Origin of the sequence: Primorskyibacter sedentarius (genome assembly GCF_004342065.1) — a bacterium.
Lineage (GTDB): Bacteria > Pseudomonadota > Alphaproteobacteria > Rhodobacterales > Rhodobacteraceae > Primorskyibacter > Primorskyibacter sedentarius.
Genome location: NZ_SLZU01000022.1, coordinates 1 through 56,687, shown reverse-complemented (window position 1 = coordinate 56,687; position 56,687 = coordinate 1). Strand labels below are relative to the sequence as shown.

The following is a 56,687-nucleotide window of genomic DNA, read 5'->3' as shown; positions in this document are numbered from 1 at the left end:
TGATTTTGCGCGTGGCCCTTTTCACCGGCCAGCCCATCTCACCGCTTTTGCCCTAGAATGGCTAATTGTAGAGCGCAACGGGGACTTTCTGGCCATCAGCGATGCAGGCGGGCTGACGCCCGAGCAGGCCAAAGACATCAACCATCCTGCACCAAGCGACCTGCAACGCAACAATACCCTTGTCGGAACCCTGATCGACATGGAGCCCGACACCGGCGTGGAAGTCTATCTGTTTTCGCAGTTCCCGATTCCGGCCCCGGTCACCATCGGTCGTCAGTTTTTTCCGGGCGAGGGCTATGCACGCCTTTGCGCCCAAGACGGCAAGATCGCCGTCAGCGCGCATGGACGGCATTTCCACATACCTGGGCCCACCGGAGGCTTGGCCAACGGTGGTGAGCCGCCAAACCTGACAAGCGGGCTGAACTGGCATTTCGACGCCGAACAACGCGCTTGGTCAGGCGAAACATTTAATTGAGAGGAAAAGATAATGAAGAACGAACTTTATCCCGTCAGCGGTACGCCACGTAAGGACGCCGCCAAAGACCGCCGTGAAAAGGGTGTTGCGCAGGCTTTCAAACACAAGGCGCATCAGACGCTCAACAACGGTGACAACACCGCCTATGCCGATACACTGCCAATGGCGTTCAGCAAAGGGCTAGAGCATGATCCCGATACCGGTTTCGTCAAGAACCTCGCCGATTTTGATCGCTTTGCCGAGGCGCTGACACAGCCTGGAAAATCAGGCGATGAGACAGATCACGCCTTTAAGGTTCCCAAAGCGACGACGCACTATGTTGAACCAGGGCCAAAAGCATCCGGCGAGATGCGCCTTTGGGAAAGTCCGCTGGCTGGCATGGCATATGACAATCAGGGCCTGGACCCCGATCTGGTCAGCATGGCCCCTGCCCCAAAACTGGGCGAATCCGAGCTTTGCGCCGAGATGGTCGAGGTTTACGCGATGGCATTGGTGCGCGACATGACCTTTGCCGATTTGGCAGATGACACAAAGCCGTTGTGCTACATGAAACAAGCGGACGGAAGGGAGGTTAAATTCAAAAAGAAAGGCGGCACGAATGCAAAGGTTTCAGACCTGATCGCCGCAATCAACTCTCTCAACTGGTTCAAATCTGCAAGTGCGGTCACCACAAGTCTTGGCAGCGGTAGCGGCATCACCGAACATGAACGCCGACGCCAGAATGCACGCGGGCTGGGCAGCCCAGTTGTTACGGCGGACACGCTGTTTCGCGGTTCGTCGCCCGGTTGCAAAAACGGCCCCTATATCTCGCAGTTCCTGCTGCAAGGGACAGATCCAAATAATTCCAAAAGTGACGTAGGTTTTGGTGCGCAAAGCATTAGCCAAAGGGTCACCAGCTACAAAGCGGGAACTGACTGGATGACGCAATGGGTCGATTGGCTTGCCGTGCAGAACGGAACAAACGTCAAAACTCTGGAAGTTTCCTCGGGCACTGCGCGCTACATCAGCACGCCACGGGATCTGGCGACGTATGTGCACATTGATCAATTGTACCAAGCTTACTTTGTTGCTTGCTTGATTTTGCTTGGAAAAGGTGCCGGTGGCGACCCAGGCTTCCCAGAGCCCAATGGCTGCAAGACGCGCGATCCTTTCGCGACGTTCGGCGGGCCTCACATCCTGTCGCAAATGACCGAGGTGGCCACCCGTGCCTTACGCGCGGTTCGGCGGCAAAAGTTCCAGATCCACCGCAGAGCCCGCCCCGAACGGCTGGCCGCGATGGTCGCACTTGGCGCAAACAAGGGGACCGCAGTTTTCGGGTCAGCTGAAACGCCCATGAGTTCTATGTTAAGTGAACTGGGGCTGAAAGGCGGCGCAACAGATGTCACCCCAATCTTGGAATGGATCAACGATCTGAACGCAGATCGCAACACCGGGACCCCTGGATATACTCATACAGACGCCGGTAAGGAGCTTCAGAACAAATCGGTGATCGACGAGAAAAAGAACTATCTCTTGCCGATGGCCTTTCCCGAGGGCTCTCCCATGCACCCAGCTTATGGTGCGGGCCATGCGACCGTGGCCGGGGCTTGCACGACGGTGCTCAAAGCCTTCTTTGACCTTTATGATGGCGCGTCGATGGCCGGGGACACCGTAACCATGATGAAGCTGGAGCCGAAGAAGATGTCAGAGATCGACCTTAATGATATCTGGCAGGGCAATGCTGCGGGCAATTTGGCACCTGCGACAGCCGGTAAGCCGCTGAGGATCGAGGGGGAATTGAACAAACTGGCCGCCAACATCGCCATCGGTCGCGATTTTGCCGGGGTCCATTTCTACACCGACTATTACGACAGTCTGCGGATGGGCGAACGTGTGGCCATTGGGATGCTAGAAGAGCACCTGGTAGCGCATCCCGAACCTGTTGCAATGCATCTCAGAAGTTTCGATGCGGATTCGATCCGGATCTCTACCGATGGTAAGGGCAATATCACCCGCCAGATCTGGGACAGCAATGGGACGCATGTTGACAGTGACGCATGGTGGACCCGCGATGTGGCCGAGTTTGACAAGTTCCCTGACCCAAAGACCACCAAATTGGAAAACCTGTTTTTCGATAATTCAAGCAACTGGATCGCAAGCGCGGGCTAACGCGTTCAACGAAAACGCCTCGCTAGAACAATGAACACTAAAGCGCCGCCCAGACATCTGGGCGGCGCCTTTTTTCGTGTCAAAAGATCAGGCGTCCGACGCAACCTTTGTAAGCGCTGTCACCGCAGCACGCACGATCAGCTTGACAGGTTAAAGCTCCATGGCAGGAGTTCGTCGATGCTGCTGGCTGGGTGGCCGGCAGCGATGGCTTCGAGGGTCGCCTTCAGGTAGGCGAAGGGCTCGACGCCATTGATCTTCGCGGTGGCGATCAGGGAGGCGATGCGGGCCCAGGTACGGCCGCCCTCGTCGTGGCCGGCGAAGAGAGTATTCTTCCGCGTGAGCGCAATCGGGCGGATCAGGTTCTCGACGGCATTGGAGTCGATCTCGACGCGGCCGTCGTGGAGGAAAGTCTGCAGGCCGGGCCAATGCCGGTGGATGTAGGTCAGCTTCTCGCCGAGCCGGGATTTGGCCGAGATGCGCAGGCGCTGTGCCTGCAGCCAATCGCCGAACTCGGCGACGAGGGGCGCGCTGCGGGCCTGGCGGGCAGACAGGCGTTGGCCGGGGCCCATGCCGCGGATTTCCGCCTCGATGCGATAGAGCTCGGCGATCCGGCGCAATCCCTCGGCGGCAATCTCGGAACCGTCGCGGTCGAAGACTTCCTTGAGCTTGCGGCGCACATGTGCCCAGCAATGGGCAACCGTAATCGGCGCGCCGCCTTTGCGGGAGGGGCGCGTCAGCCGGTCATAACCGGTGTAGCCGTCGAGCTGCAGGATGCCGTCGAAGCCCTGCAGGATCTGCTCGGCATGCGCGCCGGCGCGGCTGGGCTGGTAGGTGAAGACCACGCCGGGTGGGTCACCGCCACCCCATCCCCGGTCATCGCGCGCCAGAGCCCAGAGGTAGCCGGTCTTGGTCTTGCCCCGACCGGGGTCCAGCACCGGGGCGGTGGTTTCGTCCATGAACAGCTTGGTCGACCCCTTCAGGTGTTCGGACAGTCGGTCGACCACGGGGCCGAGGTGGAAGGCCGCGGTGCCGGCCCAATCCGCCAGAGTGCTGCGGTCGATCTGAATGCCGGAGCGCGCCAGGATCTGGCTCTGCCTGTAAAATGGCAGGTGGTCCGCGAACTTGGACACCAGCACATGCGCGATAGCACCTTCGGTGGGCAGCCCGCCTTCGATCAGCCGGGGCGCGGCGACGGCTTGCGTGACCCCGTCCGAGCAGGTGCGGCAGGCATACTTCGGCCGGATGTCGACAAGAACCCTGAGTTGCGCGGGAACGATGTCGAGACGCTCGGTCCGATCCTCGCCGATCCGGTGCATCCGGCCGCAGCCGCAGGGACAATCGAGGCTCGCGGGTTCGATGACGCGTTCGATGCGCGGCAAGCCCGTGGGCAGATGGCCGAGGTTGCGCTGCCGTACCAGGCCCGGGGTTCTGGTGGGGGGTGCGGCCTGTTCCTTTCGGGTCTCGACCTCCGCGACAGCCGTTTCAAGATCCTCGAAGGCCAGTTGCCGGTCGTCTTCACTCAGCTTCTCGGAGCGTTTGCCATGCACGACATGATTCAGTTCAGCGACGAGATGCTCGAGCCGCCGGTTCGCTTCCTTCAGGGCGTCGCGCTCCTGCAACACCGCCAGAACGGCGGTGCGCTGGCTCTCGGGGAGGGCGGACAGGTCGATGGGCGGGGCGCTGGACATGGCCGGATGATACCGCATCCCACCCGACCGCGCCCGGTCATTCAACGGGCCGAGTCACTCTGCCACAGCTGGCCTGCGCACCTCCAGCGACCGCACCCGGCGCCAGTCCAGGCCGGCAAACAGGGCCTCGAACTGTGCCCGGTTCAGGGTCATGGCCCCGTCGCGGATCGCAGGCCAAGTGAAGGTGCTTTCCTCCAGCCGCTTGTACGCCATCACCAGCCCGCTGCCGTCCCAGAACAGGATCTTCAACCGGTCGGCGCGCTTCGCGCGGAAGACAAAGACGGTGCCGGTAAACGGGTCCTCGGCCAGCGTCGACTGGACCAGGGCTGCGAGGCCATCGTGTCCTTTGCGGAAGTCGACCGGCTTCGTCGCCACCAGGATCCGCATACCCTGCGAGGGCATCAACATGGATGCGCCTCCAAGGCGTGGACGATCTCGGCGATCCGGGCGGCGGGCGCATCTTGCGCAAGCTCGATCACGACAGCGCCCCGGACAATCCTGATCGGCGCATCGGCGCGGGGCGGTTCAGCTTCAGAGGCTGCCTTGATCTCATCGCGGACGACCAGAGGTGCGAAAACCGGTTCATCGATCTCGACCGCAGGTAGAACCAGCTTGCCCTCTTTAGCCAGCCGTCGCCACGCCGTCAGCTGGCTCGGCATGATCTCGTAGCGCGCCGCGACACCCGACACCGTCGCCCCGGGCTCCAGGGTCTCGGCCACCGCCTGCGCCTTCACATGATCCGGCCAACGCCTCTGCCCCGAGGCGAAGACTTCAACACCCAACGCTGTGAGAAACGAACTCTTTGCGAACATTGCGAAACGCACTCCTTCTCTTCGGATGCGTATCACCTCGCAATGGCTGATCCCGTCGGCAATGCGGGGCGCAGACAGCGCTTACCAACCTTTCGTGCCGCGTTTTGTATGATTGCAGCGTCCAGGTCGCCATGAAACTTTGTGCGTACATCAGTCCCAATCAGACTAAGGGCGCTGCTTGGCTTTGGTGCCGGGCCAATCCCATCAGTAAATTGTGCAAAGACGATGGTCGGAAGATATGTCCCGTCACTGGCTTGCAGCCTGTTTAAACCCTCGATCACGATTAGGAATGAAAACAAAAGCTCATAGCAAACATCTTCATCCTCAAGGCTCATACCGCTAGCGGATAGTTTGATGATCCCCGCTCTGGCAAATGCCAAGACCATCCGCTCTGTCAGATCGTTCAGAAACAGAACGGCAGGTGCATCATAGACCTTCTCGTCGAAAACAATGTCTGGCATGGCATCAATTCCCGACCAGCACAACCGGCGCATCCCCAAGCAAGAACCTGGCAAAATAGCACCAGAGAAACACGGTCTTTTGCTCGCGGATGTCAAAACCGGACGGCAGCGGCGCGGTCACAACCCCGGAATTGCTGACATTCGGCAAAAGGCGCAGGAAATCGGACGACAGGGCATGACTATGGCTCAAAACTCCGTCCGGTGAGAGAGCAAAGCCCGGCTCCGGCGCGCCGTCGAAAAAGAAATCGGCAGTGGTCGAAAAAGTCTGCAAGCCTGCGACCTCAGAAACAGAATAGCCGCCGCGCATCGTATGCCCCCCGCGACCGGTGAATTGCCCTTTAGCAATTATCATTGGGAATCTCCTTTTGATGTGTTCTCGTTGGAAATGGCGGACCCGTTATCTTGCGGTCGGGTCCCGGCACCGCGAATGTTCACAAAGCGCTTCAGCAGGTCGAACCAGAACGGAGCACCTAGGGTTGCCGCAAAGGCGGCGACCAACCAACCAAAGATCTGGGTAAGCGAGACGTTCGCAAGAACCGTGCAAAAACCTTGCTTAGTGTCATGACCAAGGGCGAAAATATTAAGGGCATCCAGAGCCTTGTCCAATTCAGTGAACTCCATCGGCCCGTCGGACGCGGCCGTCTCTACGGCTTGGGCAACCATTGCCTGCCGCAACGCGTCGTCTTTCGCCAGATCTGCGCTTAAACCGATCACGTCGAGATTAAAGATGGCGGCAACGCCAAAGGCGATGACAAAGGAAATCGCCTGTTGCTGGCGCTTGAAACCACCGCTGAGATAGCCCATCGCCGTGTCGAACCAGTTTGCGAATTCCATGCGCACATCGTCCAATGTCTCGTGGGATTGATCGACAAGGGCCAATAGCTTTTTACGAAGCGCGGGATTGGCGATCTGTGCCACGCTCGTACGCATGTCCGCCGCGTTATGGGGAAGCGGTGCTGTTTCGCCCTGAGCCTCAACAATGGCTTGGAAAAGTGCCTTGGCAAATGCCACAGACGGCACGTAGGAAGGGTGTTTCCATCGCTCGGCGATACGATCGCCTTTTAGCGCGTCGTTGGAAGAAATCAGTGGGTGTTTGTAGAAACTCAACCTGAATTCATCATCATTCAGAAGGGTTTTCAGAGCGTGGGAAAGATGCTTTGCACGCGTTTTAAAAAGGGTCGCGACGGCCTCGGTCAAAGCCGTGACGAAAAGACTAAGAATTAAAAACAACGAAATCAGAGCAATGGCGATATCGAGATAGATGTTCATAAGTGGCTTCCTTTCGCAGCGACTACAGTCCTAAGAAAGGGTCTGGACCGGACCGTCACGCAGCCTAAATCGCCTGCGTGAGTGCACCGTGATCCCTAAGATCCAAAGGCCAAAGACAGGTGATGACTGCAAAATATGCGCGCCGCGCCCCCAATAACTTCAGTAACAGTATTGGCCCTGACATAAGCGGGCAGTCACGCGGAGCGGTATCAAGGTGGTTCGCGTCGGGGAATTGACGATCATCCTGAGTGCCGCAAGCCTGCCTTCAACTCGCGCCATCTCTGACCGGCGTGGTCCAGAACAAATACCGACATCTAGTTGCCGGGATAATGAAGCCCCCAAGCCGTACTGGCTCCGCTCTGTTTCAAATTGACCAAACCCGCGCTGCCGCCAAACGTTCGACAAGACGCGAACCGGGGCGATTTAAAGCTGAACACTGAGTGCACACGACCCCATTTAAGTTATCAAAATAATTATTTAATCTTCCCAATCCATCATGGGTGCAACCGATAGGCGAGCGGCGCGGGAGACACCCGGTTTTCCTTGTTTTACTGGGCTTACCTGCGCAGCCATCTGTTCCGTCTTTCTCTGTTTGGGGCCTGTTTGCCCCCGTTTTTACCCCCGGTGCAACAAAATGTTGCACCAAACCCGAAATGTTGCACTGCCGCGCACGCGACCTTCCGCGCCGTTTTTCATCATGGAAACGGTCGCAACCTCCCGCGGCGACACCGCCCAGCATCGGCGAGTTGTGCTTCGCGCCGCAGGGCAGGACCGGCGCGGAACGCTTGTGCGAATTGCTTTCGCAAAGCGAAGTTCGTGACTTCGCAAAGATCACTTGAAACCTGCCGCCCGACGAATGGCCCAACACTTTCGACCCTGAATGCCTTTTCGGCGCTCGACCCGACCGGAGGACCCATCACGTGACCACCCCAGGGAGGAACGGGGCCAGGCCCAGCAGAATCTGCGCCAAGAGAACCCAGAGGACTGCGTCCAGCACTTGATCACCTGTCACAGGATTGGCCCTGCGCGCCAACGCGCTATGTGGCAGGCGCGGATCACTGTGCTCCGCACCCGTTGTGAAGAAGTCGCTACCGATAGAGCAGCGACACGCCCTCGTTGAAGATATGCACTTTTGCGGGATCGGCGGTCAGGCGGACGGTTTTGCGGCGGAGCTCCTTGTGGATTCCGGGCAGCTTGGCGATCACCGGGTGGGCATCGGCCTGCGCCTCGAAGTATAGCAGCGTGACCTCTCCAAGGGCTTCGGTGATGTTGACCGTGCCTTCGAAAACATAAGCATCCGCGGCCTCCACCATGTCCTCTGGCCGCACGCCGACATTCACCTTCAGCCCCATATCTGCGGCGTTGGTGGGCACGTCGGACAGAGCCGTCCCGCCCCCTTCCAGCGCGACCGTGGTTCTTTGGCCGGTGCCGGTGATCTCTCCGGGCAGCAGGTTCATCGACGGCGAGCCGATGAATTGCGCGACGAATTCGCTGTTGGGCCGCTCGTACAACTCCAGCGGAGAGCCGACCTGCGCGACCCCCTTGTTGGCCAGCACGACGATGCGGCTGGCAAGGGTCATCGCCTCGACCTGGTCATGGGTGACGTAGATCATCGTCGAGTCCGGCATCTGTTCTTTCAGCTGCGCGATCTCGATCCGAGTGGCTACGCGCAGCGCGGCATCCAGATTGGAAAGCGGCTCGTCGAAAAGATAGACCTTGGGGTCGCGCACGATGGACCGCCCGATGGCGACACGCTGGCGCTGCCCGCCCGACAGCGCCTTGGGCAGGCGATCAAGATAGGGTTCCAGCTGCAGGATCCTGGCGGCCTTGGTGATGGCCGCGTCGATCTCTTGCGGGGATTTCTTGGCGATCTTCAGCGCAAAGCTCATGTTATCGCGCACCGTCATATGCGGATAAAGCGCATAGGACTGGAACACCATGGCGATGCCGCGCTGGCTGGGCGGGACATCATTCATGCGCTGGCCGTCAATTTCCAGCGTTCCGGCGGTGATCTTTTCAAGCCCCGCGATCATCCGCAGCAACGTGGATTTGCCGCAGCCGGACGGGCCGACAAAGACAATCAGCTCGCCCGTCTTGATATCGAGGTTGATGTTCTTGAGCACCTCGACGCTGCCACCATAGGTCTTCCCGACATCGGTCAGTTTCAGATCGGCCATTTCGTTTCTTCCCCCAGGTCCCTGTCGTCTATTCCGCGTCGCGTTCTGCAAGGCATGTCTGCCACGCAGCCAGATGCAGCCTGCCATCGCCCGAGAGCGCAGCGCTGCCCAGCTCTGTGCCGATCTGCCGCCAGCCCCCATCGGGCATCTCCAGCGTGGCGGGCGTATCGCCAAGATTGAACGCGCAGAAAATTTCCCTGCCATCTTGGGTGCGCGTGAACCACAGCACATCACCCTCGGATTGCATTGCGCTGCTGGCGCCGGTGATCAGCGCCGGATGCATCCGACGGAAGGCCAACGCGCGGCGATAGTGATGCAGGATCGCGCCCGGATCCTTTTCCTGACTGGCGACCGAGCGTTGCAGGTGGTCGTGGCTGACCGGCAGCCAGGGCTTGGCCGAAGAGAACCCGCCATTCTGGTTCGACGGCTCCCACACCATCGGGGTACGGCATCCGTCGCGGCCTTTGTATTCGGGCCAGAACTCTATGCCGTAGGGGTCCTGCAATTCGTCAAACGGCACTTCGGCCTCTGGCAGGCCCAGTTCCTCGCCCTGATAGATGCAGACCGATCCGCGCATGCAGACAAGCAGCGTTGTGTAGGCGCGGGCCGCCGCAGGCGACAGATCCCAGCGTGTGACGTGGCGGGTGACGTCGTGGTTGGAATAGGCCCAGCAGGGCCACGCATCAGGGGCGGCTGCGTTCAGTCGCGCGAAGGTCTCGACCGCCGAGGACGCCGTCAGCCGCGCAGGCTGCAACAGCTCGAACGGGTAGCACATCTGCACCTTGTCCCCGCCCGACGTGTATTCGGCCATGATCTCAAGGCCCCTTTGGGCATCGCCCACCTCGCCCACGGCGGCAGCCCCGAACGGCTCCAACGTGGCACGGAACCGCTTGAGAAATTCAAGATTCTCGGGCTGGTTCTTGGAATAGAGATGCACCTGATGATTATAGGGGTTCACCGAGGGCGCGATGGAATCGTTGCGCTTTTCAGGTGCCAGCGCGGGATTGTCCCGCAGTTCCTTGTCCGCGAAGTAGAAATTGATCGTGTCGAGCCGGAACCCGTCCACCCCGCGCTGCAACCAGAACCGGGTTGCATCCAGCAACGCGTCCTGCACCTCCATGTTGTGGAAATTCAGATCCGGCTGCGAGACCAGAAAGTTGTGCAGGTAATACTGCTCGCGCCGACCGTCCCACTGCCATGCAGAGCCGCCAAAGATCGACAGCCAGTTGTTGGGCGGGGTGCCATCCGGTTTCGGATCGGCCCAGACATACCAATCGGCCTTGGCATTGTCGCGACTGGCGCGGCTTTCTGCGAACCACGGGTGCTGGTCGGATGTATGCGACAGGACCAGATCAATCATCACCCGGATGCCCAGACCATGGGCTGTCTCTACCACAGTGTCGAAATCGGCCAGCGTCCCGAACATGGGGTCGACGTCGCAGTAATCGCTGACGTCATATCCGAAATCCTTCATCGGAGACGTGAAGAACGGCGAAATCCAGATCGCGTCCACCCCGAGTGACGCGATATGCGGCAACCGCTGGGCGATGCCGGTCAGGTCCCCGATCCCGTCGCCGTTGCTGTCCTGATAGGAGCGCGGATAGATCTGGTAGATGACGGCTCCGCGCCACCAATCCTTGTCTGCGGGATCAAGCTGTACTGCCATATCTGCCTGCATTTCCTTGAATTCAGATGTCATTTGACTGATCCCGCCAGCATGCCGCGGACCAGGTATTTCTGCATCGCGAAGAAGACGGCCAGCGGCACCGCGATCGATACGAATGCCGCCGTGGCAAGGATTTCCCAATTGCCGCCGCGCGTGCCCAGAAGCTCTACGATCTGGCGGGTCATCACTGTCGTCTCGCCCGTCGCATCAATCAGGAAGACCAGCGCCACCAGCAGGTCATTCCATGTCCACAGGAACTGGAAGATCGCGAACGAGGCCAGCGCCGGAAAGCTGAGCGGCAGGATGATTTTCACGAAAATCTGGAAATCCGATGCCCCGTCAACGCGGGCATTTTCGATGATGTCACGCGGCAGGCCCACCATGTAGTTGCGCAAAAGGTAGATCGCGAGCGGCAGGCCAAAGCCGGTATGTGCCAGCCAGACACCAAGGTAGCCCTTCCCGATCCCGATCCCCAGATGCAGCTTCAGCAATGGGATCAGCGCCAGTTGCAGCGGCACCACCAGCAGGCCCACAACCGCCGCGATCAGCAATGCCCTGCCCGGAAAATCCATCCAGGCCAGCGCATAGGCCGCAAAGGCCGCGATCAGGATCGGGATGACCGTCGCCGGGATTGTCACGGTCAGCGTGTTGAAAAACGCCTTGGCCATGCTGTCGGTGGCGTCTTCGGACAGCAGGACCTGCCGGTAATTGTCCAACGTGAATTCCGGCGGGGCCGTGGCGGTGACGAACACCCGTTCGCCCCTGCGCCCTTCGAACGCGACATCGTTTTCCAGACGGTAGCTGCCATCTGCCTCGACGGTCAGCCGCCCGTCTTCGCCCATATCCGCCGTCTCTCCCGGGGCGTAGGCAGAGATTTCGCGCGAGGAAGTGCCCCAGGCCGAGATTTCAGATTCCGCGCCCGCGTCAAACAGGTTGCCCTCGATCACGTAGAGCGGGCCTTCCTGGACCTGAGTGCCGGGCTCTGCGGTGCGCAAGACCTCGTTCTGTTCCTGCGGAAAGAGCGCCTTCCACCAGCCGGACGTGGCGATCTGATCCGCCGTCCGGAACGATGACACGAACAGCCCCACCGTCGGGAACAGCCAGAGTGCGACCAGCACAACGACAGACAGATGCACCGCCCATGTCAGAGAGGATTTGGTTCCTGCGATATTGCTCATCGTCCCTCTCCCTCAGCGCATTTCTTTGCGGGCGTTGTAGACGTTCCAGACAAGGATCGGCGTCACCAGAAGCATGATAACCATCGCGCTGGCAGACCCCACACCCCAGTCATTCGACCGGAAGAGCTTGTCATACATGTAGTTCGCAAGGACCTGCGTTTCCCATTGCCCGTTGGTCATGGCAAAGACGATGTCAAAGATTTTCAGCACGACGATGGTGATCGTGGTCCAGACCACAACGATGGTCCCCATGATCTGCGGCACCTTGATCTTGAAAAAAACCTGAAACGGATTGGCCCCGTCGATAATGGCCGCCTCAACTGTTTCTTCGGGGATGCCGCGCAGGGCCGCCGACAGGATCACCATGGCAAAGCCGGTCTGAATCCAGATCAGCACGATCATCAAGAAGAAGTTGTTCCAGAACGGGATGGTCAGCCATTGCTGCGGCTCGCCGCCCATTAGCCCCACATAGATCGCGTTCAGCACGCCGATCTGTTCGGTGCCCGGCGGGCGCGCATCATAGACCAGTTTCCAGATCACCGCCGCGCCGACGAATGAAATCGCCATCGGCATGAAGATCAGCGACTTGGCAATCGCCCCCCACCTGATCCGGTCTGTCAGCTGCGCGACCAGCAGCCCCATCGCGGTGGAGACCGCAGGCACCACGATCAGCCACAACATGTTGTTGCGCATCGCCTCCCAGAATTTGCTTTCGCCGAACATCTGCTTGTAGTTGTCCAGCCCCACGAACTCTGAACCACCGCCGGGGATGCGCTGCGTCACCGACAGGCGCAGCGTCTCGACCACCGGGTAAGCAAGGTAGAGGCTTAGCGCAAAGATCGCGGGGAAGAGAAATAGCCAGGGCCGGATCATGTTGGCGCGGTTGATGTTCCGCCCCGCATTCGGCCCTTTGGGAGGATATAGAACCTTGTCCAGAAACTGGTTCGATCCCCAGAAATACGTGATGCACGCACCCACGCCAATGGCGATGGTCAGCATGCCCTGAAGTGCCGGATGCATAGGCCTCTCCCCCCGTTAAAGCATTATGAAAAGACACTTTTTACGTGCCATGCCCCGGTGGCGGGACATGGCGAGAGCTTGGCAATCGAAAGCTTACTTCAAGCCGTCCCAGCTTTCCTGGATCTCGGTGGCGACTTCTTCGGCGGATTTGCCCCCGGTATAGTCGACCATACCGGTCCAGAACGACCCCGCGCCGACGCCGCCGGGCATCAGGTCCGACCCGTCAAAACGGAAGGTCGTGGCATTGGTCAGGATCTCGCCCATCTGGCGCTGCGTGTCATTGGCATAAGCCGCCGGATTGACCCCGGTATGCGGCGTCAGGAAGCCCGATTGCGCCATCCAGACCTCATGCGCGATGGGCGTCGACAGGAAGTCGATCAGCGCATGCGCAACCGGTGAATCGTTGGTGATCGCAAAAAGCGTGCCCGCCCCGAGAACTGGCTTCCCCAGATCCTTGCCCTCATAGGCCGGGAAGTAGAAGAAATCGGCGTCCAGACCGATCTCTGTCCCTTCCGGGAAGAAGGAGGGGATAAAGCTTGCCTGACGGTGCATGTAGCATTGCGGCGGCGACGCAAAGAGACCCTTGGGGCTGTCACGGAAATCGGTAGAGGCCACGGCCCCTGCCCCGCCTGCGACGAAATCATCGTTGCGCGCGAACCAGCCGAATTCTTCAATCGCGGCCACAACACGTTCGTCGTTGAACGGGATCTCGTTCGTCGTCCACTGGTCGTAGACTTCGGGCGGCTGGGTGCGCAGCATCATGTCCTCGACCCAGTCGGTCGCAGGCCAGCCCGTCGCACCCCCTGACCCCAGCCCGATGCACCACGGCGTTTCGCCATCGGACACGATCTGTTCGGTCAGCGCCTTGAGCTCTTCCATCGTCTCGGGCACTTCATAGCCCGCATCCTCGAAATTCTCGGGACTGTACCAGACCAGCGACTTCAGGTCCGCCTTGTAGGGGAAGGCGAACAGCTGCGGCGCGCCGTCGGCACCGGCATAGGTGCCCAGATCAACCCAGGACTGACCGGCGGCGTAATTGTCACGCAGCGCGGCTGCAGCCTCTTCGCCCAAAGGTGTCAGGAAGCCGCGACTTGCAAGATCGGCCGCCAGCCCCGGCTGCGGGAAGACGGCGATATTGGGGGCAGAGCCTGCCTCTGTATCGACGACGATCTGCTGCTCGAAACTGTCCGATCCGGTATAGCGCACATCCGCGCCGGTCGCTTCGCCGAAATAGGCCAGAACGCTTTCAACCAGTTTCTGGTCGGGCCCGATCCACGGACCAAAGACAGTGACCTGCTCGCCGCTGAAATCATTGGCGTCGGCATAGCTGTTGAAACTGTCCCAGTTGAAATCGCCCTCTCCCGGGGCGAAAGGCATGTGCCCGGCTGCATGTGCCATCCCGGATGTCAGGGCAAGCGCCGCCGCGCCCGCCAGAAGTCGGTGTGTCATCTTGGTCCTCCCAGATTCGTGACTCACTGAAATCAATTCATACGCCAGAGCCCGTGTCAATTCAAAGCGCTTTGAACAGCTAGCGGTCACATAACACTTAGTGTTGGGACAACATGGAAGCGATTTCAACCAAAATAAGTAATGCTGCGCTGCAGCTAACGTGGCATGTCCGATTTGGGCTTTTCCCATCTTGCATTTCAGCGTTATGATCCCGGAACCCAAGCGCTTTGAATGGCGGATTCATGAACCTCAAGACCCTTTCGGAACATCTAGGACTGTCCCAGACGACAGTAAGCCGCGCGCTAAACGGTTATCCGGAGGTCAACGAGAAGACCCGAAAGCGGGTGCTGGAGGCCGCGCAGGAACTGAATTACAGCCCCAACGCCCGGGCCAAGGGGCTGGCGACGGGCCGCGCCATGGCCATCGGCCACGTGATTGCCCGGTCCACCAAGCACGAGATGGTGAACCCGGTTTTCGGCGACTACACCGCCGGGGCGGGCGAAAGCTATTCGGCTGCGGGCTATGACATGTTGATCTCGCTGGTGGATGACGAAAACGAGGAACGGTTTTACCGCGCGATGAAGTCCAAGGGCAATGTTGACGGGATCATCGTTCACGGCCCCCGGATGGAGGATCCCCGGATCGACCTGCTCAGTGATCTGGGCATGCCGTTCCTTTGCCATGGGCGCGCATCGGGTGTGGCACGAGACTATGCCTGGCTTGACGTCAACAACACCCGCGCCTTCCAGCGCGCGACCGAATTCCTGCTTGATCTCGGGCATCGGCGGATTGCCTTGCTCAACGGGTTGGAGACGCTCGAGTTCGCGCATCGCCGCAAGCAGGGTTTTCTGAACGCGCTGCAAGATCGCGGAATGACACCTGATCCGGCGCTGATGCGGACCGGCGAAATGACAGAGATTTACGGCTACCGCGAAACGCGGGCCCTGCTTGCGGCCGGGACCCGGCCAACCGCGATTCTGACCGCTTCGATGATCACTGCCATGGGGGTCCGGCGTGCCCTGTGGGATGAGGGTCTGACAATGGGGCGCGACATTTCCGTCATCACCTTCGACGACGATCTGTCCTACCTCAAAAACGGGCAGGATGTGCCGATCTTCACTGCCACACGATCTTCGGTGCGCGAGGCAGGCCGTCTGTCGGCGCAGATGCTGCTGGACATGATCAACGACCCGGAGCGCACATTGCGCACGCATTTGATGGAAGCGGACTTGATTATCGGGCAATCCACCGGCCCTGCCCCGGATCGGGTCTAAGGCACCGCCTTCGGGTTTGACAGGCATCCGCTGCGCTGGGTAAAGCCTGTCTGGAAACCAGCATAGCAGGAATGTCATGACGGACCCTCTCGCCATCGTTGCGGATATCGGCGGAACCAACACGCGCGTGGCACTGGCCCACGGAACGCAAGTGCAGGCCGACTCCATCCAACGCTTCCGCAATGCCGACCACGCGGGCCTGACAGAGGTGCTTGAAACCTACCTGTCAGGCCGGGCCGAACGGCCCAGCTGTGCATGTGTGGCAGCGGCCGGCCCCGTGCATGAAGGCGTGGCGCGGCTGACCAATCTCGACTGGGAAATTGACCGTGACGTACTTGCGCGCGCGTTGAACCTGAAAACGGTCGCGGTGCTGAACGACCTGCAGGCACAGGGCCACGCGCTGAGCCATGTCGCCCCCGACAAGCTGCGCAAGATCCTGCCCGGGTCCGGCGAGGATGTCAGCACGCAGGCCGCCCGGCTTGTCGTAGGCGTGGGCACCGGCATGAACGCGGCGCTGGTCTACAGGACAGAGGCGGGCACGCTGGTCCCGCCATCGGAGGCCGGGCATATCAGCTTTCCCGTCCAGAACGAGGAAGAGCTGCGCCTGATGCGCTTTGCCGCTCGCAAACACGGCACGCCCGGCGCCGAAGAGGCGCTGTCGGGTCGCGGGCTGGAACGTCTATATGCATGGCGCTGCGAAGAGGACGGCGCGTTTGACGGTCCTCACTTGAACGCGGCAGAGATCATGACCGCCTGCGAAGACGGAAGCGACGCCCGCGCGCATGCCGCGGTGCAGATGGCGGTGCGCCTTCTGGGCCGTGTCCTTGGCAACCTTGCGCTCATCCAGCTTCCATTCGGCGGCATCTATCTGGTCGGCGGCGTGGCCCGCGCGCTCGCACGCCATTCGGCGGAAATGGGCTTTGCCGACGCCTTCATGGACAAGGGCCGTTTCGCGAGCTTCATGCGTCAGTTCCCCGTCTGGGTGGTCGAGGACGACTACGCCGCCCTGACGGGATGTGCCGGGCACCTTAATGAACTCATCGCGCGTCAGGGCTGAACCTTCGCGCCTCCCCTTTGCTTCCCCGCGCGGCGCTGGTAACGCTTTGCCGTGCCGCGACGGGATTGCCACGATACGCGCGACGGGGGAGCCGCAACCATGTCTACAAACCTTCAGGAAGCGGCCGGTCTTGACCCGGTGATAAAGGGCGCGCTCTGGATGCTGGGCGCGGTCACCTGCTTTTCATCAATGGCCGTTGCGGGCCGCGCGGTCAGCTTTGAACTCGATACGTTTGAAATCATGCTCTACCGCTCGCTGATCGGCGTCGTGCTCGTGATCGTCATTGCCAGCCTTGCAGGCACCAGACGGCAGATCACCACCCGGAGCATGCCCTTGCATCTGGTGCGCAACATCAGCCATTTCACCGGGCAGAACCTTTGGTTCTATGCGCTGACCGTGATCCCGCTGGCACAGGTGTTTGCCATGGAGTTCACATCCCCGCTCTGGGTGATCCTGCTATCCCCGCTGGTGCTGGGCGAGCGGCTGACAAAGACGCGGAGCATTGCCGCCATCGTGGGCTTTTGTGGAATTCTGATCGTGACGCGGCCCTCGCCGGACACGTTCAATTTGGGGATCCTCGCCGCAGCGACGGCGGCGGTGGGATTCGCCGGATCAGCGATCTTCACCAAACTGCTGACCCGGACGGAGACCATTACATGCATCCTCTTCTGGCTGGTGATCATGCAAGCAACCTTCGGCCTGCTTTGCGCCGGGTTTGACGGTGACATAGCCCTGCCCTCTGCGGCGACATTGCCGTGGATCGTGCTGATTTCCTGTGCCGGGCTGGTGGCGCATTTTTGCCTGACCCGCGCGTTGCAGATCGCGCCCGCGTCGGTTGTGATGCCGTTCGACTTTCTCCGCCTGCCGCTGATCGCGATCATCGGGATACTCTTCTATAACGAGGCGCTGGACATCTTCGTCTTCCTTGGCGCCGCGGTGATTTTCGGCGCCAATTACTACAATATTCTCAGCGAGACCCGCGCAGTTGCAGCAAAGTGACGCCACGGCGCGAAGGATTACATGACGCCCCGTCAAAGATTGACCGTTCAACCGCACGACGACTACGCTTTGATCGGGACACAGGCCTGCGGGCCGCTGAGGGAAGAGGACAAGATGAAGGTTTATGTGCTTGGGGCGTCGGTTGCGGCGCTCTGTGCGACGGGTGCCGTCGCAGGAGGAATCGAGCGAAACTCCAACAATTACGGCCTGCTCTACGAGGACGGAAATCAGATCGAGCTGACCTTCGCCCATATTTCACCGACGGTGAAAGGGAAATATGTCGGAGGTGGCAGCACCGGCGATATGGCGGGGGACTACACCTCCACCGGTGTCGCCTACAAAACGGACATCACCGACCAGCTGAGCTTTGGCCTCTATTTCAACGATGGCTACGGTGCGGATTCCACATACAGCGAGGGTTTCTACACCGGCCTGAATGCAGAATGGGATTCGACCCAGACCGCCGTGATCCTGAAGTATCAGGCAACGGATCGTATCTCTGTCTACGGGGGTGTGCGCTATGTCGAAAGCTCTGCCGACATCACCATTCCCGACCAGATGATCCGTAAGCCCTATGAAGATGGTGCAGCCCAAGCCACAGCTGGGGCGGCGGCCGCAGAGGCAGCCTATGGTCCCGCCGACCCTCGGACCATCGGAGCGCAGCAACTGGCCGCGCAGCTGAATGCGGTCGCGACATCCACTGATAGTCTGGAATTCACCGCGCAGGCTGAGAAAGACGGCCGATTTGGCTACGTCTTGGGCGCCGCCTACGAAATCCCCGATATCGCTTTGCGCGTTGGGCTGACCTGGCAATCCGCAATCACCCACGAGTTCGACACGACTGAGAACTCGTTCGGATTTGGTGTCATCGGCGTAGAATCAACAACAGAAATCGAAATGCCGCAATCCGTCGCGCTGGATTTCCAGACGGGCGTTGCCAAGGACACGCTCGTTTTCGGTCAGGTCAAATGGGTCGAATGGTCGAAATGGGAAGTGCGCACGCAGGAATATGAAACAGTCACCGGCGATGCGATCACTGGCATCGACGATGATGTCATCACCTGGCAGCTTGGTGTCGGACGCCGGTTCTCTGACGAATTCTCGGGCTTCGCGCGTGTTACCTATGAAAAGTCCAACGGTGGTATCGCATCGCGTCTGGCGCCGACAGATGGCCGGATCAGCCTTGGCGTCGGGGGCACCTACACCGATGGTGCGATGAAACTTCGCGGTGGTATCGAATTTGCCAAGCTGGGCGATGCCGAGGACGGCTCCGGCACGAAATTCGAAAGCAACACGCTGATGGGGATCGGTGCGGCGATGACCTTCGCCTTCTGATCTGCCCAACCGATCAAGACCAGACCGCCCGGCCCCCGCGCCGGGCGGTTTGCGTTTCTGCCCCTGCCTTCCAAAGCGGCCACAGCTAGGCGCAAGAATCGGGTCGCGCGCAGGACGGCCGCATGACATCGTGCCGCCATGAACACGCCGCAAAAATCCGTCTCTTCCCGCGCCTGGGCAGAGCTTGCCCTTCTCGCACTGATCTGGGGCGGGTCGTTCCTGTCGATCCGGATCGCGCTGGATGAAATCGGCCCGCTTACATCCGTGCTGCACCGCACCGGCTGGGCGATGCTGATCCTCTGGGCCATCGTCTGGATGCGCCGCCTGCCCCTGCCCCGTGACGCGCGGATCTGGGGCGCGTTTCTGATGATGGGATGCCTGAATAACGTGATCCCTTTCGGCCTGATGGCCTGGGGACAGCTGCACATCGCCACGGGCCTGACGTCGATCTTCAACGCAGCCACCGCGATTTTCGGCGTTCTGGCGGCGGCCATCTTCTTTGCAGACGAACGCCTTAGCCCGCGCAAGCTGATCGGCGTCGGGCTTGGCTTTGCAGGGGTGGCCACCGCCATCGGGCTGGACAATCTGACCCGGCTGGACCTGCGGTCCCTTGCGCAGCTTGCGGTGATCGGCGGGACGCTTTCCTACGCGCTGGCCGGTGTCTGGGCACGCAAGCATCTGGGCGGATTGCACCCGGTGGTGGCGGCGGCGGGCATGCTGACAGGCTCTACACTGGTCATGATCCCTTTGGTGCTGAAGTTCGAGGGCGTGCCTTCACTGGCGCTGGAGCTGCGCACATGGGCCGCCATCGGCTATTACGCCGTGATCGCCACGGCGCTGGCCTACCTTTTGTATTACCGCGTACTGGCCATGGCGGGCAGCGGCAACCTGATGCTTGTCACGCTGATGATCCCGCCCGTCGCCATCACCCTTGGGGCCCTGCTGCGCGACGAAACGCTGACGCCGCAGGCCTATGTTGGTTTCGCCCTGCTTGCACTGGGTCTGGTGGTGCTGGACGGGCGGCTTCTGGCGCGGCGCAAACGCGGAAGCGTTTGACGGGGGCAGGCTCTCTGGCTACCAACGCGCGAAGGCTCCAGAGGACCCATGTCAGATGATCTATGAAACCGCACAGGACTGGCGAAGCGCCGTCAACAAACGCGTCGTGCTGTTTGCCATGTCGGGGCTGGGCAAGACCCATGTGTCCAACCTGCTGCGCGATGCGGGCAGCTGGTTCCACTATTCGATCGATTACCGGATCGGCACGCGCTACATGGGCGAATACATCGCCGACAACGCCAAGCGCGAAGCGATGAAAGTGCCCTTCCTGCGCGACCTTCTGATGACGGATTCGATCTATATCGGCTCCAACATCACGTTCAATAACCTGTCGCCGGTGTCGACCTATCTTGGCAAGCCGGGCGACCCCGCGCGTGGCGGCATGGCGATGGCCGAATATGCCCGCCGGCAGGCACAGTTCCGACGGGCAGAGATGGCAGCGCTGCTCGATACCGGCTATTTCATCGACCGGGCGCAGGATCTTTACGGCTACCCCAATTTCATTTGTGACACGGGCGGGTCGATCTGCGAATGGGTGGATGCCGACGATCCGCAAGACGAAATACTGTCCAACCTGTCAAGCCGCGCGCTGATGGTCTGGATCCGCGGCACGGAAAGCCATACCGAAGAACTGATCCGCCGGTTCGACAAGGCCCCCAAGCCGATGGCCTACCAGCCGGAATTCCTGGAGCGCGTCTGGTCGCAATATTTGAACGAAAACAAGCTGTCCGAGGGCGATGTTGACCCTGACGCCTTCATCCGCTGGACCTATGCGCAAGCGCTTGCCCACCGCCAACCCCGCTACGAGGCCATGGCCCGCAACTGGGGCGTGACGGTCGAGGCCAGCGACATGGCCACCATCCGCGACGAGGCGGATTTCAGCGCCGTGATCGCCTCTGCCCTTGAGACCCGCGCAAAAGGGGCTTAAATCCAGCCCTCCCGTTTTGACCCCGCAGGAGCCCTTCTGCCATGCCCATCAAACTGCCCGCCGATCTGCCCGCCTATGACGTCCTCTCGAAAGAGGGTGTCATGGTGATGTCAGAGGATCAGGCGTCGCGGCAGGATATCCGGCCGCTGAAGATCGGGCTTCTGAACCTGATGCCCAAGAAGATCCAGACGGAGAACCAGTTCGCCCGGCTGATCGGGGCCACGCCCCTGCAGATCGAGCTGTCGCTGATCCGCATGACCGAGCACGAGACCAAGAACACCGCCGCCGAACATATGGAAAGCTTCTATCGCCCCTTCGCAGAGGTGGCAGAGACTGGCGACAAGTTCGACGGGCTGGTTATCACCGGCGCGCCGATCGAACATCTTGCCTTTGACGAGGTCACCTATTGGCAAGAGCTGCAACAGGTCATGGACTGGACGCAGGACCACGTGCATTCCACCTTTGGCGTGTGCTGGGGTGGCATGGCGATGATCTATCATTTTCACGGCGTTCAGAAACACATTCTGGATCACAAGGCGTTCGGCTGCATCCGGCATCACAACTGCGCGCCGTCCTCGCCCTACCTGCGCGGATTTTCCGATGACATGGTCATGCCCGTCAGCCGGTGGACAGAGATGAAACGCGACGAGATCGAGGGCGCAGGCGGTCTGGGTATCCTGATCGACAGCGCAGAGACCGGCCCATGTCTGGTCGAGGACAAGGCGCATCGCGCGCTCTATATCTTCAACCATCTGGAATATGACAGCGGCACGCTGAAAGAGGAATACGACCGCGATGTGGCGGCTGGCAAACCGATCAACGTGCCTGCGAATTACTATCCTGGCGATGATCCCAGCAAGCCTCCGCAGAACCGCTGGCGCAGCCACGCGCATCTGCTCTATGGCAACTGGATAAACCAGATTTACCAGACCACGCCGTTCGACATGAACGAGATCGGAAAGACCTCGCGGTGATGCGCTGGCTGATCCTTGCGGCGGTCCTGATGTTGGTCTCGGCATGGCTGGTGCAGTGGCGCGCCCGTGTGGCCGAGGCCGAGGCGGAACGAAGCTACCCGCCCGAGGGCCAGTTCCTTGATGTGCAGGGCACGCGGGTGCATGTGCTGGTCAAAGGCACGGGGCCCGATCTTGTGCTGATCCACGGCGCCAGCGGCAACATGCGTGATTTTACCTTCCGCATGGTCGACCTTCTGGCAGATCGCTACCGCGTCATCGTGTTTGACCGGCCCGGTCTGGGCTACACGGACCGGCTTGGCCCCGAGGGCAGCTCCATCGCCCGGCAGGCGGCGCTGCTGAAAGCCGCAGCTGCCCAGCTGGGGGCGGAGCGCCCCATCGTTCTGGGCCAGTCCTACGGCGGGGCAGTGGCGCTCGCCTGGGCCACGGGGCATCCGGATACGCTTTGCGCGCTGGTGACGGTCGCGGCCGTGTCCCACCCCTGGCCCACGGGCCTGCCGCGGTTCTACAAGGTGACGTCTCATCCCCTTGGTCAGGCTGTTGCGGTCCCCCTGCTGACGGCCTTCGTGCCCGAAAGCTATGTTCAAAAGGCAATCGAGGGCGTGTTTGCGCCACAAGCCGAACCGCCGGGCTATGCCGCCCATATCGGCGCGCCACTGACCCTGCGGCGCCAGTCGCTGCGTGCAAACGCCGATCAGCGCGCCAGCCTGAAAAAGGAAGTCCGGGATCTGGTGCCGCATTATCCGCAGATCGCGGTGCCGACGGAAATCCTGCATGGCGACGCGGATGACACCGTGAACCTGACGATCCATTCCGTGGCACTGGCACAGGCCATACCGGAGGCAAAGCTGACCGTTCTGGAAGGCACAGGGCATATGCCGCAACACACCGATACCGATGCCGTCCTCTCTGCGATTGACCGGGCGACAACCCGCGCCGGATTGCACTGACCCGTTCGGATCGCCATATTGTAGAAAAACCCGGAGGTTACCGATGCAGTTGCCCTTTGACGGCGCGATCAGCGCTTTCTACGAAAACGACGCCCCTGATGCGATCCGCAACGCCATCGCGCGCGCCGAAAAGGGTGACGTGCTGAGCCCGTCCTATCCGCATTCCGAACGCATGCCCCGCAAGGCTTATGAAAAGGAGATGGCCGCGCTTCAGATCGAACTGGTCAAGATGCTGAGCTGGGTCAAATCCTCGGGCGCACGGGTCGTGATCGTGTTCGAAGGGCGCGATGCGGCCGGCAAGGGTGGTACGATCAAACGCTTCCGCGAGAACCTCAATCCGCGCAGCGCCCGGCTGGTGGCCTTGTCCAAACCATCCGAGACCGAGGCGACGCAATGGTATTTCCAGCGCTATATCGACCACCTGCCCGCTGGCGGCGAAATCGTCTTCTTTGATCGCAGCTGGTACAACCGGGGCGTCGTCGAGAAGGTCTTTGACTTCTGCACCGACTCGCAGCGCGAGCATTTCTTTGCCCAGGTGCCGGAATTCGAACGGATGCTGGTGGATGAAGGCATCCACCTGTTCAAACTTTGGCTGAATGTCGGTCGCGCCGAACAGCTTCGGCGCTTCATGGAACGCGAACGCGATCCGCTGAAGCATTGGAAACTCAGCTGGATCGATGTCGAAGGGCTGAAGAAATGGGATGACTATTCCGATGCCATCGAAGAGACACTGAAGCGCAGCCATACGACAGAAGCCCCCTGGACCATCGTGCGCTCTGACGACAAGCGCCGCGCCCGGCTGGCAGCGATCCGTCACGTGCTGCACGGCATCGATTATGCGGGCAAGGACAAGAAGGCGCTCGGCAGGGTTGATGAAAAGATCTGCGGGGGTCCGGACATCTGGGATGGCTAAACGCGGCTATCACCACGGCAACCTGCGTCAGGCGCTGGTCGAGGCGGCACTGGAACTCATCGAGTCCAAAGGCCCGACCGGATTCACCCTGTCGGAAGCTGCCAAGCAGGCCGGCGTCACCCCCGCCGCCGTCTACCGCCATTTCGAAGGCCGCGAAGATCTGATCGCCGAGGCCGCGCGTCAGGGATACGAGATCTTCGCCGATGTCATGCAATACGCCTATGACAAGGGTCAGCCCTCGGCGCTTGCCGCGTTTGAGGCGACGGGCCGCGCCTATCTGGCCTTTGCGCGCAAATATCCCGGCCACTATATCGCCATGTTCGAAAGCGGGATTTCGGTGAACCGCTCGCCGGAACTGGCCGCCATCGCGACCCGCGCGCGCGGCGTTCTGGAAAAGGCCGCTGCCGATCTGAGCGAACATATCCCGCCGGAAAAACGCCCCCCAGCGGCGATGTTCTCGGCCCATATCTGGGCGATGAGCCACGGGGTGGTGGAGCTTTTCGCGCGAAACTCTCCGGGCACGCAAAGCCCCTTCCCGCCCGAGGATCTGCTAGAATCGGGGATCGGCGTCTACCTGCGCGGGCTTGGCCTTATTTCGCCAGATGCCTGAACTTACGCGACCTTCAACGGCAATGCTCAACCGTCATCATTGTCTTTGGTCTTCCTAGAGCTAACCGGGGTATTCCGCTCGTTTTCTGCAGACTGGATATCCCAAGCGGCGCGAAGCCTTTTTATCTTGTATCCAATCCTAGCCAAACTAAAGAGACGGGGTTTTCGGTCCGACGCCTGCATGAGGCGCACTGCTCGGTTTCGTCGGGGGATCGCAGGCCAAGTCACAAATTCAGAATAGCATAACGGGCTACGTGCAAGCTTCAACCCGGTGGAATGTTCTACGAGCGGCAAAGCGAGTTGATCCCGCGACGGCAGCGTCAGAAATACCTCATACCACCTTTCATTGAATTCATCTGTTACGCTGTCACCCATCTTTTGTACAAGGATGGAATTCATCGTCAAATCGCTGCTCCTGACGCCAGCGGACATGAACAGCCTGTTTGTCATTTTCCAGTCCGAACGAGAAATGCGCCCTATAGCGTAAAGGTGGTCTAATTCTTCAAGTACTGACCGGCGGACACCATGCCGGAACGCCATACGCTGGATCGGCTGATCTTGCCATTCGAACTGAGCCTGGGCATGCTGGATCAAAGTGACGGGTGACACCTTCAGCGAAACACGGTTGTCAACATAGATGCACCAATTGGCCCGTGGAAAGTATTTATGCGGCATCAATTTCGCGCGGCGCGACGCATGCACAGGACCCAACGGTCTCAGATCGTCTTGCAAAATTTCGACCGATGAGAGGCACAGATCCTTATCATCCGTGACCATCACCCGCCTGTATCCGACCCCATCACCCATACTGACCGTATTGACGTCTTCGGGCTTGCCGAAATAACAGGAATATACAACGATTTCACCAAGACCACCCATCGGTCAAGATCCCTTTCCCATTCTTTCTTTCAATAGCACGACAAGACTTTCAGCAATTTTTTTGTTATTGACCTGTTGATGTATTTTTTCCATCTGATGGATCGCTGCATTCCACAGAGCGGTGCCATAGGTTTGTTCAGCGTGCACAATGCCGCGCATAATATCTTCTTGCCTGGGTGAATCGATGAAATAGGGATAGTCGTCACCAAGAAAGTGGCGCGCTTCAGCATCGCCTCGCCAAGCTAGAACCGGCGCACCAACGTGCGCCGCTAAGAACCCCTTAGTAAACGGTTTCTGTACGTTTCCCTTACCTAGTTTGTCGAGATTGCGTACACAGATATGAAAGTTTGTGGAGGCAATGGCCTGTCGAACCTGATTGATCTCAGTCGCGCGTTCGAATGGCACGTACCGGATCTTCTTTTCCAAGGCGGGACTACGAACGGTGTTTCCCAGATCTCCTATGTACACGGAACTGAGATGTCCGGAAGCACACGCTCGGGCGTCTTCAAGCCTAGTATCCGTGTTATGGTGCAACAGCCGTACGACTTCGCCTTGCTTGGTATGCCTATTCTTCCGCAGCGCCAGCAACTCCCTTTCCGCGCCGAAGGAGGCGGCAAGGTGGACGTCTGGGGACAAGTGCCGTGCCATGTCGAGATCGCCATCGACATAGTCAATCAGTGTAGTGCATCCGCGCCACCGGCAAACCTTGAGAGTATTAGGACGAATTCGCTTTAGGCATGACTTTGAAAAAAGGACAGCCGTGTTGCGGGGCCTTGCAAGCGCCCAAGCCCCTTGAAGATACCATTGCCTATATCTAAATGGCACCAGTTTTACGGAAATGTCACGGCCCGCATAGCGTTCCAGGATCTGGGCAAGTTGAAAGACGCGCAACTCGACGCTACCATATTTTTTTTGTTTTGGTTGATAAACCAGTTCCAAGCGTAGCGGACGTTCATTCATTTGTACCCGAGTTCCTCGGAAAGGTTCGATGTAACATCAAAAATGTCATAGGCTGCGGCATCAGTGATGATGTTGGATTGATTTGACTCTGTGTAGCTTAATTATGCGCGTACAAATTAGTAAACTACAAAGTGGCAAACTTGTCGGCGTGCAGAGCGCTTTGCGGTTTTGCCGTTGCCGCACGTGTTCGGCTCGGTATCTGAACTGTCAGGCTTTTCATGACCACACGGAACAACGAACTCGAAAAAAGACCGTTAAGAGCGCCCAAAAGCCAATTATCGTGATGGGCAATGCTCTCCATTGCAGACGGCGGATCGCACGGAAAAGGTCCGCATCGTACGGACCCTTTCCAATGTCAATAGCGTTGGCAAACATTCAGCGCTTGGAGAACTGGAAGCTCTTACGCGCTTTGGCCTTACCGTACTTCTTACGCTCGACGACGCGGCTGTCGCGGGTCAGGAAGCCTGCCGCTTTCAGCGCACCGCGCAGGCTGGGATCGTACAGCTGCAGCGCCTTGGACACGCCGTGCTTGACCGCGCCGGCCTGACCGGACAGACCACCGCCCTTGACGGTTGCCATCACGTCGAACTGGTCCTCGGTGCCCGAAACGGTGAAGGGCTGCTTGAGGATCATCTGAAGCACGGGGCGTGCAAAATACGTGTTGATCGGCTTGCCGTTGACGATGACCTTGCCGGAACCCGGCTTGATCCAGACGCGCGCAACCGCGTCTTTCCGCTTGCCGGTTGCATAGGCACGGCCAAGCGCATCACGAACAGGCTCACGCGGGGTTTCGACCTCGGCGACCGGCTCGATACCGGCGACCGTGTTCAGGTCTTCGAGAGTGTTGATCTGGTCAGCCATTATTTCGCCACCCGGGTGTTTTTGGAATTCATGTTCTTCACGTCCAGCACTTCCGGCTGCTGTGCATCATGCGGGTGATCGGTCCCCGCATAGACGCGCAGGTTGGTCATGACCTGACGGGACAGACGGTTGCCCGGCAGCATGCGCTTGACGGCGGCGGTCACGACACGCTCGGGGTACTTGCCTTCGAGGATCTGACCGGCGGTGCGGTGCTTGATGCCGCCCGGATGGCCGGTGTGCCAGTAGTATTTCTTGTCGGTGCGCTTCTTGCCGGTCATCTGCACCTTGTCGGCGTTGATGATGATGACATTGTCGCCCATGTCCATGTTCGGCGTGAAGCTTGCTTTGTGCTTGCCGCGCAGGCGCATGGCCACGATCGAAGCAAGACGGCCCAGAACCACGCCTTCAGCGTCGATCAGGATCCATTTCTTGTCGATGTCTGCCGGGGTAGCAGAAAAGGTTTTCATGACGGGATTGCCCTTTGGTTTGGTTGGAACGCCGGGAGAGGCCCGACATCCGAATTCGATTGCCGGGTTATATACGGCGCTGATTGCAGGTCAAGCGGCACTTTCTTAGATTTAATATTCAAAAACAATGACTTGCAAAATAGGTATTATTTTACCCCACAACATCCCCGCCCCCGAACGTGGAAACGGCCCCTTGCGGGGCCGTTCCGGTCTTCCGTGAGTGTGTGATGTGAGTGGTAGAGTTGGTTCAGGCGCTGCGGCGGCGCAGGAAGGCCAGCCCGCCAAAGGCGGCCAGAAGCATCGGCAGCGCGGCAGGCAGCGGGACCGGCGACGGCGCCGGAGCCCCACCGGGGATCGTCCCGGAGAATTGCTGCAAGTGGACTTCACCACCGCTCAGCAGCGCGGAGGCCGCAAAGAGGGTGCCTTCCATCGAAGCGTTCACAGAAACCTCGGCATTCGGGGCCAGAACGGAACCGATGATCGTGCGGTCGAGGTAAAGCTCGGTCGCTTCGTAGAAGTTCCACAGCACGCTCTGCGCGGTTTCATAGGCGGTGCCGACGAAATTCTCTTCCAGGCGGATCGATTTGCCTGCAACGTTGATGATCGTGGTCTCGCCCGCCTCAGGTGCCAGGGTGAACTCGTAAGGCCAGCCGGAACCGAAATAGGTCTCGTCGATATTGTAGATCCCGCTGCCAAAGACATAGCCCTGACCGGTTTTCGTCAGCGTTCCGGTAGAGGCCATCCCGGCCAGTTCCTCGGCGGTCGCGTTCAGAACATCGATCACATCGCTTCTGTCCGGCACAAGACCGGTGCTTTCGGTCAGGATCTTGTCGACATTCTGGATGGTGCCGTTGTTGGTCCCGACATAGGCGGCATTCGCGGTTTCGACGAAACTGGTATTGGTGCCCTCGATCACGACAGTCGTGCCGTTGGTGCCCTTCTGGCCCTTGATCATGGCGCTGTTGTCACCAAGCACGACCACCTCGGCCAGACCACTGTCAGGCACATCGGCGTGCTTGAAGTCGAACTGGACGGTGTTGCCGCTGAGATTGCCACCAATATAGGCGTGGCCCTCAACCTCTTGCTGGCTGACGACATTGCCCGAGGTGATCAGGTTGTACTGACGCAGCAAATCTGTCGCGTCCATCGTGGCGGCGGTACCGGCTACCGGAAAAAGAACGACACATGCGGCCGCCTTCAACTTTTTCATCATAACGTTATCCTTACAACTACTAACTATGCAGCCTTCGCCGCTACCTGCCGTTCTAACGATCCGAACTGGCAAACGGCAGATACGCATTCGGATAGGTTCCGGCAACTCTGAATAGGTCACCCTCGCATTTAACGTTACGTCTGATCTCTTGGGAATAATCGGGGAAAAACTGCGGGAAGTTACCCCACAGCGACGGGCGGGATGGAATAGGTCAGGCTGGCCCGCGCCACCGGGGCGTCGTTCCCGTCCGAATGGATCAGCACGTCACCCACGGCCAGAACGCGGCCAAGTTTCAGCAAACGGCACTCTGCAATCAGATCCACGCCCGCGGCAGGCTTTCGCATGAAATCGATCGAACAATTGGTCGTCACGGCCAAAGCCTGCGGCCCGATCATCGCCAGAACGGCGAGATAGACCGCCACATCCGCCAGCGCAAACATCGACGGGCCCGATACGGTGCCTCCGGGGCGCAAGTGGCGTTCGCTCACTTTCAGCCGCATGGTGATGCCCATGGGGCGAACCTCCTCTACGCCGAAGTCATCCACCACCTGCGGAAAGACCTCTGCCATGAACCCGGTCAGCTCTTCGGCGGTCATTTTCAAATCCATGCACTTTCCTCCGCTGTTCTTGCCGCCTAGGGTTGGCCCGTCAGCAGCAGGAGGACAAGATGGCAATTCTGGAACGTCACGACATTGGCGCGGTCAGGCGGCTGCATATGAACGCCCCCGAAAGGCTGAATGCCCTGTCCGATGAAATGTTGGCGGCGCTGAAGTCCGAATTCGATGCGCTGACCGACGACGCAAGCATCCGCGCGGTCATCCTGTCGGGCGAAGGCAAGGCGTTCTGCGCGGGCCATGACCTGAAGCAGATGACCGCAGGCAGGCAGGCCGAGGATGGGGGCAAAGCCTATTTCAAAGACCTGTTCGATCGCTGCACAGAGGTAATGCTGGCCATCCGCGCCCTGCCCCAGCCGGTGATCGCGCAGGTCCACGGGATCGCGACAGCGGCAGGCTGCCAGCTTGTCGCCTCCTGCGACATGGCCGTGGCGGCGGAAGGCACGCGATTTGGCGTGAACGGTGTGAATATCGGGCTGTTCTGCTCCACCCCGATGGTGGCGCTGTCGCGCAACATCCCGCGCAAGCAGGCGTTTGAAATGCTGACCACCGGCAGTTTCATAGACGCGAGCCGCGCGAAGGAACTAGGCTTGGTCAACCACGTCGTGGCAGCTGACACGCTGGCGGCAGAGACCGAAAGTCTGGCACAGACCGTTGCAGACAAGCTGGGCGTTGCGGTTCGGATCGGCAAACGCGCCTTCTATGACCAGTTGGAGATGACGGCGGCAGAGGCCTATGCCCATACCGGGCAGGTCATGGTGGAGAACATGCTGCATCGCGACACCGCGGAAGGCATCAGCGCCTTTATCGAAAAACGCCCCCCCAAATGGGAACAATAAGCGCCACCTCGTGACAATCCCCGCGCGCCACACTACATCGGCCCCATGACACAGGAATTGCATATTGTCGGCGGCGGAATGGCCGGATCCGAGGCCGCCTGGCAGGCGGCCAATGCCGGGGTGCGCGTGGTGATCCACGAAATGCGCCCCAAGGTGGAAACCTTTGCCCATAAGACCGGCAATCTGGGCGAGATGGTGTGTTCCAACTCCTTCCGTTCGGATGATGATGAACAGAACGCGGTGGGCCTGCTGCATTGGGAAATGCGTCAGGCGAATGGTCTGATCATGGCCACCGCCGACCGCCACCGCCTGCCCGCTGGCGGCGCGCTGGCCGTGGACCGCGACCCGTTTGCCGAAACCGTAACGGCGACCTTGATGGCGCATCCGAACGTGTCGGTCTCGTATGAAGAGGTCACCGCCCTGCCCGAAGACGGGAACTGGATCATCGCCACCGGCCCGCTTACATCCTCAGCGCTTGGTGCGGCCATTCAGGCGGAGACGGGCGCTGAAGCGCTGGCCTTTTTCGATGCCATTGCGCCGATCATCTATGCCGAAAGCATCGACATGTCGAAGGCATGGATGCAGTCGCGCTATGACAAGGGCGAGACAGAAGAAGAGCGCACCGCCTACCTCAACTGCCCGATGGACAAGGATCAATACGAGGCCTTCATCGACGCGCTTCTGGCCGCCGATAAGACAGAGTTCCACGAGGGCGAGACCGCAGGCTATTTCGACGGCTGCCTGCCGATCGAGGTCATGGCCGAACGTGGCCGCGAGACCCTGCGCTTTGGCCCGATGAAGCCCGTTGGCCTGACCAACCCGCATCAACCCGATGTCAAAGCCTATGCCGTGGTGCAGCTTCGCCGCGATAACGCGTTGGGCACGCTGTATAATATCGTCGGATTTCAGACCAAGATGAAATACGGCGCGCAGACGGACGTGCTGCGGATGATCCCGGGGTTGGAAGAGGCCCGCTTTGCCCGGCTGGGTGGCATCCACCGCAATACCTTCCTGAACTCCCCCACTTTGCTGGATGCGCAGATGCGCCTGCATTCCAAACCCCATATCCGCTTTGCCGGTCAGATCACCGGGGTCGAGGGCTATGTGGAATCGGCCGCGATGGGGCTGCTGGCCGGGCGTCTCGCCGCTGCCGAGATCATCGGCGCGCCAATGCCCGATCTGCCGCAGGACACGGCGCATGGTGCGCTGGTCCATCACATCACCGGCGGGGCCGAGGCCAAGACCTTCCAGCCGATGAACGTCAATTTCGGCCTTTTCCGTCCGCTTGACGGCATGAAGGGCGGACGCCGGGGCCGCAAGGATCGCTACAAAGCCTATACCGACCGCGCAAAATCCGCCTGGTCCGACTGGCTGGCCGCGCAGACATCGGTTTTGGCCTGAGCGCATGTTCGTGACCCGGTTCGCCCCGTCGCCCACCGGGCCGCTGCATCTGGGTCACGCCTATTCCGCCCTTCTGGCGCATGACATGGCGCGCGGGGTCGGTGGCCGTTTCTTGCTGCGGATCGAAGATATCGATGCCACCCGATGTCGGCCGGAATGGGAGGCGCAGATCCTGGATGATCTCGGCTGGCTGGGCATCACCTGGGACGCGCCGCCTCTGCGCCAGTCGGACCGCCTGCCCACCTACGCCGCCGCGCTGGATGAGCTGTGGCGCCGTGAGCTGATCTATCCCTGCCATTGCACCCGCCGCGACATCGCCGCCGCCGCAAGCGCCCCGCAGGAAGGCGGCGATCCGGTGATCGGGCCGGATGGAATCATCTATCCCGGCACCTGCCGCGACCTGCTGTCGCCCGGCTACGGTAGAGGGCCGCGCCCTGACGGAACGGCCCTGCGGCTGAACATGGCGCGCGCATTGGACAGTCTGGATGACCATCCGTTGATCTTCACAGAGACAGGCGCCGGACCTGATGGGGAAACCGGGCAGATACAAACCTCTGCGCAGGCGCTGCGCGCCGGTGTGGGCGACGTCGTCCTGTCGCGGCGCGACTTTCTCGGCTCTTATCACCTGTCTGTTGTTCTTGATGACGCCGATCAGGACATCACCTGCGTCATTCGCGGGCAGGACCTGTTCGAGGCGACGCCGATCCATGTCTTGCTGCAAAGGCTGCTATCGCTTCCCACACCAGCCTATCACCATCACAGTTTGATCCGGGACGACTCCGGCAAACGGCTGGCAAAGCGCGACAACGCCCGCGCCATTGCTGCGTTGAGAGACGCAGGCGCAACTCCCGAAACCATCCGGGCCCGCGTTGGCCTGCCCGCCGCGCAAAGCTGAGGTCAGCTTTCCGGCTTCATCAGCTCGACCTCTTCACCGTCCCGCACGGCTGTGTAGAAGCAGCTGCGGCGGTTGGTGTGGCAGGCAGGTCCGGTCTGGTTCACGACCACGAGCAGGCAGTCCCGGTCGCAATCGACCCGCAGATCGACAAGCTCCTGCACATGGCCGGAGCTTTCGCCCTTCACCCAGAAAGACTGGCGCGAGCGCGACCAGTAGGTCACGCGCCCCGTGTCCAGCGTGCGGGCGACCGACTCGGCATTCATCCACGCCATCATCAGCACTTCGCCCGTCCCCTCTTGCTGGGCAATGGCAGGGATCAGGCCGCGGTCGTCATAGACCAAAGTCGCAGGATCGAATGTCATCGGCAAAAACCCTTTTGCATTGACGCGTTGGACGCCTATTTATGAGGTTCTGATACGAAGGAAAAGCCATGCCCGGCGAAACGGACCTTATAAAGCTCTATTCCTCGCGCATCCTTGCGCTTGCAGCGGACATTCCGCATCTTGGCAGGCTTGATGCCCCGGACGCCAGCGTGAAACGACGCTCGCCGCTTTGCGGGTCGACCGTCACGGTGGATCTGATCATGAAAGACGGCAAGGTTGCCGAGTTTGCGCAGGACGTCAAAGCCTGCGCCTTGGGTCAGGCCTCTGCCGCTGTTGTCGGCGGGGCGATCATTGGCAGCACCCGCGCGCAGATCGAAGCCGCCCGCGACGCGCTCAAAGCCATGCTGAAAGAAAACGGTCCCGCGCCAGAGGCGCCTTTCGACGGGTTGGAGGTTCTGCGGCCTGCCCGCGATTACAAGAACCGTCATGCCTCGATCCTGTTGACGCTGGAAGCGGCCTGCGAGGCTGCGGAAAAAGCCGAACGGTCAGATTGCGCCTGACCGCTCACCGCACCGTCTCCCCCACCCCGGACGAAAAAACCGCCGCGCTTCCAGGGGAAGGCGGCGGCGAGTAGCGCTGTCTTGTGTCAGGCTCCGGACAGTCCGAACGAGGCGGGAACCTCAGGGGAGACGGAACAGGCAGTGTCAGTCAGGGCGCATCGAAGTTGGGACAGGATGCGGGACGATCCGGCACAAGGGCGCAGGCAGAAATTCAGACAAGACCGGGCAGATGCAGCGCACCCACCAGCATGATGACAAGGGCAACAGCACCGACAGCATCCTGAACCAGCGTCGCGTCGGAAGCATGGAGCGTGGATTTGACTTGCTTGATCATCTCTAACCCTCGTCGTTAATGTCTTGTTGCCTCTTTGTTCTCATATAATTAACCACAAGTAAAGAACTTTTTGAGAACAAAAGTGAACATTGCAGAACGGAAGCGGAAATTTGTAAGAGTTTTCAGGCCGTTCAGCCGACCGACAGAAGCCGGATCGCCTCGTCCTGACGCATCAGCCAAAGCAGAACGCGCGCCGCCTTTCCACGCGGGCTGTCCAGTGTCGGGTCCTCGGTCAGAAGCTTGCGGGCATCGGATTGCGCCACCGCCATCAGGGCGGCCTGCGCTTCCATATCGGCCACCTGAAACCGTGGCAGACCGGATTGCGCCGTGCCGATCAGATCGCCCGCGCCGCGCATTTCCAGATCAACCTCCGAGATGCGGAACCCGTCCTCCGTCTCTCGCAGGGTTTTCAGGCGTCTCTCGCCGGTTTCGCCAAGCGGCGACTGGTACATCAAGAGACAAGTAGAGGCCTTGTCGCCGCGCCCCACCCTGCCCCGCAGCTGGTGGAGCTGCGCCAGCCCGAAGGATTCCGCCCGCTCGATCACCATGATCGTGGCGTTGGGCACGTTTACCCCCACCTCGATCACCGTTGTGGCGACAAGAACAGAGGTCTCTCCGCGCTGGAACCGGGCCATGGCCGCGTCTTTTTCCGCCGGTGGCATCTGGCCATGTACCAGCCCGACGACGCCCTCGCCCAAGGCCGCCCGCAGATGCGCGAAACGATCCTCGGCCGAAGAGAGATCCGAAACCTCGCTTTCCTCGACCAGCGGACAGACCCAATAGGCCTGCCGCCCCTGAGCGATGGCGCCGCGAAGATGGTCGGTCACCTCGCCGATCCGCTGGGTCGAGATCATCGCGGTCTGAATCGGCAGCCGGCCGGGCGGCTTTTCGTCCAGCACCGACACGTCCATATCGCCATATTGCGCCAAAGCGAGGCTACGCGGGATCGGCGTCGCGGTCATCACCAGCACATCGACAGCCGCGCCTTTGCGACCAAGCTCCAACCGCTGGCGGACGCCGAACCGGTGCTGTTCATCGACGATGGCCAGCCGCAGATCCTTGAACACCACATCCGCCTGAAAAACCGCATGGGTGCCCACAAGGATCTGAATGTCGCCACGCGCGAGCGCCTCCAGCTTTGCCCGCCGTTCCGCGCCCTTGTCGCGACCGGTGAGCAGTTCCAGAACCACGCCCGCCTGCTCTGCCAGTGGCTGCAACCCTTCCAGATGTTGCCGTGCGAGGATTTCGGTCGGGGCCATCATCACGCCCTGCCCACCGGCCTCTACCGCGATCAGCAGCGACATGAAGGCAACCAGCGTCTTGCCGGATCCGACATCGCCCTGAAGCAGCCGGTTCATGCGTTCGGGGCGCTCCATATCGGCCTCGACCTCGGCGATCGCGCGGACCTGAGCACCGGTCGGCTCATACGGCAGATGCCGCAGTACCTTGTTGCGCAACCGGGCATCGCCGCGCGTCACAAACCCCTTCGACCGCCTGCGCTGCGCCCGCGCCAGGGCCAGCGTCAACTGATGCGCCATGAACTCATCATAGGCCAGCCGTTCTCGTGCAGGCGCGGTTGCGGCCAGATCGGCGAGCCATTCGGGATGATGGGCCGTCTCCACCGCCGCTTTCCAATCGGGCCAGCCTTTGACGGCCTTCTGTGCAGGATCGATCCATTCCGCCAGATCCGGCGCGCGCGACAGCGCATCGGCCATGGCCCGCACCATCAGCTTTTGCGTCACCCCCGCAGTCAGCGGATAAACAGGTTCAAAGGCCGGGATCTGGTCCGCCTCGTCAGGTGCAACCATGTGATCGGGATGCACCATCTGTGCAATCCCGTCGAAAAACTCGACCTTTCCGGACAGCAGCACCCGCTTGCCCTCTGGCAACATGCGTTTCAGGTAATCACCGCGCGCATGGAAGAACACGAGCTGAAAGCTGGTCTTCGCATCCTGAACATCGACGCGGTAAGCGCCTTTGCTGCGGGGGGGGCGATGCTGCCCCACCGTGACCTCGACCGTGATCACGCAGGGCAGATCCGCGCCCAGCACAGTTTCGCGCTGAACGCGGTCAATGCCGGAATGCGGCAGCGTGAACAGCAGGTCGCGCGGCGCCTCGATGCCCAGCCCTGCAAGATTGGCAGCCGTCTTCGGCCCGACCCCGTCCAGCCCCTTCACATCCGCAAAAAGCGGGAACAGAATTTCCGGCCGACCGCTCATGCCTGCCCGATAAGCGCCAGCCATTCGGCTTCGTCCATGACGGTAACGCCAAGCTCTTTCGCCTTCGTGGCCTTTGATCCCGCGCCGGGGCCCGCCACCAGAATATCGGTCTTGCGTGAGACAGACCCCGAAACCTTGGCGCCTAAAGCCTCGGCCCGCACCTTCGCCTCTGCCCGCGTCATCTGTTCCAGCGTGCCGGTAAAGACGACTGTCTTGCCCGCGACGGGGCTGCCATCGGTGTCGGGGCGGACGGCGTCTTCGACGGTCAGATGTGCGACAAGCCGGTCGATGGAGGCGCGCTCTGCCTCTTGCTTCATCGTGGTCACAACCGATTCCGCCAGCACCTTGCCCACGCCGTCAATGCCGATCAGGTCTTCCCAGGCCGGTCCCTCCAGATCCGCGGCGGCCCCCATCGCAGCTTCGAACGCGTCCCAACTGCCGTAATGCGTGGCCAGAGTGTTGGACGCGCTTTCGCCCACATGCCGGATGCCAAGCGCAAAAATCAACTTGCGCAGCGGAATATTCCGGCGCTCGTCGATGGCGTCGAAGAGGTTGCTCGCCGATTTGTCGCCCCACCCTTCGCGGTTCTTGAGCTGTTGCAGGCCGGACCCGTAGCGCGATTTCAGCTCGAAAATGTCGGCAGGCTCCTTGATCCAGCCATCCTCGTAGAACTGTTCAACCTGCTTGGCCCCCAGACCTTCGATGTCAAAGGCACCCCGGCTGACGAAATGCTTTAACTTTTCAACGGCCTGCGCGGGGCAGATGATGCCGCCTGTGCAGCGGCGCACAGCGTCGCCCTCTTCGCGGATCGCCTCGGACCCGCAACGCGGGCAGACGGTCGGAAACACGAAAGGCGCGGCACCGTCCGGACGTTTCGACAGATCAACATCCGCGATCTTGGGGATCACATCGCCCGCACGGTAGACCTGCACCCAGTCGCCGACACGGATATCCTTGCCGTCGCGGATCTCGGCGCCCGTGCTGTCGCGCCCGGCGATGTAATCCTCATTATGCAGCGTTGCGTTGGACACGACGACGCCGCCGACCGTCACCGGCGTCAGCCGTGCAACGGGCGAAAGCGCGCCCGTCCGACCGACCTGAATGTCGATAGCCTCCAACCGGGTCCAGGCAAGTTCGGCAGGGAATTTGTGGGCAATCGCCCAACGCGGCGTGGTGCTGCGAAACCCCAACCGCTGCTGCAGGGCCAGATCGTTCACCTTGTAGACGACTCCGTCGATATCGTAGCCAAGCGTCGCGCGCTGTGCTTCGATCCGCGCGTAATGGGCCAGCATTTCCTCGGGGCCGTCGCATAACAGCGTGAGAGGATTTGTCTGGAACCCCAGCGCCCCAAGCCGTTCGATCGCCCCTATCTGGGTATCTGCCAGCGGCGCGGAAAGCGCACCCCAAGCATAGGCAAAGAAACGCAGCGGCCTTTGCCGGGTGATATTGGAATCAAGCTGGCGCAACGACCCGGCGGCAGCGTTTCGCGGATTGGCGAATTGCTTTTGGCCCGTTTCGGCCTGGCGGGAATTGAGCGCCTCGAAATCGACATGGCTCATGTAAACTTCGCCGCGCACTTCGATCAGATCCGGCGCGTTTTCAAGCCGCTCGGGGATATCGTCTATGGTCAGCGCATTGGCGGTGACGTTCTCGCCCACTGCGCCATCACCACGAGTCGCGGCCTGAACGAGCTTGCCCCGCTCGTAGCGCAGAGACAGCGAAAGCCCGTCGATTTTGGGTTCCGCCGTATAGTGAAGAGCGTCACCTTCGGTGAGGCCAAGGTAACGTCTGATGCGCGTGTCGAAATCACACACTTCTTCGCGGTCAAAAGCATTGCCAAGCGACAGCATTGGCACCGCGTGGGTGACCTTGGCAAATTTTTCGGCAGGTGCGGCACCGACCTGTTCGCTGGGGCTGTCGGGGCGCTTGAGTGCGGGAAACCGCGCCTCAATCGCGGCATTGCGCCGCTTGAGCTCGTCAAATTCAGCGTCGGAAATCTCCGGCGCATCTTTTTCGTGATAGGCGATATTGGCCGCGCCAACCTTCTGCGCGAGGCGCTCCAACTCCACCCGCGCCTGATCTTCCGTCAGGTCCTCGACCGCAATCTTGTCCGTCACGCCTGTCCACTCTCTCTGCGCATGCCCGTTCGGGCGTCAGGTCACAGTGATAGGGGCGGCGCGCCGACAGGTCCAGAGCCGTCAGGCGCCGATAGCGAGGCGGGTGCCGCCGACAACATCGGGTTCGGGATCACGCAGGACATAACCACGGCCCCAGACGGTCTCGATATGGTTTTCATCGCCCGTGGCTTCGGACAGCTTCTTGCGCAGCTTGCAGATGAACACGTCGATGATCTTCAGCTCGGGCTCGTCCATGCCGCCGTAAAGATGGTTCAGGAACATCTCCTTGGTCAGCGTTGTCCCCTTGCGCAGGCTCAGAAGCTCCAGCATCTGGTATTCCTTGCCGGTCAGATGAACAGACTTGTTGTCGACCTCGACCGTCTTCGCGTCCAGGTTGACGGAAATCTTGCCAGTCCGGATGACCGATTGAGAATGCCCCTTGGACCGCCGGATGATGGCGTGAATCCGCGCGATCAGCTCTTCGCGGTGGAACGGTTTGGTCAGGTAATCATCGGCCCCGAAACCGAAGCCCTTGATCTTGCTTTCCGTGTCATCCGCCCCTGAAAGAATGAGGATCGGTGTCTCGATCCGCGCCATGCGAAGCTGACGCAAAACCTCATGTCCGTTGAGATCCGGCAAGTTCAGGTCAAGCAGGATGAGATCGTAATCATATAGCTTTGCCAGATCGATCCCCTCTTCGCCCAAATCTGTGGCGTAGACGTTGAGATTGGCATGGGTGAGCATCATCTCGATACTCTTGGACGTCGCGGGATCGTCTTCCACCAGCAGAACGCGCATCTAAATATCTCCGTTTGGTAACCCTTCAAAACCGAACCTCGGCGAAATTGGTTAACTGCCCGTTACTATAGACGCGATTTGGCGACACGCAACTCATGGTTGTCGGAATCTCTGTATTGCTGTGGCTTTCAGGGCCTCTTCTCCGTGGTTGGCCAGGGCACGGACCCATTCCAGCAACTCGTCGTCGCTGAGCGAATAGCGTATCTTCGCCGCCTCCTGCGTCAGCAGCCCGTGCGCCACGGCGCGAACCACGGCCAGTTTGCGCGACGCCACCCATCGTCTTGTGTCAGGTGGCGGCAGATCCGCAAGGGTCATCACCTGACCATCAGGCAAGGTTACCGTCCGTGGACCATCTACCTTTTTCAGGAACATCGTCTTTCCCTTCTCGTTACGAAGGGGAACTTGGCGCGCCGCGACTTAAGGGACTATGAAACCGCCCCTTGAGAGTATCTTGCATTTGCCTATATTTCGCGCGAACCCCCAAGGAAAATGATATGCCCCTCGAGACCCCGCTCAATTCGCTTGGCTTTGCCAAGGCCCCTGCCGACACACGCGTCGTCGTTGCCATGTCCGGTGGCGTCGACAGCTCTGTCGTGGCCGCGCAACTGGCCGAGGAAGGCTATGACGTGGTGGGCGTGACGCTACAGCTTTACGATCACGGCGCGGCTCTGGCCAAGAAAGGTGCCTGCTGTGCAGGGCTTGACATCCATGATGCGCGCCGCGTGGCCGAAGAGATGGGATTTCCCCACTATGTGCTTGATTATGAAAACATCTTCAAGGACGCCGTGATCGACGAATTTGCCGAAAGCTATCTTGCCGGGGCGACGCCGGTCCCCTGTATCCGCTGCAACGAACGGGTGAAGTTCAAGGATCTGCTGGAAACCGCGCGCGATCTGGAGGCCGATTGCATGGCCACCGGCCACTACATCCAGCGCAAGAACGGCGCCTTGGGGCCAGAGCTGCATTGCGCCGAAGACGCCAATCGCGATCAGAGCTATTTCCTGTTCTCCACCACGCCGGAGCAGCTTGATTACCTGCGATTCCCTCTGGGCCATTTGCCGTCCAAAGGGGCCACGCGGGAACTGGCCGCGAAATATGGGCTGGCGGTTGCGGACAAACCCGACAGCCAGGACATTTGTTTTGTCCCCAATGGCGACTATGCCAGCGTGATCGAAAAACTGCGCCCCGATGCGATCGATCCCGGCGACATCGTGCATGTGGACGGCCGTGTCCTTGGGCGGCACGAGGGTGTCATCCGCTACACGATCGGCCAGCGCCGCGGGTTGCAGATCGGCGGCCTGAGCGAGCCACTCTACGTGGTCAAGCTGGACGTGGACACGAAGCAGGTGATCGTCGGACCGAAGGAAATGCTGGCAACCCGCCTTATCCCTGTGCAAGAGATCAACTGGCTCGGCGACGAGCCCTTCGAGAGCCGCGATGAATGGCATGTATCGGTCAAGGTCCGCTCCACCCGCCCCCCGCGCGAGGCGATCATCCGCCCCATTTCCGCAACGGAAGCCGAGGTCGAACTGCTCTCGCCCGAACAGGGCGTGGCACCGGGGCAGGCTTGCGTGTTCTATGAAACCGACGGCACCCGCATCTTTGGCGGCGGCTGGATCTGGAAAGGCGCCTGACGCGCCTCTCTACCCATTCGCGCGGGCGCAGCATCCCTGTGCTTCGGCGGCAGATCGCAAGTCCTAACGAAGCCCACCGGCAATGTCCGACAGAACCCCGCGCAGCCAGACATGGGCGGGGTGGAAATGCGTTCGCGTCGTCCAGACCAGATCAATCTGAAACGGGGCCGGGATCGGGCAAGCCACGACACGCAGCGCCTTGCCGATCCGGGCCGCCACCCGGCTGGGAAGTGTCGCGACCAGATCACTGCCCTGAAGCATGTCCCGAAGCCCCGCGGGGCTGGAAACCGTCAACATGGGACGCATTTCAAGCCCCCTCTCGTCCATCTCCAGAAGGTAGGGCGAGCGCCAGTTGCCGCCGTAGCTTACAACGACATGCCGGGCGGACAGGTAATCCTCCACGCTCATGCCCGGCGTTTGGCCAAGCGGGTTGCCCGCATCCATCACGCAGACATAGCGTTCGTCCAGCAATGTGCGGCAGTAGAAATCCTCGCCCTCGGGACGCAGCGGACCGATCAGCAGCTCCGCCTCGCCGTTTTGCAGCTGCGTGATCCCCTGCGCGGTCGAGGTGATGGTTTCCAACCGCACATTCGGCGCCACGGCACGGATCCGGCGCACCAGACTGGGCAGGATCACCACACGCTCATAGTAGTTGCACGAGATGACAAAGCTGCGCGAAGCCGTTCTGAACTCGAAATCCTCAGGCTGTGTCAGCTTCTCGAACGAGGCAAGCAGGCGCGCGGCCTCCCCCACGATGGCCTCGCACCGCTCTGTCGCCATCAATGTGGTGCCCTGCCGAAAGAACAACGGGTCGTCAAAGGCGCGACGCAGCTTGGCGACCGTATAGCTGACGGCGGACTGGTTCACGCCAAGCATCTGTGCCGCGCGGGTGAAAGACCGTTTTTCGTGCACAAGGCAAAGCGTCTGAAGGGCCAGAAAATCAAGCCCCAGAAAGTCCGGTCGCGCCATTTCCAATGCTCCTGATCCTGCGTGGCATCAGATTAAATTTTCTGATGGGGTCAATCAACTCCATCTGATTGTTGGATAGGATGCTTGCGTCTATCATCGTCCAAAACGCTCCTGAAAGGGGCTTTGGGGAGGAAGCCTTCATGCCACTCGCACCCGTTGACAGCAGCATCACCATTGCAGAGCTTACCCGCGCGCCCTACCCGATCTACAAGCGGCTGCGGGCAACCGCGCCCGTGCTGCGGGTCGAAGCCACCGGGCGGACCTTTCTGACCAAGGCGGCCGATACGCGGGCGGTGAAGGACAATCCGGAGCTCTTCAGCTCTGACGATCCGGGCACCCCGATGGAGCGCGCCTTTGAAGCGCATACCCTGATGCGCAAGGATGGTGAGGCGCATCTGCGCGAACGCAACGCGATGATGCCGACCTTTTCGCCCCGCAACCTCAAGACGATCTGGTCCCCGTCTTACGAGCGGCATGCCAGCGCCTATCTGGATCGCCTGCCCAAAGGCGAACCCGTTGATCTTTTCCCGATGCTGGCTGGGCCACTGGCCGCGCGCATTCTGGCCGAGGTGCTTGGGCTGCCGGAGGCGAGCGATGCCGACATGCAGCGCTGGTCGCAGGCGCTGATCGACGGGGCGGGCAATTTCGGCTGGGCGGATGAACCGTTCGAGCGGGCCGCCAAGGCCAATATCGAGATGAACGCGGAAATTGACCGGATGATCCCGCTGCTGAAGGAAGAACCGGATCAATCGGCGCTTTCGGTCATGATCAATGCCGATGATCCCATCCCGAAAAGCCAGATCCTCGCCAATATCAAGATTGCCATCGGCGGCGGCATCAACGAGCCGCGCGACGCGCTTCTGACCGTTCTTTATGGGTTGCTGACCAATCCCGAGCAGTTGGAGCAGGTCAAACGCGAGGAGAAATGGTCAGACGCGTTCGAGGAAGCCATCCGTTGGGTCGCCCCGATCCAGGCCAGCTCTCGTCGCGCAACCGAAGACACGGAACTCCGCGGTGTCACCATCCGCAAGGATGACGTGCTGATGACGATACAGGCCTCTGCCAACCATGATGAAGACCTGTTCGAGGATGGCGACATGTTCAACGTCTTCCGTACCCGCCATCCGCATCAAAGCTTTGGCAGCGGCCCGCATCACTGTATGGGAACGCATCTGTCGCGTATGACCGTGGCCAAAACGCTTTTGCCGATGCTGTTTGACCGCTTCCCGAATATCGAACTGCTTGATCCGGCAAAGGTGGTGTGGTCGGGGTTCGGATTTCGTGGTCCGCTCAACCTACCAGTGCGCCTGAACTGACGACCTGTCCGCGCCGGGCACAGAAAAAACCGAACCAGCGGGCACAGGCCTTGCAATGCCGCCTGTCGGTGACGCCAGTCAGCAGCTGACCGCAGGTTTGCGCGGCACATCCGCTCAACAATCTACGCGGCTAGGCAGACGGAGGGGGCTTGTGCTCTTCTGTGACCAGTTCGAGCAGGTCAAGCAGGGCTTCGTAATTCTCGTCCCCCAGCCGGGCCTTGATCGCCACGGCAATGGCGGCCGCCTCTTCGCGGTTCTGCTCGATCACGTCCAGACCCTGCGCCGTGATCGCCAATGTCTGGCGCCGCCGATCAGTGCTGTGCTGAGTCCGGGTGATCAGCCCCTTGTCGGACATCGTTCGCAGGATACGGCTGAGGCTGGGCAGCAGCAGGCTGGCGCGTTCGGCCACATCGGTGGTGTCCTGCGGGCCGCATTCGTCCAGTACCCGCAGCACCCGCCATTGTTGTTCGGTCAGTCCCGAGGCCGCGAGCATGCTGCGAACGGGCGCCATCACGGCTTCGCGCGCGCGGATCAATGCGATCGGAAGCGATCGGCTGGTCGATGGCAACTTGTTGTTCACTATGCGCGCCTCCGGGGCTTTCGCGGACATTGGCATTTGCGTCATGTTATGGTGTGACGTTGACATCGCAAGGCGAATTAATTAACATCGCAACCATATAGGGGTTCGGGTGAGGTCATGCCGCATTTCCAGATCGACTATTCGGCGAACCTCGAATCCCGGGTCGATATGGCGGGCCTGTGCGAAGAAATCCGCGCCACCGCCGCCGGGATTGACGCCTTTCCGCTGGCAGGCATCCGTGTCCGTGCAATCCGGGTTGATCACTACGCTATCGCGGATGGAAATCCCGAACACGGCTTCGTTGACATCTCGGTTCGTCTGCGTGCCGGGCGCGCGCCAAAGACCAAGCAGGACGCAACGCAACGTATCTTTGACGCGGCACAGGCGTATCTGGCCCCGGCGATGCGCAACCATCCCATCGCCCTTTCGCTGGAAATGCGCGACATCGACCCCGATCTGTCCCCCAAGGCCGGAACGATCCGCGACCACATGAAAGGGTCCGAATGACCGCGCTGCAACAGAATATCGCGAAGCTGGAGCGCCACCTTGCCCGCTTCGCGAAGACTGGCATTCGCAACCGCATCGGCGGAGAGGACAGACCCGGCTCTGGCGGCACTTTTCAAACCATCTCCCCGGTCGACAAAACGGTGATTTGCGATGTCGCGCGCAGCACCGCGGCGGATGTCGACGCGGCGGCCGAGGCGGCAAGAGCGGCCTTTCCGGCGTGGCGCGACATGCCCGCGACAGAGCGGCGGCGCATCCTGATCCGGGTGGCCGACGCGATCGAGGCGCGCGCCGAGGAAATCATGCTGTGCGAGTGCTGGGACACCGGGCAGGCACTGCGTTTCATGTCCAAGGCGGCGTTGCGTGGCGCGGAAAACTTCCGGTATTTCGCGGATCAGGTGGTTCAGGCCCGTGACGGTCAGCACCTGCAATCCCCCACCCTCATGAACATCACCGCGCGCGTGCCCATCGGCCCCGTTGGCGTGATCACGCCGTGGAACACGCCTTTCATGCTGTCCACCTGGAAGATCGCCCCCGCGCTGGCCGCAGGATGCACGGTGGTCCACAAACCGGCAGAGGATTCGCCGCTGACAGCGCGGCTGCTGGTCGAGATAGCCGAAGAGGCGGGCCTGCCGCCGGGCGTGCTCAACACGGTGAACGGCTACGGCCATGAAGCGGGCAAACGCCTGACCGAACACCCCGCCATTCGCGCCATTGCCTTTGTCGGAGAAAGCAGGACGGGCAGCGAGATCATCAAACAGGGGGCGGACACGCTGAAGCGGGTGCATCTAGAACTTGGGGGCAAGAACCCGGTGATCGTGTTTGACGATGCCGATCTTGACCGTGCGCTGGATGCGGTGATCTTCATGATCTACTCGATCAACGGCGAGCGCTGCACCTCTTCGTCGCGGCTGCTGGTGCAGGATACGATCCGCGATGCGTTCGAGGCCAGGCTGGTCGATCGGGTGAACAGGATCAGGCTCGGTCACCCGCTTGACCCTGAAACCGAGATCGGCCCGATGATCAGCAAGGCGCATTTCGACAAGGTCACCTCTTATTTCGACACCGCCCTGCAAGACGGCGCGACCATTGCTGCGGGCGGCACCGCGCAGGAACACAACGGGTATTTCGTGCGCCCCACCCTGTTTACCGATGCCACCAACGACATGCGCATCGCGCAAGAGGAAATCTTCGGGCCGGTCCTGACATCGATTCCGTTTTCAACCGAAGAAGAGGCGCTGGAGATCGCCAATGACACGGCCTATGGTCTGACGGGCTATGTCTGGACCAACGATCTGACCCGCGCGTTGCGCTTTACCGACAGGCTGGAGGCGGGCATGATCTGGGTGAACTCCGAGAATGTGCGCCATCTGTCCACCCCTTTCGGCGGCGTCAAGAACAGCGGGATCGGGCGCGATGGCGGCGACTGGTCCTTCGAATTCTACATGGAGCAAAAGCATATCGGCTTTGCCACCGGCCACCACAAGATCCCGCGCATGGGCGCCTGATGGCCCCGCCTGACAGGAGATCCCGATGCCCGTCCCCGCACCGAACCTCTACCCGGATTTCAACACGCTCCGCCTGAGCCATGTCTGCCTGAACGTGTCAGATCTTGCCCGGTCGCGCCGGTTCTACACCGAAATCCTGGGCTTTCAGGTGACCCATGAAAGCGACACCCATGTCTACTTGCGGGCGATGGAAGAGCGCGGACATCACTGCGTGATCCTTCAGGCCTCGGACCGTCCCGGCACGGTCGAAATGCTTGGGTTCAAGACGTTCGACGAGGCTGATCTTGACCGCGCCGATGTCTATTTCAAGGCGCGCGGCCGTCCGACGCAATGGGTTGAACGCCCCTATCAGGGTCGCACGCTCCGGACCTCTGACAATATTGGCATCCCGCTGGAATTCTATCACCGGATGGACCGCCTGCCCCCGATCCATCAGCAATACGCGCTATATCGCGGGGTAAAACCGCTGCGGATCGACCATTTCAACGTCTTCTCCAGCAATGTCGATGACAGCGTCGCCTTTTACAGCGATTTCGGCTTTCGCGTGACCGAATATACCGAGGACGAAAAGACCGGGCGGCTATGGGCGGCGTGGATGCACCGCAAGGGCGGCGTGCATGACATGGCCTTTACCAATGGCTCCGGGCCCCGGCTGCATCATGTGGCGTTCTGGGTGCCGACGCCGCTGAACATCATCGACCTGCTCGACCTGATGGCAACGACGGGCCATGTCGCCAATATTGAACGCGGACCGGGGCGGCATGGCATCTCCAACGCGTTTTTCCTGTATATCCTCGACCCAGACGGTCACCGGATCGAGATCTACTGCTCTGACTACCAGACCGTCGATCCTGACCTTGAACCGATCAGGTGGGATCTGACGGATCCGCAGCGCCAGACGCTTTGGGGCGCGGCCGCCCCGCGCAGCTGGTTCGAGCATGGCACAGAATTTGTCGGGGCCGAGGTGCGGGCGTCAGAGCTTGACGCCTCGCCCATCATTGCCCCCTGACCGGCCAAGGAGAGACCAGATGCGCTTTGCGACCTACAAGGCCGAGGGGGACACATTCTACGGGGCGGTCACCGATGCGGGCGCGATCGCGCTCAGCCCCGATTTTCCGCAGTGGCCCGGCCTCTTCGACGTCGTGGCACAGGGCGGGCTGGATGCGCTGGTGCAGGCAGCCAGGGGCCGCCCCGTCACGCATGACCAGATCACGTATGAGATGGTCCTGCCTGACGCCCGCCGTATCCTCTGCGTCGGCGTGAATTTTCCTGACCGGAATGCCGAATACAAGGATGGCTCTGCCCAGCCCAGATTCATGTCGCTTTTTCCACGCTTCGCCAGCGGCTTTACCGGCCATGACCGGCCATTGATCCGGCCACCGGAAAGCCATGCGCTGGATTATGAAGGCGAGGTTGCAATCGTCATCGGGAAAGCCGGGCGCAGGATCGCTGCGAAAGACGCTTATGATCACATCGCCGCCGTAACGATCTGCAATGAGGGCACGATCCGCGACTGGGTCCGCCACGCCAAGTTCAACGTCACGCAGGGCAAGAACTGGGATCGTTCGGGGGCCATGGGGCCGTGGCTGGTGCCCTTCACCGACCCCGCCCAGTTGGACGGCGCCTGCATCAAGACGCGCGTCAATGGCGAGCTGCGACAGGATGACAGGCTCGCCCGCATGATCTTTCCCATCCGCGAACAGATTGCCTATATCTCGACGTTCATGGCCTTGCAGCCCGGCGATATCATCGTGACCGGCACCCCGACCGGTGCAGGTGCCCGGTTCGAGCCGCCGCGCTACCTCGTGCCCGGCGACGTGGTCGAGGTTGAGGTGAACGGCATCGGCACCCTGCGCAACACGGTCGCGGACGAGGTTTCATGACGCCGCAAGATCACGCCAAGGCCGCGAAGGCATTGATCCGTGCCGAGGAAACCGGGCAGCAGATCGGCCTTCTGACGCGCCAGTTCCCCGAAATGACGATGGATGACGCCTATGGGATTCAGGGCGCATTGATCCAATCCAAGCTGACTGCCGGGCGCCGCGTGATCGGCTGGAAGATCGGTCTGACCTCCAGAGCGATGCAGTCCGCACTGGGCATCGACATCCCCGACAGCGGCGTCCTTCTGGACGACATGCTGTTTGAAACAGGTGCTGCCGTGCCCGAAGGGCGTTACATCCAGCCCAGAATCGAAGCAGAGATTGCGTTTGTGATGAAGGCGCCGCTAAGCGGCAAAAACATCAACCGCGCCGATGTGATCGCGGCGACGGATCATGTCGCCCCCGTACTGGAAATCCTCGACACGCGCATCATGCGCGTTGATCCGGAAACGGGTCGCCCGCGCACCGTTCTGGACACGATCAGCGACAACGCGGCCAATGCCGGTCTGGTCCTTGGGTCAGAGCGCCACGCGGTGGATGCGCAGGATCTGCGTTGGGTCGGCGCCATCATCAGCCGCGACGGTGTCGTCGAAGAAACCGGGCTGGGTGCCGGAGTGCTGAACGATCCGGTTGAAAGCGTGGTCTGGCTGGCCCGGCGCATGGCCGGGTACGGGCAGCGCATCGAGCCTGGGCAGATCATATTGTCGGGCAGTTTCATCCGTCCCGTCGAATGCCCCTCTGGTGCGCGAATTCATGCGGATTTCGGCCCGTTCGGCACTGTGGATATCACGTTCGAATGACGTTCGCCGCGCGCGTTCTGCTTTCGATGGCGGACACGCATGACGCAGGCTCAAGGTTCGATTTCGACGTGGGGTGGCGCTGACAGATCCGCAAGGATCGGGCAGTCGGGCCGGTCATCCCCCGCGCAGGCATGGACCAGCCGGGTGAGCGTGTTGCGCATTGCCGTAAGCTCTGCAACCTTCCGGTCGATCTCTGCCAGATGCTGTTTCGCGATCTGCTTGACCTCTGCGCTGCTGCGTTCGGTATCCTCGTAAAGCCGCAACAGTCCCCGGCAATCCTCGATCCCGAAGCCCAGCGCCCGCGCCCGTCCGATAAAGGCCAGCTTGTGCAGATCCTGATCCTGAAATGCGCGGTAGCCATTGGCGCTCCGGCGCGGCGTGATCAGCCCTATGTCTTCGTAATAGCGGATGGTCTTGGCCGGAAGGCCCGACCGTTTGGAAACATCACCGATATTCATCGCATCCTCCTTTACTCTGCCGCCAAAGGTTCCGTGCGCGGGCTGGGCACTGGCGTGCTTTCCCCTTCCGCCATCAGCGGCGCAATCCGGCGCAGGCGCAGCGCATTGGTCAGAACAAAGACAGAAGACAGCGCCATTGCCCCTGCCGCAAGTACCGGCGAAAGCAGCACCCCGAAGGCCGGGTAAAGCACCCCCGCTGCCACTGGTATCAGCGCGGTGTTATAGCCGAAGGCCCAGAAGAGGTTCTGCCGGATATTTGCCATGCTGCGGCGCGACACTTCCACCGCGTTGACCACACCGCGCAGATCACCCGACATCAGCACGACATCGGCGGATTCAATCGCCACATCGGTGCCGGTTCCGATGGCAATCCCCACATCCGCATGGGCAAGCGCCGGTGCATCGTTAATACCGTCGCCCACAAAGGCGAGCTTTCCTCCCCCTTCGCGCAAGTCCTCAATCGCCGCGACCTTGCCATCGGGCAACACGCCCGCGATCACGTGGTCGATCCCTGTCTCCCGCGCGATGGCTTCGGCTGTTTCGCGTTTGTCTCCGGTGATCATGGCGACCTTCAGCCCCATGCCATGCAGCGCCGCAATGGCGGCACGGCTCGACGGCTTTACCGGGTCAGACACCCCGATCACCGCCGCGACCTTGCCGTCGATTGCTGCGTAAAGGGCTGTGCGGCCACTGCGTGCAAGCTCCGTCTCTGTTTCGGCCAGTGCTGCGGTATCGATGCCCTCCTGCGCCATCAGACGATCAGCGCCGACAAGCACCTCTGCCCCGTCAACACGCGCCCGAACGCCGTAGCCGGTGATCGAGGTAAACTCTGTCACATGCGGCAGGTTCAGCCCCTCGACGCGGGCGGCGCGAAGGATGGCCTCGGCAATCGGATGTTCAGAGCGTTCCTCGACCGCTGCCACACGGGACAGAACCTCGGCACGCGAGGCACCGTCGGCAAGCGCGATTTCGGTCAGTTCCGGCCGGCCTTGGGTGACCGTGCCCGTTTTGTCCAGCGCGACGACGCTCACCTGTCCCAGTGTCTGCAGCGCATCCCCCTTGCGGAAGAGCACCCCCATCTCGGCCGCGCGGCCCGTGCCGACCATGATTGATGTCGGCGTGGCAAGGCCCATCGCACAGGGACAGGCGATGATCAGCACCGACACCCCCGCGACAAGCGCAAGCGTCAGCGCAGGATCCGGACCAAGGATCAACCATCCCAGCACGGTCAGTGTGGCCAGCCCCAGAACTGCTGGCACAAACCACAGGGTGATCCGGTCCACCAGCCCTTGGATGGGCAGCTTGGCGCCCTGAGCTTCCTCGACAAGGCGAATGATCTGCGCCAGCGTCGTGTCCGCCCCGACCCGCGTTGCGCGGAACTGCAAAGCGCCCGCCCCGTTGACGGTGCCGCCGGTAACCGTGTCGCCCAGCGCCTTGGCAACGGGCAAGGGTTCACCGCTGATCATGCTTTCGTCGACATGGCTCTCGCCATCGATCACCTCACCATCCACCGGAATGCGGTCGCCGGGGCGCACGACGACGATGTCACCGGCGTTCAGCGTGTCTATGTCCACCTCTGTCATCTGGCCATTGCGCAGAACGCGCGCGGTGCGAACCTGCAACCCGACAAGTTTGCTGATCGCAGCCCCCGTGCGTCCCTTGGCCCGCGCTTCCAGCCAGCGCCCGATCAGGATCAGCACAACGATCACGGCGGCTGCCTCGAAATAAACGGCACGGACAGCATCGGGTAGAAGACCGGGCAGGAAGGTGGCAATCACGGAATAGGCGTAGGCAGCCCCGGTTCCGACAGCGACGAGGCTGTTCATGTCCGGTGCTCCCTTCAGCAGCGCCGGAATGCCCTTGAGGTAGAATTGTCGCCCGGGCCCCGCCAGCACGGCGGTTGTCAGAACGAACTGGATTAGCCAACTGGACTGATGGCCGATGCTGCGCCCGATCAACGCGTGCATGCCGGGGATCACGTGGCTGCCCATTTCCAGCAGAAAGACCGGCAGCGCGAGGGCTGCGGCAATCACCACCCGGCGGCGAAGACCCTGCGCTTCTTCCTCTTTTCGCGCGGTCTGGCTACCCGTGGCGCTGGCCTCGGCGACTGTGGCCGGGTAGCCCGCCTCCTGCGCGGCCCGTAAAAGCCCCTCTAGATCGACCGCCCCTTCCAGAAAGGTCACCCGGGCCGTTTCTGTCGCCAGATTGACATTGACCGCCAGAACACCCGGAACGGCGGACAGCGCCTTGTCCACCCGGCCCACGCAGGACGCACAGGACATCGAGGCCACATTCAGCACGACCTCTGCCCGCCGGGCGGGATAGCCCAGATCATCGACGGTCTGCGCGGCAAGGGCCAGTGTCTCAGGTGTATCGACCGTCAAATGCGCGCGCTCGCTTGCGAGGTTGACCGAAACCCCCTCGACACCGTCAAGTGCCGCCAAAGCACGGTCAACACGCCCCGCACATGACGCGCAAGACATGCCCTCGATGGACAGGATCGCTTGGGTTTTCCGGGTCATTTCGGGCTCCGTCGTCTGTGTCGACCTTGCAGATAAGGGTTCCAGTCACTGTAAGGTCAAGGGGGCGAGGTGAGGAATCGCCATACACCCCCGATTGGCGGGCTTTTACGGCTGCGCCCTCTTGACCTTCCACCAACGGGAAGGCCCAACTGACAGTAAAGCCTTAGGATAGAGAGCCCAGATGCAATTCAACGTCCCCGAGATGAGCTGCGGCCACTGCACCGCTGCAATCGAAACATCCATCAACGCGGTCGACCCGGACGCCAAGGTGACTTGCGACCTCGCGCAGAAACGGGTCAAGGTGGCAAGCGCCCTTTCGCAAGCGGACGTGGAGGCTGCAATCAGGCAGGCGGGCTATGACGCCGCCCTCGTGCCGGGCGGATGATCCGGGGCAGACATCCCTTCTTGCGAGCGCGCACGCCCCTTGTCTGCAAGGGGCGAAGTGGGTCGTGATTGCGCGGCGCACTTTCCTGATCGGCGCTACCGCTGCCGCCCTTGGCATTCCTTCTGTGAGGGCTGTCTACAGTCGGCTCGCGCCCCTGCCGGAGTTTGAGGATATTCAGGACCCGCCGGGATTTCGCAGGGTGGCGGAGGGGCCGGTCTCGCTACGCGGCAATATATGGGTCGGGCTGGACGAGGAGGATGCCGCGCCCAGCCGCGCCAGCATCGCATCGGTGCGGGCCGATCTGTGCCATGCGCTGTTCGGGGAGGTCGGGTCACCACCCCATGTGAGCATCGCGTCATTCTCTGACTATTACTGCCCCTACTGCCGAATACAGACAAAACACCTGGCAGAGCTTGCATCTGATCCAGCCAGCCAGATCCGGATCACATGGCACGAGTTACCTCTGCTTGGCCATGCGTCGAACGTGGCGGCCCGCGCGGCTTTGGCAGCAAAGAGACAAGGTGCCTACCCGCAGTTTCATGACCGCCTGCTGGGCAGCCCGTTTCAGCCGACGCCAAGCTACCTCAGGTCTGTGTCCGACGAAATCGGCCTTGATGCGGACCAGTTGCTGACAGACATGGCCAGCCCGGACATCCGGCAAGAACTGGAGCGCAGCGCAGCCCTTGCGGAAATTTTTGCACTGATCGGCACGCCTGCGATGGTCATCGGCCGCACGGTCGTGCAGGGGCGCATCCCCGACCGCGTCCTGTTGAAGATCATCGATAACGAACGCCGCACCGGTTGGGCCCAGGTTTGCCGCCAGACTGCGTGACGTGACGGGTGTTTCGCCACGACGTGCAACCTTGCGCCTTCGTCCGGCGTTCCTTGCATTCAGCCCCCGGGTGATCCGCCCTTCACGGGGCTTGACGCCACGCTGACCAAAGTAAACAAGGGCAGTCAGGCCGCCCGCAACACGCATCTGCCGGGTGCCAGCACCGCCGATCAGGAGAACCTCATGAAGTTTCGTTTCCCCATCGTGATCATTGACGAGGATTTCCGCTCTGAAAACTCATCGGGGCTGGGGATCCGTGCGATGGCCGAGGCCATCGAGAAAGAGGGATTCGAGGTTCTGGGCGTCACGAGCTATGGCGATCTTTCGCAATTCGCCCAGCAGCAATCGCGTGCAAGTGCCTTCGTTCTGTCCATTGACGACGAGGAATTCAGCCCCGGCCCCGACCTTGATCCGGCGGTGGTGAACCTGCGTACGTTCATTGAAGAGGTCCGCTGGAAAAACGCCGAGGTGCCGATCTACATCTACGGCGAAACCAAGACCAGCCGCCACCTGCCCAATGATATCCTGCGCGAACTTCACGGCTTCATCCACATGTTCGAGGACACGCCGGAATTCGTCGCGCGCCATATCATCCGCGAGGCCAAGGGCTATCTTGAAAGCATCCAGCCGCCGTTCTTCCGGGAACTGCTGGATTACGCCGAGGACGGGTCCTATTCGTGGCACTGCCCCGGCCATTCCGGCGGCGTGGCCTTCCTGAAAAGCCCGATCGGCCAGATGTACCACCAGTTCTACGGCGAAAACATGCTGCGTGCGGATGTGTGCAATTCGGTCGAGGAATTGGGTCAGCTGCTGGATCATAACGGCGCCATCGGCGCGTCAGAACGCAACGCGGCCCGCATCTTCAACGCCGATCACTGTTTCTTCGTGACCAACGGCACCTCGACGTCGAACAAGATGGTCTGGCACCACACCGTCGCGCCCGGTGATGTGGTTGTGGTGGATCGCAACTGCCACAAATCCATCCTGCATTCCATCATCATGACCGGCGCCATTCCGGTCTTCCTGAAACCCACCCGCAACCATTTCGGCATCATCGGGCCGATCCCGCAAAGCGAGTTCGAGATCGAAACGATCAAGGCCAAGATCCGCGCCAACCCGCTTTTGTCCGACGTTGATGCAGAAACGGTCAAGCCGCGCATCATGACGCTGACACAATCGACCTATGATGGCGTGCTCTACAACACCGAGACGATCAAGGACATGCTCGACGGGTATGTCGAGAACCTGCATTTCGACGAGGCCTGGCTCCCCCATGCCGCCTTCCATCCGTTCTACGGCAATTTCCACGCCATGGGGCGCAAACGTGACCGGCCAAAGCATTCCGTCACCTATGCCACGCAGTCGATTCACAAGCTGCTGGCCGGGATCAGCCAGGCCAGCCATGTGCTGGTGCAGGACAGTCAGGACACGCCGCTTGACCGGCACCTGTTCAACGAAGCCTACCTGATGCACAGCTCCACCAGCCCGCAATACAGCATCATCGCCAGCTGCGACGTGGCCGCCGCGATGATGGAGCCGCCGGGTGGCACCGCCCTGGTCGAGGAAAGCATTGACGAGGCGCTGGATTTCCGGCGCGCCATGCGCAAGGTCGACGAGGAATATGGCGACGCGGACTGGTGGTTCAAGGTCTGGGGACCGGACGACCTTATCGAGGAAGGTATCGGCCGGACCGAAGACTGGGTGCTGGGCAACACGGATGCTGAAGGGATGCGCAAAAGCGACGGCGCGGAATCCTGGCACGCTTTCGGCGACATGGCGCGTGGCTTCAACATGCTCGACCCGATCAAGGCGACGATCATCACGCCGGGTCTGAACATGGACGGCCGGTTCGAAGAGACGGGCATCCCGGCCTCCATCGTCACGAAATACCTTGCCGAACATGGTGTTGTGGTCGAGAAAACAGGACTTTACAGCTTTTTCATCATGTTCACCATCGGCATCACCAAGGGCCGCTGGAATACGCTTCTGACCGCGCTGCAACAGTTCAAGGATGATTTCGACAAGAACCAGCCGATGTGGCGGACAATGCCGGAATTCTGCGCCAAGCAGCCGCGCTACGAAGGGATGGGCCTGCGGGATCTGTGCCAGCACGTCCACACGCTTTACGCCAAAAACGACGTCGCAATCCTGTCGACAGAGATGTATCTCAGCGACCTGACCCCTGCCATGAACCCGTCCGAAGCGTTCTCTCATATCGCGCGGCGGACCACGCAGCGCGTACCGATCGACGCGCTGGAGGGCCGCATCACCACAAGCCTCGTCACCCCCTACCCGCCGGGCATCCCGCTGCTCATTCCCGGCGAGGTGTTCAACCGCAAGATCGTTGACTACCTCAAGTTCAACCGTGAATTCGCCCGCGAATGCCCGGGGTTTGAAATCGACATCCATGGGTTGGTGCAGGAGCAGGACAAAGACGGCACGATAAGCTACTTCGCCGATTGCGTGGCTGAATGAAGTAGCGCCACTTGTCATCGGGAAGCCCGTTAGTGGCCGTTTAGATGCAGGTTTCTCGGACGCCATGCTCGTCGTTTGGGTAGCGCGTGGCGTTGCCTGGCGTCGGAGAAGCGCTCAGGCGGGAAATCGCGGGGTTGGTCTTGGTGGGCCGGTTGTTGTTATGGGGATTTGGGCTGTGGGCTTGGCATGGGGCTGATCTGGCGGCGCGGTTGAATGGCCCGTATTGCGCTCAGCGCGGTGTCGGTTTGACCCGCATTTTGACGGTATGCGTGGTGTTTTCCCGGAGCCATTGATTTTTGCCGCGTCGATGATCTGATCAGTGTATGACGATGGGTTCGCAGGTGGCATCGGCTGCGGCTGATGGTGTCTTTGGTTATGTCTGGCGCGCGCTTCATGCTGCGGCCCTTGCTGATGTTGGCGGTGCTCTGGGGTGTTGGGCAGGCGCGAAGGTGTCGACGATGATCAACCGTCCCCCGCAGCATGGGCATGGCAGAGCGAGGATCCTGGGTGATTGATCATTCTCGCCTTCACTTGTGTCTTTGCGATTTGGAGGCTGATCCCCGAGCAGTTCCCTGATTCTTGCGACATTTGCGGCGCGGTTGCCATTTCCGAAGAAGCCATAGTGGCGGATGCGGTGCTGGCCTTTGGGCAGAACATGCATCAGGAACCTGCGGATGAACTCGTTGATCTTCAGGGTTATGGTTGTGTGTCGGCCCGCGCCATTGACGCGGTAGTTCTTGACCTTGAAGGTCACGCTGCCCGCATCGAACCGGACCAGGCGACTGTTGGATATCGCGATGCGGTGGGTGTAGCGTGATAAGTAGGCCAGCACCGCTTTGGGTCCGGCGAAGGGTTCCTTAGCATAGACGACCCAGTCGATATTGCGCAGTGGTGCCAGCATGGCCTCGAACGCGGTGCTATCGGCCAGGCCGGCGTGGTCACCAAAGAAACTGAGCCGCCCGGTTCGGTGCAGTTTGGCCAGCCCTTCCAGAATGAGCCGCCGGTAAAGGCGGGACAGCACTCGCACGGAGAGGAAGAAGTTCTTGCGGCTGGTGATCCACCTGGTGCCATCGGTCGACAATCCACCACCCGGTACGATCATGTGGACATGGGGGTGGTGCGTCATTGCTGATCCCCAGGTGTGCAGCACTGATGTAATGCCGACGCGCGCACCAAGGTGCTTGGGATCGGCGGCGATCTTGATCACGGTATCCGCGCTCACGCGCATCAGCAGATTGTAGATCTCGCGCTTGTTTTGGTGGGCGATGTCAGCAACCTGTTTGGGCAGGGTGAAGACCAGGTGAAAATATCGCACGGGCAGCAGTTCGACCTCCCGTGCCGCCAGCCATACCTTTGCAGCCCCCGCCTGGCACTTGGGGCAGTGCCTGTTCCGACAGGAGTTGTAGGAGATGTGAACCGCCCCGGGTTTACCGGAGAGTTTCTGGTTCAATGATTAGGCTACTTTTTCGACCGCGTTCAAGTTTGCATAGAAGGCCTCCTCTGCTTCTTGCGGCGTGACGTAGCCAATGGCGCTGTGCAGGCGGGTGTTGTTATACCAGTCGACCCATTTCAGGGTTTCCCACTCGACCTGGCCAACGGATTTCCAGGGGCGGAGGAACTTGATGACCTCGGTTTTGAATAGGCCGATGATGCTTTCGGCCAGAGCGTTGTCATAGGAATCTCCGACGCTGCCGACTGATGTGTCGATGCCGGCCTCTGCGAGCCGCTCAGTGTATCGGATCGACAGGTATTGGCTGCCTCGATCACTATGATGGATCAGTTTGTCAGCCTCAGACGGCGCCCTCTGGCAAATAGCCTGGTTCAGGGCGTCCAAGACGAAACCGGTCGTCATCGAGGTCGAGACACGCCAACCGACGATCTTGCGGGCGAAGACGTCGATGATGAAAGC

The 56,687-nt window shown here is 60.8% G+C and carries 54 protein-coding genes and 1 pseudogene (1 of these 55 running past the window's edge); 26 read left to right on the top strand and 29 right to left on the bottom strand.

Annotated features, from left to right (window positions below; translation table 11 throughout):
- Positions 1–475: the 3' portion of a hypothetical protein gene (locus tag EDD52_RS19845; RefSeq protein WP_132248247.1), read on the top strand. Its footprint begins 35 nt before the window's first position; only the last 475 of its 510 coding nucleotides appear in the window; its start codon lies off the left edge, out of view; the stop codon is at positions 473–475.
- Between the two features lie 420 nt (positions 476–895).
- Positions 896–2,623, top strand: a complete 1,728-nt coding sequence (locus tag EDD52_RS19840; RefSeq protein ID WP_132248245.1) for a vanadium-dependent haloperoxidase — start codon at positions 896–898, stop codon at positions 2,621–2,623.
- 137 nt (positions 2,624–2,760) lie between these two features.
- Here the strand turns inward: EDD52_RS19840 and tnpC are convergent, their stop codons facing one another.
- The 11 genes from tnpC to EDD52_RS19785 form a co-directional block, all read right to left on the bottom strand.
- On the bottom strand, positions 2,761–4,311 hold the full coding sequence (gene tnpC / locus EDD52_RS19835; RefSeq protein ID WP_132248243.1) for an IS66 family transposase: 1,551 nt from the start codon (positions 4,309–4,311) through the stop codon (positions 2,761–2,763).
- A gap of 54 nt (positions 4,312–4,365) precedes the next feature.
- Positions 4,366–4,719, bottom strand: coding sequence for an IS66 family insertion sequence element accessory protein TnpB (gene tnpB / locus EDD52_RS19830; RefSeq protein WP_132248241.1), 354 nt, complete (start codon positions 4,717–4,719; stop codon positions 4,366–4,368).
- On the bottom strand, positions 4,713–5,123 hold the full coding sequence (gene tnpA, locus EDD52_RS19825) for an IS66-like element accessory protein TnpA (RefSeq protein WP_132248239.1): 411 nt from the start codon (positions 5,121–5,123) through the stop codon (positions 4,713–4,715). The genes tnpB and tnpA overlap by 7 nt, the downstream gene beginning before the upstream one ends.
- 32 nt (positions 5,124–5,155) lie before the next feature.
- Positions 5,156–5,584, bottom strand: coding sequence for a hypothetical protein (locus EDD52_RS19820; protein WP_132248237.1), 429 nt, complete (start codon positions 5,582–5,584; stop codon positions 5,156–5,158).
- 4 nt (positions 5,585–5,588) lie between these two features.
- The gene (locus tag EDD52_RS19815) at positions 5,589–5,891 is read right to left on the bottom strand and encodes a hypothetical protein (protein WP_132248235.1); all 303 of its coding nucleotides are present in this window, start codon (positions 5,889–5,891) and stop codon (positions 5,589–5,591) included.
- A gap of 41 nt (positions 5,892–5,932) precedes the next feature.
- A complete protein-coding gene (locus EDD52_RS19810; protein WP_132248233.1) occupies positions 5,933–6,853 on the bottom strand; it encodes a hypothetical protein in 921 nt (306 codons plus the stop codon).
- Between the two features lie 1,088 nt (positions 6,854–7,941).
- The gene (locus EDD52_RS19805; RefSeq protein ID WP_132248231.1) at positions 7,942–9,030 is read right to left on the bottom strand and encodes an ABC transporter ATP-binding protein; all 1,089 of its coding nucleotides are present in this window, start codon (positions 9,028–9,030) and stop codon (positions 7,942–7,944) included.
- A 28-nt stretch (positions 9,031–9,058) separates the two neighbouring features.
- Positions 9,059–10,729, bottom strand: coding sequence for an alpha-amylase family glycosyl hydrolase (locus EDD52_RS19800; protein WP_424449933.1), 1,671 nt, complete (start codon positions 10,727–10,729; stop codon positions 9,059–9,061).
- On the bottom strand, positions 10,726–11,874 hold the full coding sequence (locus tag EDD52_RS19795) for a carbohydrate ABC transporter permease (RefSeq protein WP_132248229.1): 1,149 nt from the start codon (positions 11,872–11,874) through the stop codon (positions 10,726–10,728). Before EDD52_RS19795 ends, EDD52_RS19800 begins: the two co-directional genes overlap by 4 nt.
- 12 nt (positions 11,875–11,886) lie before the next feature.
- Positions 11,887–12,894, bottom strand: coding sequence for a carbohydrate ABC transporter permease (locus EDD52_RS19790; protein ID WP_132248227.1), 1,008 nt, complete (start codon positions 12,892–12,894; stop codon positions 11,887–11,889).
- A gap of 93 nt (positions 12,895–12,987) precedes the next feature.
- Positions 12,988–14,343, bottom strand: a complete 1,356-nt coding sequence (locus tag EDD52_RS19785) for an ABC transporter substrate-binding protein (protein WP_132248225.1) — start codon at positions 14,341–14,343, stop codon at positions 12,988–12,990.
- Positions 14,344–14,585: 242 nt separating this feature from the next.
- Here EDD52_RS19785 and EDD52_RS19780 point away from each other — a divergent pair, with 242 nt between their 5' ends.
- The 10 genes from EDD52_RS19780 to EDD52_RS19735 all read left to right on the top strand — a co-directional run bounded on the left by EDD52_RS19780 (position 14,586) and on the right by EDD52_RS19735 (position 24,436).
- A complete protein-coding gene (locus EDD52_RS19780) occupies positions 14,586–15,617 on the top strand; it encodes a LacI family DNA-binding transcriptional regulator (RefSeq protein WP_132248223.1) in 1,032 nt (343 codons plus the stop codon).
- A 76-nt stretch (positions 15,618–15,693) separates the two neighbouring features.
- Positions 15,694–16,674, top strand: coding sequence for a glucokinase (locus EDD52_RS19775; RefSeq protein ID WP_132248221.1), 981 nt, complete (start codon positions 15,694–15,696; stop codon positions 16,672–16,674).
- 99 nt (positions 16,675–16,773) lie between these two features.
- Positions 16,774–17,673 (top strand): DMT family transporter, encoded by a 900-nt coding sequence (locus tag EDD52_RS19770; protein WP_243652028.1) that lies wholly within the window; start codon positions 16,774–16,776, stop codon positions 17,671–17,673.
- Between the two features lie 21 nt (positions 17,674–17,694).
- Positions 17,695–19,008: an OmpP1/FadL family transporter gene (locus tag EDD52_RS19765; protein WP_132248219.1), complete on the top strand. Its 1,314-nt coding sequence runs from the start codon at positions 17,695–17,697 to the stop codon at positions 19,006–19,008.
- Positions 19,009–19,146: 138 nt separating this feature from the next.
- Positions 19,147–20,064, top strand: a complete 918-nt coding sequence (locus EDD52_RS19760; protein WP_132248217.1) for a DMT family transporter — start codon at positions 19,147–19,149, stop codon at positions 20,062–20,064.
- Between the two features lie 55 nt (positions 20,065–20,119).
- Positions 20,120–20,992, top strand: coding sequence for an ATPase (locus EDD52_RS19755; RefSeq protein ID WP_132248215.1), 873 nt, complete (start codon positions 20,120–20,122; stop codon positions 20,990–20,992).
- Positions 20,993–21,033: 41 nt separating this feature from the next.
- Positions 21,034–21,966, top strand: a complete 933-nt coding sequence (metA, locus tag EDD52_RS19750; RefSeq protein ID WP_132248213.1) for a homoserine O-acetyltransferase MetA — start codon at positions 21,034–21,036, stop codon at positions 21,964–21,966.
- Positions 21,966–22,913, top strand: coding sequence for an alpha/beta fold hydrolase (locus EDD52_RS19745; protein WP_132248211.1), 948 nt, complete (start codon positions 21,966–21,968; stop codon positions 22,911–22,913). Before metA ends, EDD52_RS19745 begins: the two co-directional genes overlap by 1 nt.
- Before the next feature lie 43 nt (positions 22,914–22,956).
- Positions 22,957–23,826, top strand: coding sequence for a polyphosphate kinase 2 (ppk2, locus tag EDD52_RS19740; RefSeq protein ID WP_132248209.1), 870 nt, complete (start codon positions 22,957–22,959; stop codon positions 23,824–23,826).
- The gene (locus EDD52_RS19735) at positions 23,819–24,436 is read left to right on the top strand and encodes a TetR/AcrR family transcriptional regulator (protein ID WP_132248207.1); all 618 of its coding nucleotides are present in this window, start codon (positions 23,819–23,821) and stop codon (positions 24,434–24,436) included. The genes ppk2 and EDD52_RS19735 overlap by 8 nt, the downstream gene beginning before the upstream one ends.
- A 26-nt stretch (positions 24,437–24,462) precedes the next feature.
- On the opposite strand, the gene EDD52_RS19730 is transcribed toward EDD52_RS19735, so the two are convergent.
- The 6 genes from EDD52_RS19730 to EDD52_RS19705 all read right to left on the bottom strand — a co-directional run bounded on the left by EDD52_RS19730 (position 24,463) and on the right by EDD52_RS19705 (position 29,423).
- The gene (locus tag EDD52_RS19730) at positions 24,463–25,314 is read right to left on the bottom strand and encodes a glycosyltransferase domain-containing protein (protein WP_132248205.1); all 852 of its coding nucleotides are present in this window, start codon (positions 25,312–25,314) and stop codon (positions 24,463–24,465) included.
- Positions 25,315–25,317: 3 nt separating this feature from the next.
- Entirely contained in the window at positions 25,318–26,274 is a 957-nt protein-coding gene (locus EDD52_RS19725; protein WP_132248203.1) for a hypothetical protein, read from the bottom strand.
- A 375-nt stretch (positions 26,275–26,649) separates the two neighbouring features.
- Positions 26,650–27,135, bottom strand: a complete 486-nt coding sequence (rpsI, locus tag EDD52_RS19720) for a 30S ribosomal protein S9 (RefSeq protein WP_132248201.1) — start codon at positions 27,133–27,135, stop codon at positions 26,650–26,652.
- Positions 27,135–27,602: a 50S ribosomal protein L13 gene (rplM, locus tag EDD52_RS19715; protein WP_132248199.1), complete on the bottom strand. Its 468-nt coding sequence runs from the start codon at positions 27,600–27,602 to the stop codon at positions 27,135–27,137. The genes rpsI and rplM overlap by 1 nt, the downstream gene beginning before the upstream one ends.
- A 247-nt stretch (positions 27,603–27,849) precedes the next feature.
- Positions 27,850–28,812 carry a collagen-binding domain-containing protein gene (locus tag EDD52_RS19710; RefSeq protein ID WP_165907595.1) on the bottom strand — a complete coding sequence of 321 codons (963 nt, stop codon included), beginning with the start codon at positions 28,810–28,812 and terminating at the stop codon, positions 27,850–27,852.
- A 182-nt stretch (positions 28,813–28,994) separates the two neighbouring features.
- Entirely contained in the window at positions 28,995–29,423 is a 429-nt protein-coding gene (locus tag EDD52_RS19705) for a PaaI family thioesterase (RefSeq protein ID WP_132248194.1), read from the bottom strand.
- Positions 29,424–29,455: 32 nt separating this feature from the next.
- Between EDD52_RS19705 and EDD52_RS19700 the strand changes: the two genes are divergently transcribed.
- From EDD52_RS19700 to gluQRS, 3 genes are read left to right on the top strand one after another with little or no spacing between them, the layout of a single operon-like run.
- Complete coding sequence (locus tag EDD52_RS19700) at positions 29,456–30,268, top strand: enoyl-CoA hydratase (RefSeq protein WP_279389279.1); 813 nt, start codon at positions 29,456–29,458, stop codon at positions 30,266–30,268.
- A gap of 45 nt (positions 30,269–30,313) precedes the next feature.
- Complete coding sequence (gene trmFO, locus EDD52_RS19695; RefSeq protein ID WP_132248190.1) at positions 30,314–31,669, top strand: methylenetetrahydrofolate--tRNA-(uracil(54)-C(5))-methyltransferase (FADH(2)-oxidizing) TrmFO; 1,356 nt, start codon at positions 30,314–30,316, stop codon at positions 31,667–31,669.
- 4 nt (positions 31,670–31,673) lie between these two features.
- On the top strand, positions 31,674–32,564 hold the full coding sequence (gluQRS, locus tag EDD52_RS19690) for a tRNA glutamyl-Q(34) synthetase GluQRS (RefSeq protein WP_132248188.1): 891 nt from the start codon (positions 31,674–31,676) through the stop codon (positions 32,562–32,564).
- Between the two features lie 2 nt (positions 32,565–32,566).
- On the opposite strand, the gene hisI is transcribed toward gluQRS, so the two are convergent.
- Complete coding sequence (gene hisI / locus EDD52_RS19685; RefSeq protein WP_132248187.1) at positions 32,567–32,926, bottom strand: phosphoribosyl-AMP cyclohydrolase; 360 nt, start codon at positions 32,924–32,926, stop codon at positions 32,567–32,569.
- 68 nt (positions 32,927–32,994) lie between these two features.
- Here hisI and EDD52_RS19680 point away from each other — a divergent pair, with 68 nt between their 5' ends.
- Entirely contained in the window at positions 32,995–33,447 is a 453-nt protein-coding gene (locus EDD52_RS19680) for an iron-sulfur cluster assembly scaffold protein (RefSeq protein WP_132248185.1), read from the top strand.
- A 211-nt stretch (positions 33,448–33,658) separates the two neighbouring features.
- Here EDD52_RS19680 and EDD52_RS24300 read toward each other — a convergent pair whose 3' ends face one another.
- From EDD52_RS24300 to sciP, 5 genes are all read right to left on the bottom strand, one after another.
- Positions 33,659–33,781 carry a hypothetical protein gene (locus EDD52_RS24300; RefSeq protein WP_279389278.1) on the bottom strand — a complete coding sequence of 41 codons (123 nt, stop codon included), beginning with the start codon at positions 33,779–33,781 and terminating at the stop codon, positions 33,659–33,661.
- Between the two features lie 131 nt (positions 33,782–33,912).
- A complete protein-coding gene (recG, locus tag EDD52_RS19675; RefSeq protein ID WP_132248257.1) occupies positions 33,913–36,000 on the bottom strand; it encodes an ATP-dependent DNA helicase RecG in 2,088 nt (695 codons plus the stop codon).
- Positions 35,997–38,117 (bottom strand): NAD-dependent DNA ligase LigA, encoded by a 2,121-nt coding sequence (gene ligA, locus EDD52_RS19670; protein WP_132248183.1) that lies wholly within the window; start codon positions 38,115–38,117, stop codon positions 35,997–35,999. The genes recG and ligA overlap by 4 nt, the downstream gene beginning before the upstream one ends.
- Positions 38,118–38,198: 81 nt before the next feature.
- Positions 38,199–38,915: a response regulator transcription factor CtrA gene (gene ctrA / locus EDD52_RS19665; protein ID WP_132248181.1), complete on the bottom strand. Its 717-nt coding sequence runs from the start codon at positions 38,913–38,915 to the stop codon at positions 38,199–38,201.
- Positions 38,916–39,008: 93 nt separating this feature from the next.
- A complete protein-coding gene (gene sciP / locus EDD52_RS19660; RefSeq protein ID WP_132248179.1) occupies positions 39,009–39,287 on the bottom strand; it encodes a CtrA inhibitor SciP in 279 nt (92 codons plus the stop codon).
- A 122-nt stretch (positions 39,288–39,409) separates the two neighbouring features.
- On the opposite strand from sciP, the gene mnmA reads away from it, so the two are divergent.
- The gene (gene mnmA / locus EDD52_RS19655) at positions 39,410–40,549 is read left to right on the top strand and encodes a tRNA 2-thiouridine(34) synthase MnmA (protein WP_132248177.1); all 1,140 of its coding nucleotides are present in this window, start codon (positions 39,410–39,412) and stop codon (positions 40,547–40,549) included.
- 63 nt (positions 40,550–40,612) lie between these two features.
- On the opposite strand, the gene EDD52_RS19650 is transcribed toward mnmA, so the two are convergent.
- Positions 40,613–41,518 carry a LysR family transcriptional regulator gene (locus tag EDD52_RS19650; RefSeq protein ID WP_132248175.1) on the bottom strand — a complete coding sequence of 302 codons (906 nt, stop codon included), beginning with the start codon at positions 41,516–41,518 and terminating at the stop codon, positions 40,613–40,615.
- A gap of 140 nt (positions 41,519–41,658) precedes the next feature.
- Here EDD52_RS19650 and EDD52_RS19645 point away from each other — a divergent pair, with 140 nt between their 5' ends.
- A complete protein-coding gene (locus EDD52_RS19645) occupies positions 41,659–42,834 on the top strand; it encodes a cytochrome P450 (RefSeq protein ID WP_132248173.1) in 1,176 nt (391 codons plus the stop codon).
- Positions 42,835–42,964: 130 nt separating this feature from the next.
- On the opposite strand, the gene hpaR is transcribed toward EDD52_RS19645, so the two are convergent.
- On the bottom strand, positions 42,965–43,414 hold the full coding sequence (gene hpaR, locus EDD52_RS19640; RefSeq protein WP_132248171.1) for a homoprotocatechuate degradation operon regulator HpaR: 450 nt from the start codon (positions 43,412–43,414) through the stop codon (positions 42,965–42,967).
- A gap of 117 nt (positions 43,415–43,531) precedes the next feature.
- On the opposite strand from hpaR, the gene EDD52_RS19635 reads away from it, so the two are divergent.
- From EDD52_RS19635 to hpaH, 5 genes are read left to right on the top strand one after another with little or no spacing between them, the layout of a single operon-like run.
- On the top strand, positions 43,532–43,921 hold the full coding sequence (locus EDD52_RS19635) for a 5-carboxymethyl-2-hydroxymuconate Delta-isomerase (RefSeq protein WP_132248169.1): 390 nt from the start codon (positions 43,532–43,534) through the stop codon (positions 43,919–43,921).
- Positions 43,918–45,426 (top strand): 5-carboxymethyl-2-hydroxymuconate semialdehyde dehydrogenase, encoded by a 1,509-nt coding sequence (hpaE, locus tag EDD52_RS19630; protein WP_132248167.1) that lies wholly within the window; start codon positions 43,918–43,920, stop codon positions 45,424–45,426. The genes EDD52_RS19635 and hpaE overlap by 4 nt, the downstream gene beginning before the upstream one ends.
- Before the next feature lie 25 nt (positions 45,427–45,451).
- Entirely contained in the window at positions 45,452–46,435 is a 984-nt protein-coding gene (hpaD, locus tag EDD52_RS19625) for a 3,4-dihydroxyphenylacetate 2,3-dioxygenase (protein ID WP_132248165.1), read from the top strand.
- Positions 46,436–46,454: 19 nt separating this feature from the next.
- Positions 46,455–47,309: a fumarylacetoacetate hydrolase family protein gene (locus tag EDD52_RS19620; RefSeq protein ID WP_132248163.1), complete on the top strand. Its 855-nt coding sequence runs from the start codon at positions 46,455–46,457 to the stop codon at positions 47,307–47,309.
- Positions 47,306–48,106 carry a 2-oxo-hept-4-ene-1,7-dioate hydratase gene (gene hpaH / locus EDD52_RS19615; protein ID WP_132248161.1) on the top strand — a complete coding sequence of 267 codons (801 nt, stop codon included), beginning with the start codon at positions 47,306–47,308 and terminating at the stop codon, positions 48,104–48,106. The genes EDD52_RS19620 and hpaH overlap by 4 nt, the downstream gene beginning before the upstream one ends.
- Before the next feature lie 50 nt (positions 48,107–48,156).
- On the opposite strand, the gene cueR is transcribed toward hpaH, so the two are convergent.
- A complete protein-coding gene (gene cueR, locus EDD52_RS19610; RefSeq protein ID WP_132248159.1) occupies positions 48,157–48,564 on the bottom strand; it encodes a Cu(I)-responsive transcriptional regulator in 408 nt (135 codons plus the stop codon).
- A gap of 11 nt (positions 48,565–48,575) precedes the next feature.
- Complete coding sequence (locus tag EDD52_RS19605) at positions 48,576–51,086, bottom strand: heavy metal translocating P-type ATPase (RefSeq protein WP_132248157.1); 2,511 nt, start codon at positions 51,084–51,086, stop codon at positions 48,576–48,578.
- Between the two features lie 181 nt (positions 51,087–51,267).
- On the opposite strand from EDD52_RS19605, the gene EDD52_RS19600 reads away from it, so the two are divergent.
- From EDD52_RS19600 to EDD52_RS19590, 3 genes are all read left to right on the top strand, one after another.
- Positions 51,268–51,471, top strand: a complete 204-nt coding sequence (locus EDD52_RS19600) for a heavy-metal-associated domain-containing protein (RefSeq protein WP_132248155.1) — start codon at positions 51,268–51,270, stop codon at positions 51,469–51,471.
- Complete coding sequence (locus EDD52_RS19595) at positions 51,443–52,303, top strand: DsbA family protein (RefSeq protein WP_132248153.1); 861 nt, start codon at positions 51,443–51,445, stop codon at positions 52,301–52,303. The genes EDD52_RS19600 and EDD52_RS19595 overlap by 29 nt, the downstream gene beginning before the upstream one ends.
- Before the next feature lie 183 nt (positions 52,304–52,486).
- Complete coding sequence (locus EDD52_RS19590) at positions 52,487–54,778, top strand: arginine/lysine/ornithine decarboxylase (RefSeq protein ID WP_132248151.1); 2,292 nt, start codon at positions 52,487–52,489, stop codon at positions 54,776–54,778.
- Positions 54,779–55,169: 391 nt separating this feature from the next.
- On the opposite strand, the pseudogene EDD52_RS19585 reads toward EDD52_RS19590, so the two are convergent.
- Together EDD52_RS19585 and EDD52_RS19580 are read right to left on the bottom strand one after the other, a co-directional pair.
- Positions 55,170–56,195: pseudogene (locus tag EDD52_RS19585) on the bottom strand (IS91 family transposase); the annotation flags it as partial.
- A 36-nt stretch (positions 56,196–56,231) separates the two neighbouring features.
- Positions 56,232–56,687, bottom strand: a 456-nt coding sequence (locus EDD52_RS19580; protein WP_132248149.1) for an IS3 family transposase, incomplete at its 5' end; no start/stop codon positions are given.

Excerpts from the sequence above, each read along its gene's own strand:
- EDD52_RS19840 (WP_132248245.1), top strand. The coding sequence starts at position 896 with ATGGCCCCTGCCCCAAAACTGGGCGAATCCGAGCTTTGCGCCGAGATG.
- tnpC (WP_132248243.1), bottom strand. The coding sequence starts at position 4,311 with ATGTCCAGCGCCCCGCCCATCGACCTGTCCGCCCTCCCCGAGAGCCAG.
- tnpB (WP_132248241.1), bottom strand. The coding sequence starts at position 4,719 with ATGTTGATGCCCTCGCAGGGTATGCGGATCCTGGTGGCGACGAAGCCG.
- tnpA (WP_132248239.1), bottom strand. The coding sequence starts at position 5,123 with ATGTTCGCAAAGAGTTCGTTTCTCACAGCGTTGGGTGTTGAAGTCTTC.
- EDD52_RS19820 (WP_132248237.1), bottom strand. The coding sequence starts at position 5,584 with ATGCCAGACATTGTTTTCGACGAGAAGGTCTATGATGCACCTGCCGTT.
- EDD52_RS19815 (WP_132248235.1), bottom strand. The coding sequence starts at position 5,891 with ATGCGCGGCGGCTATTCTGTTTCTGAGGTCGCAGGCTTGCAGACTTTT.
- EDD52_RS19810 (WP_132248233.1), bottom strand. The coding sequence starts at position 6,853 with ATGAACATCTATCTCGATATCGCCATTGCTCTGATTTCGTTGTTTTTA.
- EDD52_RS19805 (WP_132248231.1), bottom strand. The coding sequence starts at position 9,030 with ATGGCCGATCTGAAACTGACCGATGTCGGGAAGACCTATGGTGGCAGC.
- EDD52_RS19800 (WP_424449933.1), bottom strand. The coding sequence starts at position 10,729 with ATGACATCTGAATTCAAGGAAATGCAGGCAGATATGGCAGTACAGCTT.
- EDD52_RS19795 (WP_132248229.1), bottom strand. The coding sequence starts at position 11,874 with ATGAGCAATATCGCAGGAACCAAATCCTCTCTGACATGGGCGGTGCAT.
- EDD52_RS19790 (WP_132248227.1), bottom strand. The coding sequence starts at position 12,894 with ATGCATCCGGCACTTCAGGGCATGCTGACCATCGCCATTGGCGTGGGT.
- EDD52_RS19785 (WP_132248225.1), bottom strand. The coding sequence starts at position 14,343 with ATGACACACCGACTTCTGGCGGGCGCGGCGGCGCTTGCCCTGACATCC.
- EDD52_RS19780 (WP_132248223.1), top strand. The coding sequence starts at position 14,586 with ATGAACCTCAAGACCCTTTCGGAACATCTAGGACTGTCCCAGACGACA.
- EDD52_RS19775 (WP_132248221.1), top strand. The coding sequence starts at position 15,694 with ATGACGGACCCTCTCGCCATCGTTGCGGATATCGGCGGAACCAACACG.
- EDD52_RS19770 (WP_243652028.1), top strand. The coding sequence starts at position 16,774 with ATGTCTACAAACCTTCAGGAAGCGGCCGGTCTTGACCCGGTGATAAAG.
- EDD52_RS19765 (WP_132248219.1), top strand. The coding sequence starts at position 17,695 with ATGACGCCCCGTCAAAGATTGACCGTTCAACCGCACGACGACTACGCT.
- EDD52_RS19760 (WP_132248217.1), top strand. The coding sequence starts at position 19,147 with ATGAACACGCCGCAAAAATCCGTCTCTTCCCGCGCCTGGGCAGAGCTT.
- EDD52_RS19755 (WP_132248215.1), top strand. The coding sequence starts at position 20,120 with ATGATCTATGAAACCGCACAGGACTGGCGAAGCGCCGTCAACAAACGC.
- metA (WP_132248213.1), top strand. The coding sequence starts at position 21,034 with ATGCCCATCAAACTGCCCGCCGATCTGCCCGCCTATGACGTCCTCTCG.
- EDD52_RS19745 (WP_132248211.1), top strand. The coding sequence starts at position 21,966 with ATGCGCTGGCTGATCCTTGCGGCGGTCCTGATGTTGGTCTCGGCATGG.
- ppk2 (WP_132248209.1), top strand. The coding sequence starts at position 22,957 with ATGCAGTTGCCCTTTGACGGCGCGATCAGCGCTTTCTACGAAAACGAC.
- EDD52_RS19735 (WP_132248207.1), top strand. The coding sequence starts at position 23,819 with ATGGCTAAACGCGGCTATCACCACGGCAACCTGCGTCAGGCGCTGGTC.
- EDD52_RS19730 (WP_132248205.1), bottom strand. The coding sequence starts at position 25,314 with ATGGGTGGTCTTGGTGAAATCGTTGTATATTCCTGTTATTTCGGCAAG.
- EDD52_RS19725 (WP_132248203.1), bottom strand. The coding sequence starts at position 26,274 with ATGAATGAACGTCCGCTACGCTTGGAACTGGTTTATCAACCAAAACAA.
- rpsI (WP_132248201.1), bottom strand. The coding sequence starts at position 27,135 with ATGGCTGACCAGATCAACACTCTCGAAGACCTGAACACGGTCGCCGGT.
- rplM (WP_132248199.1), bottom strand. The coding sequence starts at position 27,602 with ATGAAAACCTTTTCTGCTACCCCGGCAGACATCGACAAGAAATGGATC.
- EDD52_RS19710 (WP_165907595.1), bottom strand. The coding sequence starts at position 28,812 with ATGAAAAAGTTGAAGGCGGCCGCATGTGTCGTTCTTTTTCCGGTAGCC.
- EDD52_RS19705 (WP_132248194.1), bottom strand. The coding sequence starts at position 29,423 with ATGGATTTGAAAATGACCGCCGAAGAGCTGACCGGGTTCATGGCAGAG.
- trmFO (WP_132248190.1), top strand. The coding sequence starts at position 30,314 with ATGACACAGGAATTGCATATTGTCGGCGGCGGAATGGCCGGATCCGAG.
- gluQRS (WP_132248188.1), top strand. The coding sequence starts at position 31,674 with ATGTTCGTGACCCGGTTCGCCCCGTCGCCCACCGGGCCGCTGCATCTG.
- hisI (WP_132248187.1), bottom strand. The coding sequence starts at position 32,926 with ATGACATTCGATCCTGCGACTTTGGTCTATGACGACCGCGGCCTGATC.
- EDD52_RS19680 (WP_132248185.1), top strand. The coding sequence starts at position 32,995 with ATGCCCGGCGAAACGGACCTTATAAAGCTCTATTCCTCGCGCATCCTT.
- EDD52_RS24300 (WP_279389278.1), bottom strand. The coding sequence starts at position 33,781 with ATGATCAAGCAAGTCAAATCCACGCTCCATGCTTCCGACGCGACGCTG.
- recG (WP_132248257.1), bottom strand. The coding sequence starts at position 36,000 with ATGAGCGGTCGGCCGGAAATTCTGTTCCCGCTTTTTGCGGATGTGAAG.
- ctrA (WP_132248181.1), bottom strand. The coding sequence starts at position 38,915 with ATGCGCGTTCTGCTGGTGGAAGACGATCCCGCGACGTCCAAGAGTATC.
- sciP (WP_132248179.1), bottom strand. The coding sequence starts at position 39,287 with ATGTTCCTGAAAAAGGTAGATGGTCCACGGACGGTAACCTTGCCTGAT.
- mnmA (WP_132248177.1), top strand. The coding sequence starts at position 39,410 with ATGCCCCTCGAGACCCCGCTCAATTCGCTTGGCTTTGCCAAGGCCCCT.
- EDD52_RS19650 (WP_132248175.1), bottom strand. The coding sequence starts at position 41,518 with ATGGCGCGACCGGACTTTCTGGGGCTTGATTTTCTGGCCCTTCAGACG.
- EDD52_RS19645 (WP_132248173.1), top strand. The coding sequence starts at position 41,659 with ATGCCACTCGCACCCGTTGACAGCAGCATCACCATTGCAGAGCTTACC.
- EDD52_RS19635 (WP_132248169.1), top strand. The coding sequence starts at position 43,532 with ATGCCGCATTTCCAGATCGACTATTCGGCGAACCTCGAATCCCGGGTC.
- hpaE (WP_132248167.1), top strand. The coding sequence starts at position 43,918 with ATGACCGCGCTGCAACAGAATATCGCGAAGCTGGAGCGCCACCTTGCC.
- hpaD (WP_132248165.1), top strand. The coding sequence starts at position 45,452 with ATGCCCGTCCCCGCACCGAACCTCTACCCGGATTTCAACACGCTCCGC.
- EDD52_RS19620 (WP_132248163.1), top strand. The coding sequence starts at position 46,455 with ATGCGCTTTGCGACCTACAAGGCCGAGGGGGACACATTCTACGGGGCG.
- hpaH (WP_132248161.1), top strand. The coding sequence starts at position 47,306 with ATGACGCCGCAAGATCACGCCAAGGCCGCGAAGGCATTGATCCGTGCC.
- cueR (WP_132248159.1), bottom strand. The coding sequence starts at position 48,564 with ATGAATATCGGTGATGTTTCCAAACGGTCGGGCCTTCCGGCCAAGACC.
- EDD52_RS19605 (WP_132248157.1), bottom strand. The coding sequence starts at position 51,086 with ATGACCCGGAAAACCCAAGCGATCCTGTCCATCGAGGGCATGTCTTGC.
- EDD52_RS19600 (WP_132248155.1), top strand. The coding sequence starts at position 51,268 with ATGCAATTCAACGTCCCCGAGATGAGCTGCGGCCACTGCACCGCTGCA.
- EDD52_RS19595 (WP_132248153.1), top strand. The coding sequence starts at position 51,443 with ATGACGCCGCCCTCGTGCCGGGCGGATGATCCGGGGCAGACATCCCTT.
- EDD52_RS19590 (WP_132248151.1), top strand. The coding sequence starts at position 52,487 with ATGAAGTTTCGTTTCCCCATCGTGATCATTGACGAGGATTTCCGCTCT.